Here is a 55736-nt window from a genome sequence, read left to right on the forward strand (position 1 = left end):
GCTAGGCATGTTTGCTCCTGTAAAAGTTTCTTGGTTGCTCAGTTCCAGGTGACCGGTAGGCTGGTCAACCCACGGAAGACCCAACCTGCCCATTGCCCGGGGCGAGATTCTTCAATGCGCAGCCCGGGGAATCGTTCATAGGCTTTCGGCACGGCGATTTGGCCGATGGCACTCTTCGCCGCCCAATGCCCCGCGCACAGGTGCACTCCGGCACCAAAGGCGAGGTGTGATTTTTTAGGCCGGCTGATATCAAAGTCCGCCGCGTTTTCCCCGAACTGGGCAGGGTCATGATTGGCCGCGGCAACCACCACTGCGATACCCGAGCCGGCCGGAATCCTAACCCCTTCCAACACCGTGTCCACGGTGGTTTCTCGTGGGTACATGCCGATAGGAGAGAGCCATCGCACCGCCTCATCAAAGACCGCGGTCCACCGCGTAGGATCAGCCAGGACTTGCTCTCGTTGGTCGGGATGATTGCTCAGTGCCCACACGATATTGGTGACCATATGTTGCGGTTCGTTCATGCCTCCGGAAATGCTTAGCTTCACGTTGGCCGTGATATTTGCATCGGGTAAACCACTGTTGGCCCAGGCCGAAAGCATGGAAGCATTGGGGTGCAGTTGATAGTGCGGAATGAGTTCGTTGATCAGCGCGTCGGCTTGCTCCGTGGATGCCTCGCAACGCCTCCAGATCTCCGGGTCATCTAAGACATTTCCTATCCCGGCAATAAAGTCGTGCGACCAGGTGCGTACCGTTTGAACATCGACGTCCTTCAAACCCACCAAATCTCCGAGGTTTTTGGCGGCCAACGGGGCTGCATAGTCGCGGTTAAGATCGGCGTTATCCGGACCAACGTCCTCCAACTCATCGAGGTAGATATCAGCATTGTGGGCAAACACCTCTGCCCAGGCTTCCTTGATGTTCTTCGGTCGCAGTACCGGATTGACCGCAAGTCGATCAGTGGCGTGTTCCGGATCATCTTTGCGCAGCATCGGGTGCGCTCCGATGGCACGATTCATGGTTGATCCGGAGACATTAGCGCTGAAGATGCTCTGATCCTGCTCAATTTCATGGCATCCGGCATAACTGGTGACGAGGAATTTGTTGAGCACCGGCACCCAGGCGACCGGGGCTTCGGTACGCAGCCGGGCATAACTCCCATACGGACCTGCGAGCAGCTGCGCCGGTTGAAGCCAATTGACTACCGGAACCTCTTTTGCTCCAGAATGTTGTACGCCGTCTACATGCGTCGGGCGACTCTCGGCTTGTTCGGGCAGTTCGGTAGTTCCATGTCCCATTGGGCAACGGGCTGTGTTCGCGCTCATGGTTGGCTCCTAGCTTGGGCCTGGGTTCGTTGTTTCACCAAGTGTCACATCGGACTAACCAACAGTAAACTGCGAATATTAACGATACTTCTTCGATTAGTTAGGAAATAGCCGGTGGCTAAATTCACCCTGCGCCAATTGGAATTATTTGCCCAGCTGCCTAATCACCAGACTTTGAACTCCGCTGCGCAGTCCCTGCACATGTCAGATTCTGCGCTGTCTCACGCGATCACCGAACTGGAAACGGCCGTAGGTGAGCAGCTTTGCGTGCGGCGCAAGGCGCGCGGCATGTACCTCACCCCCGCCGGAACGCATTTCGCCTCGCGGGCCAGCGAAATTTTACGTGCCACTGATTCCTTGGCTGGAGAGCTCTCCGAAGTCAGCGGTGAATTGCGCGGCCCGGTCTCACTGGGCTGTTATACGGGATTAGCCAGCAACGTCCTGCCAGCGGTACTGGAAGGGATTGCAAGACTGCACCCTGAAGTGGAAATCCGCATCACCGTAGGAGACCACTCCGACCTTCTGCCCGCCTTGGCGGACGGTTCGCTCGATGTTGCGGTCGTTTACGATATCGGATTGCCGGCAACTTTGCAGCGCAGTGTTGTTTATGAAACTGAAGTGATGGCGGTGCTTGCGCAGTCCGATCCACTGGCTAGTGCGCAGTCTATCGATCTGGCCGATTTGGCAGCCAAGCCGTTGATCATGCTCGATACTGCCCCAAGCTCTGATTACACGCAATTGATGTTCTCCCAGCGCGAGCTGACCCCGATATTCGGCGCCATCGTTCCGCAGATCGACCTCGTGCGTGCATTGGTCGGACGCGGCCTTGGCTACAGCCTGCTGATGTCACGTCCCAACCAGATCCCGGTGTCCAGCGAGGGGCTGGGCCTGGTGACGCGCCACCTAAATCCGCGCAGCGGAGTGACCTCGGTGGTTGCCGTCTGGCCGACGGGATTTACACCCAGCGCTCGTGCCCGAGCCGTCATCGATTATGCCATCGAGGCGTTGGAGGCCAGCGAACCAAGCTGACTATCCCCGTTCAACTCAAAGACAAATTTTCCTCAAAGCGCGCTGAGTCCAGGGCCCACTCATTGCTTTATCTTGTGACCCGAATTACAATCGAAACGATACGAATCGAACTTCTCGGGAAAGGTCACGGCAACCATGCTCATTTTTTCCTTCGGGGCGCAACGATGACCGCCGTACTCGACACCCGCTCGGTACCCGCCGCCGAGCGCCGGGATTACTGGTCCGCAGGGATTGCCGAACGCTTCTTCCCCATGCGCGTCGAGGAATTTGTGTCCCCGTCTTTCGAAGCACGCTTGGCCAGCGGCCAGCTTGGCTCGGTGGCAGTGCAGTCCATCCAAGGACTCGCACACCGAGTGGCACGCACCCAGCAGATGATCGCTGCAGCCGACCCGGAAAGCATCTTGCTCTATTTGCTCACTAAGGGCGAGATTCTCATAGGGCAAGATGAGCGCCAATGCCTGCTGCGACCCGGCGACTTAGCCTGCCAAGACACCTCAACTCCCTCAATCTTTGAAAGCCGCGGGGACTTCGAGGTGCTTGTATTCAGCGTTCCCAAGTGGTTCATTGGGACTCGGGCTGAAACCATCGTCGGCCAGACCGCCATTCGGGTGGGCGGCGGCAGCAGAGGTGGCCTCACTACCTTGACGGCACCGTTCTTGGCGAACCTGGCACGCACCGCGCTCGGCGGCAACTTGGATGAACGGGACGGACCAAGCGCCGCACAAATGCTACTGCCCATGCTGGCCAACATGTTCCAACGAGAAAACCCTTCGGCATTAGCCACCCGGCCGCAGACCCTCTTGGCGCAGATGCAACGCTTCGCGCTGGACCAACTCCACGATCCGCAGCTCGGGCCCGAACTGATCGCACAGGCCCACTACGTTTCGACCCGCTACGTGCACAAGCTCTTCGCGCAAACCGGGCTAGGCGTCTCGGCATGGATTCGCGAACGCCGTCTGGAAGGCGCCGCCGGGGAACTACGGCGTTTCCCGGAAAGGTCCGTTGCCTCGATTGCGGCCAAATGGGGATATCTGCACCCGGCAAGCTTCAGCCGGGCGTTCCGCGAAGTACATGGTTACTCACCCCGGGATGCCCGGCTAGCAGCCTAGCCTGTCGTGGCCAGAGGCTTCGATTTCTTGGCGCCTGCAAGAAGCATAGTGACTTCAAGGGTGCTACTCCCTGCCCTGAAGGCAGGGACTAGCACCCTGAGTTCGCTTAGGCCTGCGGGAATCCAGCCTCGCGCATGCGAGTGCCCCAGATCCCTGACTTGCCCGGGGCGATGATCCCATTTGGATCAAGAGTGTCCTTGATCTGCTCGTTGAAGCGGCGCAGCGCGTGGTCATTGAAGCCGAATTGCTCGGCCGCCAGGTCCATGAAGGACAGGTGCGCCCGGTACTCGCCGTAGCCGCGCTTACCGGCTTCGGCAACCATCCGCTTGGCCAGCGCATACGCATTGGCGACCTGCTCGGGGTTCTTCGTGTCGAAGGCAATTACGTTGATGAACGTGGTCGACCGCGCGTTGATGGGGAGCATGCCGCCGAGGAAATCAAGTCCCGCCTCGGCGCACATTTCCCGCATCATCTTCTGCGCGGCAATCGCATTCTTCCCGGTGAGCGGAATGACCGGCGAGAAATCGACGTGGCCGCCTTCTTCGCCGCCGGACCAGCCGGCCATTTTGTACAGGTCCTGGCTCGGCACCCCGATCTGCACCCGTTCGTGCGGATTGGGCAGCGTCTCCCAGGCTTCCTTTCCATGTTTTTGGCCTACCAGGTCAACGCTCGGGATCTGCAGGAAACGTGCCTTAAGCTTGGCGAAGTTATGGTCGACCACAGCCTCGTCGCCATAGAGCGCAAAGCGCATCATCCAACGCCCAAGTCCCATCTCCTTGGCGATCTTGTCGATGACCTCTTCCGGCATCGGGCCCTCGCCGGCGTACCACTCGGCGCGGGTGGTGAGCATTGAAGCCATGCACAGCGTGTTGGACAGCTGCGGACGCATGTCGATGGTGCCGTCGAGCATAAGCTCGCGCAGCGCGTCCACCACTGCTGGCATCTGCTCCTCGTCCCAGACGCGCAGCCACAATGGCATGTACGTTTCAGGCTTGGGCATCAGCCAGTAGCCCATCTTGGTGACGATGCCATAGTTCGACTGCATGAACATCTCGGTAGAGGTCGGGCCTAGACCGCGCTTGTACAGCGGCCAGGTCGGGTTGTTGTCCATGGCGCCCGAGCCGGTGCGCATGAGGTCCCCATTGGGCAGCACCACCTCGAAGCCGCAGTGCGAGGCCTGGTCGATCGAGTACGGCATGTAGGTCAGCCCGTGCTCCAGCGTATTGGAGACGACCCCTCCCCAACCGATGTCCACGATGGAGGCCACTAGGTTATGCCCGCCGGCCTCGATAGCGTCGTGCAGGTCGTACCAGCTCACGCCCGGCTCCACGATCGCGTAGCCGAGTTCTTCGTTGATCTCCAGGACTTTGTTCATCTCCCGGAAGGAGAGCATCACCGAGCCGCGCACCTGCGGTGCCGCACCGCCGTAGCCGTTGTTCTTGCCGCGGCCGATGGGCCACAGTGGGATGTTGTATTGGTTGGCAATCTTCACGATCGCCTGCACGTCCTCGGTGCTCCGGGGACTGACAACGCCGGAGGGCACATTGGTGGCAGTGCCCGGGTCTTGGAAGGGATCCTGGAAGTCTTCCAAAGATTCAGCGTCGGTGGCTACATTATCGGCTCCGATGGCTTCAGAAAAAGCTGCCAAGGCGTTGTCCAGGTCGGCTTCGGTGACTCCCGGAGGAAGCGGACGGGTAGTGGTCTCAGAGGTATTGCTCATCTTTTCAGGTCTCCTAAATAGCGCTGAAGGTGAAGCTATTGTGTGAGTTCCATGGTGCTCCAGCTTGGCCCTGTGTGGGGCAGCTCTCACTCGATGGTGCAGTGCGTGCACAGAAGTGTGCACGCACTGCACCATCGGTGCCTTGCGGGTTCCAGCGGTAAAAAGAAGGTGATTGCATAAGGTCAACTACAGGCATCTAAGTAAATGGAGAAATCATCATGACCGATGGTCGTCTAGCTGGAAAAATTGTCCTGCTTACAGGTATCGGCGGTGGCATGGGTCGGGAAACCGCAAGGCTTTTTGCCCGCGAAGGTGCCACAGTGGTCGGTTGTGATCTCAACGAGGAAAGCGCAGCGGAAACGGTTCGGCTCATCGAAGCCGAAGGTGGCTCTATCGATTCCAGCGCTCCGGTGGATCTGGGCCAGCGCGAGGCAATCGATGCCTGGATCAACGGCGCCGTCGAACGCTTCGGCAAGGTTGATGTGCTCTACAACAATGCGAGCATGCCTAAATTTGCGCCCTTCGCCCAGATGAGTGGAGAGGATTACCGCTTCACCATCCAGAACGAGCTGGATCTGGTCTGGCATGCCTGCCAGAGCGCGTGGCCGCATTTGGCCAAATCCGGTGGCGCAATTGTGAATATCGGTTCGGTGGCCGGAGTCCAAGGCGCGCGCGCCTTGCCGCAGGCGGCTCACGCCGCCGCTAAGGGTGCAGTCATTGCGTTGACCAAGCAGCTAGCCGCGGAGGGTATCGCGGTGGGCGTTCGAGTCAATTGCGTCAGCCCCGGCGTCATGGCCACCCCACCGATCCTGGCCATGTATGCCGAGCTGGGCGATAAAGCACCGGTAGCGCCGATCGTTGAACGCACGATCTCCGGCAAGCCGGGCGATCCACTGGCGGTTGCGTACGCCGGACTTTATTTCGCCTCAGATGAAGCCAAATGGGTCACTGGATCCCACCTGGTCGTAGACGGCGGAGCGCACGCGGTGATGTAGAAAGTTTACTCCCGTGCAGAAGATCCCTTTGGCCGGGGGCGAGGTCTTTGGCGATGATGTTGTCGCCTCAGCGATGATTGATCGTTTGGTTCATCATGCCGGAGTGTTGTCCTTGTCCGGTGATTGGGGTTAGCCTGAATTAGTGGACTGTGAGTCTTGTAGTGGCTGGTCTGGGATCTGAATCGTCCCGGGTTTCATGCCGTTCCTATTTGAGAGAATGGAACACATGCCCAAGCAGTACACCCCTGAAGTCAAGGGCCGCGCCGTCACCTACGTCCTGGATCGTCTGGACCGCTACAAGTCCGTCTACGGAGCCTGCCAAGACCTCGCACCGAAACTGAACATTGGTGCCGAGACGCTCCGCCGCTGGGTCGTCCAGGCCCAAGTCGATGCCGGGGACCGCACTGGACCCACCAGCGAAGAACTCGCCGAGACCAAGGCCCTGAAAGCCAAGGTCAAAGACCTGGAAGAGACCAATGAAATCCTCCGGCAGTCAGCGATTTTCTTCGCGAGGGAGCTCGACCCTCGCCGGCACTAATCACCGAGTTCATTGACCAGCAGCGTGAGTGCGGCTACGCAGCCTTCTCCGTTCTGCCAGGCCCTGGGAATCCAGGGCATGAAGGTCTCTGCGCGCACTTATCGCGGCTGGAAGCAACGCCAACCGGCGTCCCGGGCCATCACCGATGCCCAGATCCTCAACGTCCTGCACGACCTGCAGCAGCCCGACCCGGCAACCGGCAGACCTCGACCCGAGGTGCTGTACGGGCGGCGGAAGATGCGAGCCTGGCTGCAGCGCAATGGCTTCCCCGATGTCTCCAAGCACACCGTGGACCGGTTGATGCGCGACGCGCGAATGAAAGGCCTGGTCCGGGGCCGGCGGACCGTCACCACGATTCGGGCCAAGGACACCGTGCGGGCCAAGGATCTGATAAACCGCAATTTCTTTACCGATGCACCTGATAAAGTTTGGATCACTGATTGTACTTATGTTCCCACCGGTGCCGGGTTCACGTACGTGTCGTTCGTGATCGACCTGTTCTCGCGGCGGATCTTGTCTTGGGCGAGCTTCACCTCGCATGATACGGAGTTCGTGGAGGAAGCTCTCCGGATGGCGTTATGGCAGCGCCGCACAGGCTCAGGGTCTCGTAAAAGCGCTGTTCAGGGCACCGTGCACCACTCGGACGCGGGCAGCGAGTATACGTCGCAGAGGTATACGCAGACGCTGGCCACCGAAGGACTGATCCCGTCGATCGGTTCGATCGGCGACGCGTTCGACAACGCCGCTGCCGAGACCGTGATGGGGCTGTTCAAGAATGAGGCCGTGGCCAGGGACTCCCCGTTCCGTAGCGGGCACCTTGGCTGCCAAAGCTGACGTGGATGATCTGGTGGTCGAATGGGTGCATTGGTACAACCATGCTCGGTTGCATTCGACGCTCGGCTATCGGACTCCGGTGGAGTTCGAGGAACTCTACGATGATGAAATCACCGGCACTTTACCCGATGTTGCCGCTAGTAAGTTAGCGGCATGATTTCCGGGACAATTCAATCAGCCACTACAAGACTCACAGTCCACTAGTTGCGGGAACCCCAGAGAAGAGCTCATGGGTATTTTAGGTTGGATCGTTCTGGGACTGATAGCCGGTGCTATTGCCAAGGCCATCAAACCCGGAGAGCAGGGCGGCGGATGGCTCGCTACTTTACTGCTGGGCATCGTCGGCGCTGTCGTAGGTGGCTGGATCGGCTCAGCTGTCTTCGGTGAAGGAGTGGATCAGTTCTGGTCCCTGTCCAGTTGGCTTCTGGCCATCGGCGGTTCGTTGATAGTACCGGTTATTTGGGGAGTGCTCACGCGCAAGCGTGCCTAACTGCACCTGCAGAGCAACGGTCCACCACGGAATCGCGGTGGACCGTTGCCGTGCGAGGAAGCGCATCTGGCATGTCTGCGCCGGATGTTCATTGACGAGAATCAGACTCGAAGTCCCGATCCCGAGCCGAATCGACCTCGGGGCCAGTGTCCGCTTCTTTGGTGGAAGACTCGCCCTGTTCGAGCTCGTCAGTACTGTGCTCGTGAATCGTCTCGCGCAGACCCTCGACTTCCGCAGCTCGCCCTTCCCAGTATTCCGGTTCCAAGCCGAAGCCATTGGCCGCCTCGTCGGCCATCCTCTTGAAACCATCTCGATGGTCCTCCAGAGCGTTATTCAGATCTTCGAACTCGTCATGGCTGACACTGACGTCAAGGTGCTTTCGTCGCATTTGCATCATCCTAACTTGTTAGACCGGCTAAATAATTTTGCTGCTCCCACCCTACGATCCCGGGTTATCCATGGCAGCAGCCATAAGGTTTTCCCCAGAAACCCGGAAACGGGCTCCTTGGCACATCTGGCACACACCCGATAAATGCCCTAGCCGATCGACCAGGATCGCCCCGCGGCAGGGCTGGCAGTCAAGCCGGCAGCCAAGTTACGCACCGTGGGCGAATCACATGCTCAGCGCCTTGCGCCTACCGCGAAGGCAGGGCACTCTCCCTCATCACGCCCGTCTCCACGGATGGCCGGCTTGGATCGTCATCGATTTCGACACTGCGGATCATAGCCTCCAGGAACTTGGCTGCCGCAACCCGCTCGGCCTCGGAGAGCGTGCCTACGGCATCCATCATCTGCTCATGCATCCGATGCAGCGTTCCACGAACTTCCGTATCGCTGTAATCCGTGGGCACAATTCCCACAGACCGCCGATCCGCAGGATGCACAACACGCTCGGCATACCCATCGCGGCATAACCGGTCGATCAATACCGACACCGAAGCATTGGAAATCCCCAGTTCCTCAGCAAAATCCCGCTGGCGGGGTGTCACCCCTTTGCTGTGCGCGGCGAGCAGGAATCGCAGCGCGGACATATCGGTCTCGTTCATCCCCATCGAACCGCGGGTCGCAGCTCGCATCCTGCGCTCGGCCTCACGGTACCTGCGCATCAGATTCAGCAAATCCACTGCCTCGGGCACCGAACCGCCCTCGCCATACCAATACCCGCTGGCTTGATAGCTGCTCATGAGAAGAACTCCTTCCGCCGGATACGAACGCCATGCCCGCAACCCCCGGGGCTTCCAATGCCCTTTTCCGCGAGGTCCAGCTTGCCCAACACCGAAAAATTCATGTAACCTAGCTAATAGTTAGCCTGTCTAAAGATATTCTACTACGAAACAGCTATCAGTACCGGAGTGAAAGATGAAAAAATCCTTAGCAGTTCCCGTAGAAACCTCCCCGCAGCAAGGCAACGCGTGGAGCACGCGAATTCAGAAGATCGCCACCTTCGCCTCTGAACAGTGCCAGAGCCGGGATACCGTGCATTCAGCAATATGCACCATTACCGGCTCCCCAGAGCAGCTGGTCATCAACTTGGCATGCACGGCAAAAAGCGAAGACCAGGTGTCCGAGTTGATGCAGTACGTCAACGACACCCTCCTGCCGCAGATCGAAACAGCGCTCGGTGTCCGCTTCGAGGTAAAGAATCTGCAGTTCGCCGTCGCGGGCAAGGAGAGCCTTCTCGCAGCACCAGAGCACGCACCCGGGGCCGAACTCCCCGCGCATTGGCTCGATCAGCCTTTCGCCGCACCGAAGCAGACCCCCACCCCCGGGTCAGGGCTCGAACCCGCCAGTTCGGGAAGTCAATCAGATGCATCCCCTGCAGATTTGAGCATGGCCTAGGACCTGCAGCACCCGCCGCCCGCCAAGAGCGGCAGCACCAAAACGAAAGAACCTTTCCAAAGCGCATCCCGCCGCGGAGCCTTACGTCAATATCGCTATTTTCATGAGCAGTGCAAGAAAGGGAAGTATCTAAAATGCCAGGTCGAATCGTACGAACCCGAACCGCAGTCAGAGTCGCTGATTTTCTCGCCACCCGTGAAGGCAAAGCCCACCTGTCCGACTACGGCTGGGCGCAGGGAATGCCGATCGTCATGACCCAGCCGGCCGAAACGCTCAACGATGCCATGGGAATGGCATCGATCCATGGCCGCGCAGTGCTGATGGCCATGCTCGATCCGCAGACCGAGGAACTGCACATGATGCATGTCACCGTCCCCCAAGCAGCACTGAAAGTCACCAAGGCCTGCGCTGATCGACTCACCATGGGAGAGTTCTTCGAACGCCTGGCCACCGAGCTCATTGCTGAGTTCCGCGTGAAATTCTGGAAGAACACTGCCGTCGCCCACAAGATCCCGGCCTGCCCCGCGATGCAGTCGCGAACCACCTCATCGGCTCGATACCCGATGCCAGCACACCAATCTGGAGCCGAGCGCGTCGCGGCGGGCACTACCAGGTAAACACCTTAGCTCCGGTTCTGGCTCATTGACCTGCTCACCAGCCAGTACCCCCGTGGGACGGCTGGCGAGCCAGAACCAGGCTCCGTCTGGGGCTAGTTGTTGGCCTCGGTCCTCTATCCAGGTTTGCGGATACCAGGACCCGGAACAGCCAAGAAGCCGCAACAAGATGCACAACGCGTGATGGCATCACCCATGAAGCGAGGACGCTCCCCCTTCGTAGCCTTCGAACCGGACTCTTCTGCCTGCCAGTCCCCTCTCAATGACGTCTTCTCGTGAAAGGCGTTAGGAAAAGCTCACCATCAGCGCGGAAAGCTGCCTGGGACGCAGCATCCGCTTCATTCAACTGCCGACTTTCATCGCAACGTCGGCAGTTGGGCATTTCAGGACGAATTGGATGAGCTCAGCGAAAGATTTATCCCCTACCGAGTCGTGCTCGATATTGACCGCCATGACGAGATCTACCGCCTCTTCGAGGGGCTCCAGGATTGCTTTCGATACCTTCAGTGGCCACAGCCGGCCCATGGTTACCGAGCACGACATCTGGAGGGTCGGTTTCTTACCCGAAGCACTCCCTCTGCATCGGGCATGAAAGCTTGGCACCTGCATATCATCGGTTTTTCCCCAGAGATCGGGCTATTTTATTCGTCTGGGCGTCGGCGACTAATCCGAATTGGGCCTTTGGCACCGTCAGCTTCCACGGGCTCGCCATTTTGTGTTGCGACGACTTCACCTTGCGTGGCCAATGCCGCCGCAATCTGGCGCACTTGGCCCATGTACTTGCGCCACCCTTCGTCCGGCCCACCCACTATGCGTGCAACATCGCTCGGGCAGATTGACGTGTCTACCCTATGGCTCAGCAAGGTGCGAATGGTCGCGCGAATTCGCTCTCCCATTGAGTCCGGGTCCGGATCCTCCCACCATGGCTGTCCACGTTCGCCCAGTGCGAGCTTGGCATCATTCACGCGCTTCCTAGCGCCGTCTTCGCCTTGCATGACGGCCCGGCGGGCTGACACCAGCTCGTTGACCAGCTCCTGGCGTAGTTTCGCAGGGATCGAGGGATCACTGGCCCTCCACCGCCGCCCCTTGATTATCAGGTAGCGTCCGTCGGTGGTGGTTTGTACTGGCTCCCCTGAAGGTGCCATCTTATACCCCATCTCTATTCAAAGTCCGGCTCCCGAAACGCACCGTCGCGCTGATCGAATCCAATGGCGAATGAGTCAACTACTAAAGAGTTCGATTTCTGTAAATCGTCGAAAATTGACTTGACGAAGAGCAATTGCATTCGCTGACTGCCGCAGGATGCCACCTATGACACAGCTGCTGGACTTCGACTCGTCATCTTCGTGGCTAGTGCCTGCTGGGCTCTGGCGCTCTCCCGACCTCTGGGAATGCTCGCTTAGTTTTGAAGCAGGCCAATTACTCGTCAGATGCTTCCGGTACTCGCCCTGATCCTCGGCCTGGCTGCTGCCGTGCTCTATTTTTCGCCGAAGGCAGGGGTCGTGACCGCGCATTCCACGCGTTCTCCGGGCTTGCCGGTCTGCGCCGCAATTTCCTTCACCCCGTCGAGCAGGATCCGGCAGGTAGCAGTGCTGCCTTCGGCAGGCGTGGCCGCAATGGCCGCGTCTTTTTCTGCGGTGATGACGCTTTCGGTGCTCCAGCTCGTTTCGTTCTTCTTGCCAGCGTCGCTGGTGGTGACCACCGACTCCTCGGTCACTTCAGCAGAATCTTCGCCACGGCTGGGCGAATCGAGGTAGGACACATCGCTCAGCGCATCAGCGTTTTCCCCGCTCACGGTCACCTCGTAGGTCACCGCCCAGGCATCCGCAGTCGCTTTGTCCCAGTCATCAACAGCACCGCAGCCGGTCAGGCTCATGCCGAGGACGAGTGCCGCGGAACTGGCCGCCAGCCAAGTCGAAGTGCGATTGATTGCCGAACGGGAAGTGCCGTGCATGGTTTTCCTTTTTCCGAGGTTGAAGCGGGTAGTGCTCTATCTACTGATCAACACTAGTTTTGTACGCACCTGCTGTCTTCAACGTCGAGAATGATCTCTGCTCGTTGGCGTCCGCCTCTAGGTGGAGACTTGCATCGCCAGCATCGCACGGGTCCCGCGTCGTGGATGCCTTGGGACCCGGTGCAAGCGGGTAAACTCGCCCACGGATCCCCGCCATTGAAAGGACTTGATGATGCAGCTGCAGTTTGCCCCTGATAATCGCATAGCAGGGCTGCCGTCATGAGACTTTCCATCCTTGATCAGGTTCCGCTCACTGAGCATGCCACTACTGTGAGAGATGCCTTGTCCAGCGGCCTGCAATTGGCGCAGGATGCCGAAGCACTGGGCTACCATCGCATCTGGTTTGCCGAGCACCACCATTCCAAGTCCTTCGCCAGCGCCGCTCCGGAAATGATGACCGCACTGGCGTTGGAACGTACCTCCCGCATCCGGGTTGGCACCGGAGCCATCCTCTTGCCCTACTACCAGGCGCAGAAGGTCATCGAAGCCATGGGCCTGCTGGCCGCTGTGCACCCGGACCGGGTGGATATCGGCGTGGGCCGCGCTGCGCTATCCGACCCGTACTACGCGCAGAAGATCACCGCGCTCGTGCAAGACCTCGATGCAGTCCACGAAGCCTCGGGCACTGAGCCGGCAGGCCGGGTCTGGGTGCTGGGCGCTGGCGGTTCCTCCGCTCCCCTGCCCGGAACGCTCGGCGCTGGCTACGTGCACGGCCACTTCCTGCGACCTGCCGGTGGCGAGCCTGCCACCCGCGCCTACCGCGAGGCCGCGGCCAGCGCCGGGCACGCCGCCCATACCGTGCTGGCCGTTCGCTTCGCCACCGCTGACACCGATGAGAAGGCGCAGGCCTTGGCCAACGCGCTCTTGCTGTGGCGTGTGCGCAAGGATCTCGGACACGATGGACCAATCCCCTCGACCGCAACGGCAGCGAACTACGAGTGGAGCGCGCAAGAACGTGCCAGGGCTACGGAACGCAGCCATGCGCTGATCGTGGGCACTCCTGAGAAGGTCCGCGATGAGCTGCTGGCATTGGCGCAGTCCCACGGTGCCGATGAACTGATGCTCAACACCCTGGTCAGCGACCCGGCAGACCGCCTGGAGGCCTACCGGCTGCTCGCCGAGAGCTTCAACGCCTAGTTCTCCGGAGCGCCCTTCTACAACTCCTATACGCTGGACTACTGCTGCTTGAGCACGAAAGTGTTCAGGTCATCGAGTGCTTGCTGCATGTGACTGCCCATGGACTGGCGGGGCATGACTAGCGCTTCGCTTCGCGGTTCGCTTCCTGACTCAAGGCCATCACGAAATCATCGATGCCATTGAGTTCAAGTTCGGCAGATCGCCCCGCCTCGATATCCGCCGCGCCGGTGCGAATGGCCTCGCGCGGGGCAGAAAATGTGGGTTCCTGTTCCTGCTGCCGGCATTCAATCAGGCGAAGCCCTTCCCGAAGTACTTCGCTGGCATGTTAATACCTTCCGGCGTACACCAAAACGTTGATCAGAAGATGCTGGTGTTCGGTCAGCACGATATTTAGAGTAGACATGTTCAGCTCCTTGGGATCCTTCCATGCTACGGATAGTTGGCATATTATGCCCTAACCGCTTTACTGCCCGGGATGAACGTCATCATCTGAATCCCGGTAACTTGCTCCGAAGTCCCTGCCGGGCAACCTCTTCTTTGCCGAGTGCACTGACTCGCGAAAAGCACTCTTCCCATATCCCGGAAACAGACGCCCTTGCTGAACGGTGGCCACAAGTGGAATTTGGAGGATCCGCTGGCTTGAGCGCCCAAAGCATTCGATACCACGTCCTTTTGCACTTCCAGAAATCTTCGTGACATACTGTTTGCATCATGCCGACACCCTGTCGGCAACTTTTCTGATTCCATATCGTGAAGGTCCACCAAACATGTTTCTCGCACTTAGGGAGCTGGCTTTTGCCAAGGGGCGTTTCAGCCTCATGGGCGCAGTCATTGCACTCATCGCCGTGCTTACGGTCATCCTCTCAGGCTTGTCCTCCGGACTAGTCAATGACGGTGTCTCCGGACTGAAGGCTCTGCCGGTAACGGCTTTCGCCTTCGACGAAGGCACCAAGACAGACAATGCATTCTCTCGCTCGGTCGTTGACCAGGAGCAACTCGAAACGTGGGCCGAACAGCCCGGCGTCGCAGAAGCAGCCCCGATGGGGACCTCGATCATGAATGCCGTGATCGATGAAGGCACGCAAGTTGACGTCACGCTTTTCGCTATCGAGCCTGGCTCCTTCCTGGCTCCCGAGATTTCCGAGGGCAAAAACCTGGGTGCGCTCGATGGACTGGTGGTCTCCGAAACCATGCGCGAAGAGGGCGTGGAAATCGGCACCGTGCTGACCCTGGACCGCATCGGCACTGAACTCAAGGTCGTCGGCTTCACCGACGGTCAGGCAACGTTCGGCCACGTCAACGTTGCCTATGTGCCACTGACCACCTGGCGCATGATCGCTGCAGGCATTGCCCCCGAGGGCGTTCCCACCGCGGAAGACGCCAAGGGCATGGACTTCAACTACAGCAGTGTCGTAGCGCTGCAGGCCGTCGATGGCACCACCCTCGACTTGGCTGCTGGCGATGCCGCAGCGACCACCACCAGCATGACGTTGCAGGAATCCTTCAACGCATCGCCTGGCTACCAAGCCGAGACCATGACCCTGGACATGATCCAAGTCTTCCTCTACGGCATCTGCGCAATGGTGGTCGGGGCATTCTTCTCGGTGTGGACCATCCAGCGCAAGCAGGAAATCGCAGTCCTTCGCGCCATCGGCGCACCGGTGCGCTACCTGTTGCGCGATGGCATGAGCCAGGCCGCCCTGCTGTTACTGCTCTTCACCGCCGCCGGGCTTGGCCTTGGCGTTGCCATGGGCCTGGCCATGCCTGCAGGCATGCCATTCGACCTGGAAGGCGGCCCCATTGCGATTGCCGCCGCGCTGACCGTAATGCTGGGCCTGATCGGTGCCGCGATCTCGATCATCCGCATCGCACGCGTTGACCCGCTAATTGCATTGGGAGGAAACCGATGAGCCAGTTGAGCATCACTGAAGAAACGTCCGCCAGCCAGCTCAGCGAGGGCCTCGTGCTAAGCGACGTCAGCTTGGAATTGGGTGACGGTGAGCAGCGCGTCCGCGTGCTGGACCACGTCAATCTGCATGTCGCGAACGGTGAATTCGCAGCGGTTGTCGGCCCATCGGGTTCCGGCAAGTCCTCGCTGCTGGCCGTAGCAGGCGCGCTTTCCTTGCCCGATTCCGGTTCGGTGAAACTGGGCGGCCGCGAGCTGATCACCGCCACCAAACGCCAGCGCGCGAAGTACCGCCTGAAGGACGTGGGGTTCGTGTTCCAATCAGGCAATCTGATCCCGTCGTTGACCGCAGCAGATCAGCTGCGCATGGTCAATCGCCTGGCCAAGGGTCCGCGCAATTTCGACCCAATGCCGCTGCTGGCAGCGGTAGGCATGGAGCACCGGGCCAAGCATCGCCCGGGCCAGCTCTCCGGTGGCGAGCGCCAGCGCGTGGGCATTGCCCGAGCAATGGTCACCAAGCCAGCAGTAATGCTGCTCGACGAGCCCACCGCCGCCCTGGACAGTGCACGCAGTCGCGAGGTGGTGGAGCTGCTGGCCCAGCGCGCCCGCGAGATGGGCATAGCCACCGTCATGGTTACCCACGACAGGGAAATGCTGGACTTGTGCGATACCGTCTACGGAATGAACGACGGAGCACTCTCCTCCCAGTAAAATAGGGCAATATGCAGGCGGCGGGCCTCGCGATTCCGCCGCCGTATGCTCTAGATCCAGTGGCCGGAGCCGGCAGGAACAGAAGACAGGTGGAACGTGCCTCGCATTAACGCCCCTACGGTGGCAGAGCATCGCCGGCAGCAGATGCAATCCATCATGGACGCGACTTTCGATTTGCTGCATGAAACAGCGCAAGCCCCCACGCTGGCCCAGGTTGCGCGTCAAGCAGGCATGTCCCGGACTGCCATTTACCAGTACTTCAAGTCGCCGCAGGAGCTTTTGCAGGCCGCCGCACGGGAAGTATATCCGCGCTGGATCGCCCGCGTACGTGAAGCGGTGGACAGTGCATCCAGCCCTCGGGAAGCGGTCTTGGCATACGCCATCGCCTGCATCGACCAGGTGGCCGAGGGTGGGCATGCAGTAGGCACCGCGCTCGCCTCCCTGGCGCCCGAAGAACCGCTGGATGAGCAAGCCGAGCAAATGCACGCCTCAGCGCGCCTGCCTTTGACTGAATCATTGGAAAAACTGGGCGTGGATGACCCTGAAGCCATTGCCGAACTGGTCACTTCGGTGATCCACGCTGCCGGACAGATGGTCGACAACGGCACCTCGCGCGACGAAGCGCACCAGCATCTACAGGTCATGCTTGGGCACCTCGGCCGCTAGCTAGCCGGATTGGCAAATAAAATGGCCGCGGCGAGCAGTCCGTTAGGACCACCGCCGCGGCCGCCGTCTTATCTAGACAGAATTACCGGTCGGTTGTTCTGCAATTCGGATTCATCCGGAACCGTTTGATGACTAGTACTTGTAGGATTGTCCGCCGTCAATCGGGATCACCGCAGCGTTGATGAAGCCTGAATCCCCGGAAAGCAAGAACGCTACCAGCTTGGCAACTTCTTCAGGCTTGCCGAAGCGCTTCATCGGGTTGGGCTCGACAAAGGCCTGGCCCACAGCTTCCCAGTTCTCCGGATCAATCTGCTTGAGCGATCCTTCAACCATGGGAGTCATGATGGCACCTGGTGCGATCGCATTGATTTGCACTCCGTACTGGCCGTACTCGATGGCCGAGTTGCGGGTCAGGCCCACGACGCCATGCTTGGACGCTGCGTATCCGGACTGGTTGCCCACGCCGCGGATGCCGCCAACGGAAGCAGTGTTGACGATGGCGCCGGAACCCTGTTCGCGCATCACCTTCAGCACGTGCTGCATGCCGAAGAAGACGCCGTTGAGATTGATGGAGACGACCTTGTTGAATTCTTCTGCGCCGAATTCTTCGGTCAGGTTCTGCTTTCCCTCGATTCCAGCGTTGTTGAAGAATCCGTCGATCCGTCCATACGCGTCCTTGGCTGCATTGACGTAGGCGATGACTTCATCTTCATTTGCGACGTTTGCGATGACAAGCTGGAATTCAGCTTGCGGCAATCCCGCGCGGATCTCGGCCTCGGTTTCCTGCAAGCCCTTTTCGCTCAGGTCAACCAGGGTCAGCTTGGCTCCTTCGGCGGCGAGCTGCTGTGCAGCCGCGCGGCCCAATCCGGAGCCGGCTCCGGTGACGATAACGGACTTTCCTTCAAACCTCTGCATGGCACTCTCCGTCCACTAGTTGAATTCTGGTCGCGTATGCGGCCTTGTCCTTCAATCAGACAACAATTTAGTTGATACGTCAATCTTTTATGCTGAGGGCCAACATCGTCCACAGGAACGGGCCAGAAAATGCACTAGTAGACTTCGCTGACCGACAGCACCTTCAACCCGTCGGCCACCACGCGACCGTCGTGGATGACGGTGCGGTCGGTGCCGCGGTCCATCACGGTGGAGGAAATCGTTTCGCCGTCCACCAGCACCAACTCGGCCCGGTCTCCCGCAGCCAGTCCCGGGCGGTCGGCCACCGAAGCCAAGCGCGGCACCTCACGGTCCATGATCGAAGCGCCGCCCATGGTGGCCACGGCGAGCGCGTGCTCGATCAGCTCGTCCTTGCGGAACCCATTGACGAACGCCAGCTGCCAGGTCCGCTCCAGCAGGTCGCAGTTCCCGTAGGGGCTCCAGTAATCACGTTGCCCGTCCTCGCCCAGACCGAAACGCACCCCTGCCGCAACCAGGTCCACCAGCGGCAAATGGCTGGAGGTGCTTGGCGCCACCGAGGTCAGCGAGATATCCAGCTCGGCGAAGGTCTCGATCAGCCGGCGGCTGGTGGCCTCGCTGACACCGCCCAGCTCGTAGGCATGGGACAGGTTGACCCTTCCCTGCATCCCCAGTGCCCGGGTGCGCTCGGCAATCAGCTCCGTGGAGAACACGGCGAGCGCGCCGGGTTCATGCAGGTGCACGTCGATATCCACCTGGTACTTCTCGGCCAGCCCGAACACCGTATCGAGGTGGCGGACCGGGTCGCGGTCCAGTGCACAGGGCTCGATCCGCCGCTAGCAATCCGCGCCGCGGCTGTTTTCTAGTGCCACGACGGCGACCGCCTGCACGGCCTCATCAACGTCAATCCCTCCGCTCAGACTTTGCTCTAGGAGCCCTCTTCGTCTATTGCATCAACTCCACTTCGGCACTCCAGCGCATTGGCCCAATTTCGCCCGCGAAGTACCAGTACCTGCATCCGCAGAAGACTAAGTGATAGTAAGGCGAATCGTTAACTATCACCTAGGATGCACGAAGCGATGAAGCACAACGACAGCGACGACCGCATTGAGATTCCTGTCCGCTGCTCAGCAAAGCACCACTGGCGCCCGCGGCGAAGGAGAAGTCAGGATTGCGCAAAAAGCGCGTCTGGCAGCATGATCACATCCTGCGCATTCTGGACGACTACGCAGCAACGATTCGACGGGACTCGGTGCACTAAGCCCGGATGCCCATACGACAAGCCTCGGGCCATATGATTGTGATATGACCGTGATAGCCAGACGGGACTCACTGCTCGACGACCAGTCATGGAAGAGTCATTAGCATGCCCCTTGAAGATTCACCGCGAACCCAAATGCCGGCTTCTGCCGAAACCAAGCCGTCTTTGGCGACGCGCGTGGGCGGATTCATGCCCGGCATCATCCTGTGCCTGGCCATGGGCAGCGCGGCACTGGCCGCTGCGAAGCTCATCCCCGGGATGAGCGCGCTGCTGATCGCGATCCTGCTCGGCGCACTATGGCGCAACCTGGTGCCGGTGCCCGCGGTCTTCGAGCAAGGGGTGGCCTTCTCCGCGAAGAAGCTGCTGCGCGCAGGCATCGTGCTGCTGGGATTCCAGCTCTCGCTCGGCGCCATCCTGGCCCTGGGCCCGGGCGTGCTAGCCATCGTAGTGCTCTGCGTTGGCGTGACCTTCCTGGCCACTGTGTGGATTGGCGGGTGCATGGGCATTGAGCTCCCCCAGCGCCTGCTGATCGCCGCCGGGTTCTCCATTTGCGGCGCGGCCGCCGTGGCCGGCGCTGAGGGCGCAACCCGCGCCAAGCAGGACCAGGTAGCGACAGCCATCGGCCTGGTGGTGCTCTTCGGTACCCTGATGATCCCGCTGACCCCGGCGCTGGGCGCGCTGCTGGGCCTGGGCGAAACCAATATCGGCGTGCTGATCGGCACTTCCACCCACGAGGTGGCCCAGGTGGTCGCCGCCGGAGGCACCGTGGGCGCCACCGCGCTGGGCGTGGCCGTGACCGTCAAGCTGGCACGCGTGGTCATGCTCGCCCCGATCATGGCAGGCCTGTCGCTGTACATGAGCCGCAAGCACAACATCGCCGGCGGCAAGCGCCCGCCAATCATCCCGCTATTCGTGGCCATGTTCCTGGTAGCCATGCTGGTCCGCACCACCGGCATCCTGCCCGAAACGCTGCTGCAGCTGGCCTCGACCGGGCAGACCGTGCTGCTGGCCGCCGCGATGTTCGCCCTGGGCCTGGGCGTGCACCTGAAGTCGATCGTGAAGTCAGGTGGCCGCTCGCTGGTGCTGGCCTTGCTGTCCACGCTGGTCATTCTGGTCATCGCCGTGGTCGGCGCGCTGCTCTACCGTCCGCTGTAACGCCAAGATTTCCACGAATCCCCACGACTGCCTCGGCACCGGCATTGTGGAAACGAATCAAACTTCACCGCAAGGGTCCGCGGGAACTCCGGGACGCAGAAAGCCAGCCACGTACCGATGGCAACATGGCTGGCTGTCTGGAACTGCTGCAACTAGCGCAGCACGACGGTGCGCGAGCCGCTGAGGAAGACACGGTCTTCGCAGTGCCAGCGCACCGCGTCGGACAGCGCCTTGCACTCGGTATCGCGGCCGGCGGCCACCAGATGCTCGGGCTCGAAGCTGTGGTCCACTTCCTGGACCCGCTGGGTGATGATCGGCCCCTCGTCCAGCTCCGAATTCACGTAGTGCGCGGTGGCACCCACGGTCTTCACGCCGCGCTCGAACGCCTGGTGGTAGGGCTTGGCGCCCTTGAAGGAGGGCAGGAATGAGTGGTGGATGTTGATGGCCCGGCCGGTGAGCTTGCGGCTGAGGTCATTGGAGAGCACCTGCATGTAGCGGGCGAGGACCACCAGATCCACCTCGAAGCGCTCCACCAGGTCCATCAGCTTGGACTCGGCCTCGGGCTTCGTCTGCGCGGTGACCGGAATATGGAAGAACGGGATCCCGTTCCACTCGACCTGCTGGCGGTGATCGGGGTGGTTGGAGACAACTGCCGCGATCTCCACCGGCAGCTCCCCCATCCGGGCGCGGAACAGCAAGTCGTGAAGGCAGTGGCCGAACTTGGAGACCATCACCACCACGCGCTTCTTCTGGCCCGTCGGGCGCAGCCCCCAGGTAGCCTCGTGCTCTTCGGCAAGCTGGCCGAGGCTCGCTTCGAGCTCCGCGACCTCCGCGGCAATTTCCTTCGACTCGGCGACTTCGAACTCGATGCGCATGAACAGCGTTCCCGAACGCTGGTCATCATGCTGCTTCAGCTCCCGGATATCGCCGTGGTGCTTGAGCAGCAGACCGGTGACCGCATGCACGATGCCCGGGCGCTCGGCGCAGGTGAGGGTCAGGACGTATTTGTTGTTCGGTTCGGTCATCATGCCGCTCCTTGGTTTCGCCGAGATGGCTATAGCTTCGCCATGGCTCGTGTGGTTTTCAGATGATAGGAATACGGTCGCGCAATGCGCCCGCTTGCCCGCGTTGCCCCGCGGAATCCGGGCCGCCAGGCCAGGGGTTTTCCTGCCAGGTATCCGCGCCTTGCACTGTCCTTCAAAGTGGATGCTGGCATGCCCGGCATCCCTCGGACAGTCTCTGATATATCAGTTGCTGATCACAATACTATGTGTGCCCCAGCACAGCGTCAATGACTTTTCCTGCCGTATTTCTGCAGGGTTCCAAACAGGTTTTCAGTTCTGTTGCCGACCGGCGGGGCACAGCGTATTAGGCGCATTTGCGCGGGAAAAGCGCCCAATTCGGAGCCGGGGCGATACTCTTTGTGTGTCGGCAAATGATTTTTGAGCAATGAAGAGAGCGATATGCCAAGGCCCACAGGATTGACCAGCACCGCCACGGAGCAAGGCTCGATGGCCGATCGCGCCTACAACGCACTTCGCGACCGGCTGGTGCTGCTGGAAATCGCGCCGACCCATCCGATCCACGAGCCGCAGCTGGCTGAGGAGCTCGGCGTCGGGCGCACCCCGATGCGCGAAGCACTCAAGCGCTTGGAAACCGACCACCTGGTCGTGTCCTATGCGCGTCGCGGCACCTTCGCCACGGCCGTGGATTTCCACGAGCTGAACTACATCTCCGAGATGCGCCAGGTGCTCGAGCCGCTGGCCGCACGCAATGCGGCGGCCAACAAGGACCCGCTGATCCGCGAGGAGCTGGCCGGCTACCTGCAGCAGATCGATGCCTTGGACCCTACGCTGGACCAGCGTTCGCTGCTGCTGCTCGATGTGCACATCCACCGGCTCATCTACAAGGCCGCGGCCAACAAGCACCTGGAGGAAACCCTGGTGCGCCTGGATAACCTGGTGACCCGGATCTGGTGCCTGGTCATCGACCAGATGCCGCCCATCGCCGAGCACATTTCCGAGCATTCAGCCCTGTTGCGCGCCATCCTCGACGGCGACGCGGAGCTGGCCTCGCGGCTGGTCTCGGAGCACGTGGCCCACTTCGAGCAGGCCCTGCGCCGCGCCCCGTAGCCGACGCTCCGGGACGCGGCCGGCACGCTAGCGTCCGGCACCCTCGGGTTCCAGATCCGCATCGGGGCGCTGGCGGGCTTCGCGCACCTCGGCCTGTTGCCCATCGTCCGCCGGCTCATCCGCAGGTGCTTCCGGCTCTTCTGCTTCGGCTTCCGGCGCCGAGGCTGCGACAATCGAGTTCTCCCTGGTCATCAGGCTGAACTGCTCGCCCTCATGGCGGTCGATCCCGTCGTCCACTGCCTGCTCGAGCACCTCCATGGCCACCTTGCCACGCAGCACCAGGGGGTCACGGCTCAGGTCTTTCCACAGCGCCACGCACAGCAGCAGCATCACCAGCACGAAGGGCAGGGCCGAGACGATGGTGATGTTCTTCAGGCCGTTCAGCGCCTCCGCCGGATGGTCCCCGCCGGCCAGCAGCATCACGGCCGCCACCGCGCCCACCGAAACGCCCCAGAACACCACCGACTTCTTCGAGGGTTCCTCGGCGCCGCGCTCGCTGAGCGCTCCCATCACGATCGAGGCGGAGTCCGCTCCGGTGACGAAGAAGATGGCAATCAGCACTACGGCCAGCCCCATCAACGCGAGGGAGAACCACTCGGGGAACGGCAGTGCGCCCAGCAGCTCGAAGAGCACCGAGTTGAAGTCGATATCCGGTGCCCCGTCCACCATCCTGGCCAGCGCCTGGCCCATGTCCCCGTTGCGCTCGGCTCGTTCCTGCAGGCCGATGGCGCCGCCGCCGAAGATGGCGAACCAGATCAGCGTGACCGTGGAGGGAACCAGCAGCACGCCGGTAACGAACTGGCGGATGCTGCGCCCGCGCGAGATCCGCGCGATGAACAGGCCCACGAACGGGGTCCAGGAAACCCACCAGGCCCAGTAGAAGATGGTCCACGACGAGAGCCAGGTGGCCATTTCGCCATCGCCTGAGGACGCGGTGCGCGATGCCATTTCCGGCAGGTCCGCGATGAAGGAGCCCACGGCGTTGGGGATCACGTTCAGGATGAACAGCGTCGGCCCGCCGATGAAGACGATCAGGGCGAGAATGACGGCCAGCACCATGTTGATATTGGAAAGCCACTGGATGCCGCGCTCAATGCCGGAGACGGCCGAAGCGACAAACAACGCGGTCAGGATCGCGATGATCAGCACCAGGATCCCTGAGCCCACGGACGGCAGGATGCCGGCGGACTGGATGCCGCCGCCGATTTGCAGCGCGCCGAGCCCCAGCGAGCAGGCCGAGCCGAAGAGCGTGGCCAGGATGGCCAGGATGTTGATCGTCTTCCCGCCCCAGCCGTGGACTACTTTTTCGCCGAAGATCGAGGTGAACATCGAGGAGAACAGCTGCGGGCGGCCCAGCCGGAAGCTGCCGTAGGCCATGCCCAGGCCGACAATCGCGTACATCGCCCAGGGGAACAGCGTCCAGTGGAACATCGTGGTGCCCATGGCGGTGCCTACCGCGGCCGAGGTCTGCCCGCCGACGGTTTCCGGCGGCGGGGACATGTAGAAGAACAGCGGTTCGCCCACCCCGTAGAAGACCAGCCCGATGCCCATGCCGGTGGCAAACATCATGGAGATCCAGGAAACCGTGCTGAACTGCGGCTTTTCCCCGTCCTTGCCCAGCGGAATGCGCCCGAAGCTTTTGGCCGCGACCACCAGCACGAAGAGGGTGAAGACGGTCGCGGCGATCACGAAGACCCAGCCGGTATTCGTAATGACCCAGTCCAGGGCTTTGCCTGCCGCGGTTCCCAAACCGGCAGGCGAGGCGAAGCCCCAGGCGATGAAGGCCAGGGCGAGGATTCCGGCGATGCCGAAAACCCAGTAGTCCGTGCCGGAGGACAGATATCTCCTGGGCCGGCGCCGGCGGGCCGAGTGCAGCTCGCTGACCAGATCGTTCACGGGTTGCTCAGTGCGTTTCATTTTGCTTTCCTTCAATAAGGGAAATAAGCGGCTGGCCTGCAGCAGAATGCGGGCACGCCGAATCAGCCGGGGTCCCCGGGGTTGATCGAATGCGGTGGCCGGGGCCGGCGAGTTGGCCGGGCCAATTGGCCGGCCGGAAGTCCGCCGTGCCGGCTAGGAGCAGTTCCTGGCCAGCACGGAGGGCAGCGGATCATCTGGGGATCAGGCGCTGATCAGCCCATGCGGGTCGAGCACGAATTTCTGCGCGGCGCCTTCATCGAAGGCCGCGTAGCCTGCTGGCGCGTCTGCCAGGGCGATGGCCGTGGCGTTGACGTTCTTGGCAATCGACACCTTGTCCGAAAGGATCGCCTGCATCAGCCCGCGATGGTACTTCATGACCGGGCACTGGCCCGTGACGAAGGTGTGGGACTTGGCGAAGCCCAGGCCGAAGCGCATGGACAGCGAACCGACCTTGGCCGCTTCGTCGGTGGCGCCCGGATCCCCGGTGACATACAGCCCCGGGATGCCCAGGCTGCCGCCGGCGCGGGTGATTTCCATCAGCGAATTGAGCACCGTGGCCGGCTGCTCCTTGCCGGCGTCGTGCCCGTGCCCGCGGGCCTCGAAGCCCACCGCGTCGATGCCGCAGTCCACTTCCGGCACGCCCAGGATCTGGGCGATCTGCTCGGCCGGGTCGCCCTGCGAGACATCCACGGTTTCGCAGCCGAAGCTGCGCGCCTGGGCCAGGCGGTCGGCGTTGAGGTCACCGACGATCACGGTGGCCGCGCCGAGCAGCTGGGCCGAGGTGGCCGCGGCCAGGCCCACCGGTCCGGCACCTGCCACATAAACGGTGGAACCCACGGTCACCCCGGCGCCGATGACTCCGTGGTAGCCGGTCGGGAAGATGTCAGAGAGCATGGTCAGGTCGAGGATCTTCTCCATGGCCTGGTCGCGGTCCGGGAATTTCAGCGCATTCCAGTCGGCGTAGGGAACCAGGACGTATTCGGCCTGGCCGCCAACCCAGCCGCCCATGTCAACGTAGCCGTAGGCGGAGCCCGGACGGTCCGGGTTCACGTTCAGACAGATGCCGGTCTGGCCGGTCTTGCAGTTGCGGCAGCGGCCGCAGGAGATGTTGAAGGGCACCGAGACCACGTCGCCGACCTTGAGGAATTCGACGTCACGGCCGACTTCCACGACTTCGCCGGTGATTTCGTGGCCGAGGACCAGGCCCTCGGGTGCGGTGGTGCGGCCACGGACCATGTGCTGGTCGGAGCCGCAGATGTTGGTGGCGATGGTCTTGAGGATCACGCCGTGGTGGACTTGGCGTCCGATGTTGGCCGGGTGGACGCCCGGGCCGTCTTTCAATTCGAACTCCGGGTACGGGGTGTCGATCAGTTCGACCTTGCCCGCTCCTGCATAACTCACTGCTAAGTTGCCCATGCCAGACCTTTCGCATGAAATATCAGTTGGATACTAATCGGATGTAGGAAAGTCTCCCCATGAGTGTGAGCCATGTCAATAGCCCGGGCGGGTAATCAACCGAAGATGTCGTGAGTCCTGCCGGGTCTATCAGTCCAGTTCTTCGGCGGAGCGCTGGGAAATAATCCCCTTGGCGGTGTCCTGCAAGATTTTCAAGGATTCCTCGATCATCGGAGAACCCAGCGAGCCCTTGCGGGTCACCGCGACAATGCGGCGTGAAGGCTTGGCCACGCCGGTGATGCGGCGGCGCACCACATTGTCCACATTGCCCAAGGTGGCCAGCCGCGGCAGCAGCCCGACCCCGAGCCCGGCGCCGATGAAGGCGATCATGGTTTCCCACTCCACCGCCTCATGGGCGATATGCGGGGTCACGCCCAGCGAGGTGAAGGCGGCGACAAACAGCGCGCGGTACACCGACTGCTCGGATTCGGTGATCCACGGGTCCTCGGCCAGCTGCTCCAGGGACACCGACTTGTTCATCGCCAGGCGATGGTCGGCCGGCAGCACCACATCCAGCGGATCATCAAGCAGCACCGTCTGCTCGAAGCGGGCCTGCATCAGGGTGCCGGTCTGCGACTGGCTGGCCACGATCACCGCCAGGTCGATGCGCTCGGAGAGCAGCAGGTCCAGGCAGCGCTGGGGCTGGGCCTCGACCAGGCGCACTTTCATCTCCGGCCGGCTGGTGCGCAGCTTCGCGGCCAGCGGGGCGAGCAGCTCGGCCGCGGCGGTGGAAAAACCGCCCAGGCCGAAGCTCGACTGCAGCTGCCCGGAGGCAGTGCGGGAGGAGGCCATCAGCAACTCCCACTGCGTCACAATCGAGTCCAGCCCCGCCACAAAATGCCGGCCGGTGGCGGTCAGCCGCACCCCGCGTCCGTCCTTGACCAGCAGCTCGATACCGAGGGTGCGTTGCAGTTCGCGCAGCTGTGCCGAGACCGCCGAAGGTGAATAGCCGGTCAGTTCCGCGGTTCGCGCTACATTGCCGGTGGAAGAGAAGACCCTGAGGGTGCTGATGCGTGAATCGATCATGCAATTATTCTGCATGATTACATCCAAAATCTTGCGCTTTTCATGGACACTAATTCTTCCTAGTCTCGATGCATGCGGTTGATCACCCTGGTGATCCAGTTCACCGCCTAACCACATCTCAAAAAGCGCCTCGGCGCTGTGTTTCTAGGAGTAACAGATGACTGCTTCGGTAAGTGCCGCGCGGAGCACACGCGGCAAACTCTCTTCGACAGTTCAGGACCAACAGCTCGCCGAGATTACCGAACTTTTCCAGAACCGGCGCAAGGGCTACTCCCTGGAAGCACCGTTCTACACCGACCCATCCATCTTCAAGGTGGAGATGGAAGCCATCTTCGGCACCCACTGGCTCTTCGCCGCCAGCGTGGCCGAAGTTCCAGAGCCAGGCGACTACGTCACCTTGGACTACGGGCCGCACTCGCTGATCGTCCTGCGCAACGACGACGGCGGAGTCAACGTCCTGCACAACGTCTGCCGCCACCGCGGCGCCCGGGTGCTGACCGAAAATTCGGGCAGCACCGGCAACCTGGTCTGCGGCTACCACTCCTGGACCTACTCGCCCGAAGGCGATTTGATCCACGCCTCATCGCCAGGCGAAATCGACTTCGACAAGAACTGCTTCGCCCTCAAGCGCGCCCACGGCCGCATTGTCGCCGGGCTGATCTTCGTCTCCATCGCCGCCGAGCCACCCACCGACTTCGACGAGGTCTCGAAGATCTTCGAGCCATACCTGGCCCCGCATGACCTTGGCAGCGCCAAGGTCGCCTACCAGCAGGACATCATCGAAGAAGGCAACTGGAAGCTCGTGATGGAGAACAACCGCGAGTGCTACCACTGCGACGGCCATCCGGAACTGGCCTGCTCGCTGTTCCCCACCTGGGGCCTGACCGACGAGCTGGTCCCGCCGCACCTCGAAGAGGTCTGGGAGCGCAACAAGAACGCGCAGTCGGCACTGGAAGAACGCTGCCGCCGCTACTCACTGCCCTACGAGGTCGTCGAGGAGCTGGACACCCGCATCGCCGGCATCCGCATCTCCCGCGAATCCCTGGACGGCGACGGCGAATCCTTCTCCGCCGACGGACGGCGCCTGTCCAAGAAGCTGCTCGGCGATCTGCGCGACTTCCGCCTGGGCCGCTGCTCCATGCACCTGCAGCCCAACTCCTGGTTCCACTTCCAGTCCGACCATGTGATCACCTTCGCCGCCTACCCGATCAACGAACACCAGACCCTGGTGCGCACCACCTGGTTGGTGGCCGATGACGCGGTGGAAGGCCAGGACTACGATCTGGAAAAGCTGACCTACACCTGGAAGCAGACCAACCTGCAGGACAAGGCCTTTGTCGAGCTGTGCCAAACCGGCGCTGGCAGCCCCGCCTACCAGCAGGGCCCGTACATGAAGAGCGAATACCAGGTCGAGGCCTTCATCAACTGGTACACCCAGCGCGTGCTGGAGCACCTGGCATGAACAAAGGCACAACCGTCGTAGGCACCTCCACCGCGCAGCGCATCCGCGGGCTGGAAATGCCATGGAACCGGGTGCTGCGCAGCACCGAGCAGCCGGCGAACGCCGCCAAGGCTCTGGGTCCATGGCACCCGCAGGAATTCTTGGCCGAGTGCGTGCAGAACATCGAGGAAGCCGGCGGGCTGATGACCTTCGTCTTCCGCCGCCTCGACGGAGCGCCCCTGGCCTTCCGCGCCGGGCAGTACCTGAACATCGCCTTCCCGGTCTACGGCGAGGGCGAAGAGACGGTGGACCGCAGCTACTCGATCTCCTCGGCTCCGACCGTGCCGTGGACCTTCAACGTCAGCATCAAGCGCGACCCCAAGGGCCTGGTATCCAACTGGGCTCATGAGAACCTGCGCCCGGGCATGGTGCTGGATATGCTCGGACCGGTCGGCGCCTTCCACTTGGGCGACTCGGATCGCCGTGCCCGCTACCTGTTCTTGGCCGCCGGCGCCGGAGTCACCCCGATCATGTCCATGGTGCGCACCATCCACTCGCTGCCGGGCCAGGCCGATGTGATCGTGCTCTGCCACGGCACCGTGCCCGGGGACTTCCCCTTCTGGCAGGAACTGGAATACATCTCCAAGGTCGATACCCGGATCAAGGTCTACTACTCGCTGGGCGACCGCGAAAAGCCCAAGAGCTGGAAGGGCTACACCGGCCGGCTCTCGGCGCAGATGATCGACGACGTCGCCCCGGATGCCAACGGCCGCAAGGTCTTCGCCTGCGGGCCGGAAGGCTACCTGAACTCCGCCACCGAGCTGCTGCGCCAGGTCGGCGTGGATGATACCTCGGTATTCATGGAGTTCTTCTCGGGCGACCGCAAGACCCTGCTGGAATACCAGCAGGAAATCGTGCTCGCCGAGTCCATCGCCGAGGAAGTGGCCGAGTCGGTGGAGGAGTTCTACGAGAGCCAGCCGCCGGAATTGGGCATGTACGAACCGGAGTACGACGAAACCGGCACCATCGAGGCCGTGGGCCAGGAGCTGATCGCGGTACCCGCCGATGCTCCGATCCCGCCACCCGAACCGGCCGGCGAGCACCTGCCGCCGGATACCTCCGGTTACCAAACCGTGGGTGAAGGCAGCATCACCATGAGCTTTGTGCGCACCGGGCTCAACGTCAAGATCAACCCCGACGAAAAGATCCTGGGCGCGGCCAAACAGGCCGGAGTGCGCATCGCCGCCAACTGCCAGGAAGGAATGTGCGGCTCGTGCAAGGTCGTCAAGCTTTCCGGCGAAGTGAATATGAACCACCAGGGCGGCATCCGCGCCCGTGAAATCACGGCCGGGAAATTCCTGCCCTGCTGTTCCACCGCCCAATCAGATCTGGTCATCGACGCCTAGCCGTCGCCCCCCATAGCCACCCAGTATTAAAAGGAGTCACCATGTCCCCCGCTTCCCCTCGGGTCATCATCATCGGCGCCGGCATCGTCGGCGCCAACCTGGCCGACGAACTGGCCCTGCTGGGCCACACCAATACCCTGGTCATCGAGCAAGGGCCACTGAACATTCCCGGCGGCTCCACCTCGCATGCTCCGGGCCTGGTGTACTCCTCCAACTCCTCCAAGTCGATGACGGAGTTCGCCCAGTACACCATCAAGAAGCTCAGCTCCCTGATCGGTGCCGACGGCACCAGCTCCTTCCTGCCGGTGGGCGGACTGGAAATCGCCACCACCGAGGACCGCCTGGCCGACCTGCACCGTCGTGCCGGCTGGAACCGCTCCTACGGGGTCGAGGCCGAGGTCATCGATGCCGAGGCGTGCCTCAAGAAGTTCCCGATGCTCGCCGAAGGCAAGGTCCTAGGCGGCCTGTACACCCCGGGCGACGGCCTGGCCTTGGCCGCCAAGGGCACCGCGCTGGTCATGGAACGCGCCAAGGCCGCGGGCGTGGAATTCCGCGACCGCACCATCGTCACCGACATCGAGCAATCCGGTGGCAAGGTCACCGCGGTGATCTGCGGCGAAGAGCGCTTCGAAGCCGATATCGTGGTTTCCTGCGCCGGCTTCTGGGGCCCGAAGATCGGCGAAATGGTCGGCACTTCCATCCCGCTGCTGCCACTGGGCCACCAGTTCGTCTGGACCACCCCGGCTCCAACACTCGCCGGTGTGAACGAGCTGCCCAACGGCGCCAGCCGCCCGATTCTGCGCTACCAGGACCGCGACCTCTACTACCGCGAATGGGGTGACCGCATCGGCATCGGCTCCTACGCGCACCGCCCGATGCCGGTCGATCTGGACACCCTCAAGACCTACCGCCCGGAAGAGATCACCCACGAGCGCATGCCATCCTCGCTGGAATTCACTCCGGAGGACTTCGCCGCCGAATGGGAAGCCACCCAGGAACTGCTCCCGGATCTGCGTAACACCCAGATCCAGCGCGGCTTCAACGGCATCTTCTCCTTCACCCCGGACGGCGGCTCGCTGGTCGGCCAGTCCAAGGACGTCGACGGCTTCTACGCCGCGGAGGCCGTCTGGGTCACCCACGCGCCGGGCATTGCCAAGGCCGTGGCCGAACTGATCCTCACCGGCACTTCCAAAACCGATCTGTCCGACTGCGACCTGAACCGCTTCGAGGACGTGCAGACCACCAAGGAGTACGTCAGCGAAACCTCGCAGCAGAACTTCGTGGAAATCTACGACGTCCGCCACCCGCTGGAGCCACGCACCAAGCCGCGCGCCGTGCGCACCTCCCCGTTCTACTCCCGCCAGCAAGAACTCGGCGCTTTCTTCCTCGAAGGCACCGGCTGGGAACGCCCGCACTGGTACGAAGCCAACGCCGCGCTGCTCGAGTCGCTGCCCGAAGAATGGGCCGCACCGGAACGCGATAGCTGGTCGAACAAGTTCCACTCGCCGATCGCGGCAGTGGAAGCTTGGAAGACCCGCACCGCGGTGGCCATGTTCGACATGACCCCGCTCAAGCGCGTCGAGGTCACCGGACCGGGAGCCGGCGAAATGCTCCAGGGCTTGACCACCGCGAACATGCTGCGCGCCCCGGGCATGGTCAGCTACACCCTGCTGCTCGATGCCGCCGGCGGCATCACCAGCGATATCACCGTGGCCCGGCTCTCCGACGAGGTCTACCAGGCCGGCATCAACTCGAATGTCGATGTCGCCTACCTGAACCGCGAGGCCAAGAAGTTCAACGCCGCCAACCCGGGCAAGTGGGCCGCCGTCCGCGACATCACCGCCGGCACCTCCTGCATCGGCTTGTGGGGCCCGCTGGCTCCAGAAGTGATGGCCAAGGTCACCGACGATGACATGAGCAACGAGGGCCTGAAGTACTTCCGCACCAAGCAGATCTCCATCGCCGGCATCCCGGTCACCGCCATGCGCCTGTCCTATGTGGGCGAATTCGGCTGGGAGCTCTACGCATCGGCGGATGTCAGCGCCAAGGTCTGGGACGTGCTCTTCGAGGCCGGCCAGGAGCAGGGCATCATCGCCGGTGGCCGCGAGGCCTTCAACTCCATGCGACTGGAGAAGGGATTCCGCTCCTTCGGCACCGATATGACCAGCGAGCACGAGCCGGAACAGGCCGGCCTGGGCTTCGCGGTCAAGGCCGCCAAGACCGTGGACTTCGTGGGCAAGTCGGCCCTGGCCGAACGCGCCGCGGCAGCGACCAAGCGCCTGCGCTGCTTGACCGTTGATGACGGTGTTTCGGTGGTCATGGGCAAGGAGCCGGTCTACGTGGCCGGCAAGGCCGCCGGCTACGTTACCAGTGCCGCCTACGGCTACACGGTGCGCAAGCCGATCGCCTACGCATGGCTGCCTGTCTCGGTAGAGACCGGCGATTCGGTGGAAATCGAGTACTTCGGCAAGCCAATCGCCGCCACCGTGGTTGATGATCCGCTGTACGATCCGCAAATGGACCGCCTGCGCGGTTTGACGCTGGCCACCTCGGCCAGCTAGTCCAAGCCAGCCACCGAGGCCGGGCAGCTGTTCAATGTGGACAGCTGCCCGGCCTCCTTTTGCGTGCGCGCATCCCTATATATAGGTACAGGAATCGCACTGCGTCCAGAGGTTCGCCGTGCGCATTCCGTGTTGAAGTACTCAGGAGATTCCCGATGCCAGGTGCTGTCGTTTCCTTGCGGCAACTAGCTCCGAACTATGTGGGCATGTTCAGGAAATTAAAACCTTCCGCCGACTGCGGACTAACGCTACGGAGTATCGACACTACGGAACTGCGCGATCGATTCGCCCAGCTCCTGGAAGACGGCGTCAGCCGCGAAATAACCATCGAAGCATTGCAGTCCTTGAAGTTGCACTTTCCAGAAGGTCCGAACGCGCCGGGTCTGCTCATGGCAGGCCGCGCAGAATCAGGCCTCGGCGATCCACAGCAGGTTGCTCTCTCGACAGCATTCCTTGCAGAGGATCTGCTGAAGGCACTTGCCGATATCGGGTTCAGCACAGGATCATCCTAACCGCGGTCGCAGCGAGCCAGGCCGCCTCCGGTCTCGAAATCCAGCGCCAAACGCGAGAACAACCCGCGACCCAGTTGGACGCATAAACAGGTGTGCATACTCTGCACGGGAACACCTGAACGATCAACCAGCTGCCAGCCTAGGCAGGATCTTGCCAATGGCTGGAACGCAGAAAGCCGCCGCATCGTCGACACTCCTATCGATGATGCGGCGGCGGCACCGGTGCATCCAGCCGGCGGCAGATCCCAGTTCTTGTTCCCCGCCGACATGCACCGTGCCCGTGAATCGCTTCGCCATGGCAATTGCGGTTCCGCCATCCCGGCCCCCGCTGCACGCTGGCTTGCCTGCCGCGGATCCCGGAACGCCGGCCAGCCAGCTACCGGCGTCCGGCCATGTGCGCTCCCTTCGCCGGGTCCAGCTGCAAGCTGGCCTCCGCGGCCTGCGCAGCATGAAGTACCAGCAATGCCGTGGTGACCGTGCCGACCCCGCCGGGGACCGGGCTGAGGGCCCGCACCAGTGGGCGCACCGAGGCCGCATGGACGTCTCCCACCAGCTTGCCTTCGGCATTGACATTGGTTCCGACATCGATCACCACGGAAGTTTCCCCGGCCTCGCTGGCAGTGAGCAGGTTCGCCCTGCCCACGGCCATCACGATCACCGAGGCGGACTTGGTGATTCGTCCCAGATCGACGGTCTTGGAGTGGCAGATGCTCACCGTGGCATCACGCTGCAGCAACAGCTGGGCCAGCGGCTTGCCCACTACCGCGGAGCGCCCTACCACTGCGACATGCTGCCCGGACAGCGGAATCCGGTAGTGCTCTAGGATCTCGATGACCGAGCGCGCGGTAGCCGGGGCAAATGCCGGCTGGCCAACACTGAGCCGTCCCAGGCTCAACGGGTTCGCCCCGTCGATATCCTTGGCCGGATCGATCAGCGCCACCAGCGCCGCCGCATCCACCGCTGGTGGCAAGGGGGTCTGCAAGATGATGCCGTGCACCGAGGCATCTTCGTTCAATGCGCTGATCGCTTCGGCCAGCTGCTGGTGCGTTGCACCGGCCAAGTCCACCACCTGGCATTCCACCCCCAATTGCGCGGCGGCACGCTCGATGGAGCGCACATACCAGGCGGTGGCCTCGTTGCCGGTGGCCACCACGACCGCGACACGGGCGGTGACCCCCGCACCGGCCAGGCGCCCCACCAGTTCCGTGGTGCGCTGGCGGATCGCTTCGGCCACCGGCGCTCCGGACAGGTCCCGTGCCGTCATGCGGCCACCGCCGTCCGGGCGCTGGCACTGAGCTCTTCGGCGAGGGCGATTGCCTCGCTGGCCTGGCTGGCCACCTGCACCAGCCGGTCCCGCTGGGCGATATCGTTGATGGCGCCAATGTTCATTTCCAAGGTAGCCAACGCGGTGGCCAGGGCCGCCCGCGCGGCTTCGGCAGCGGCGGCCACGTCGCTGATAACCGAGCGGTTGCCAATGGGCAGCAGCCGCTGGGCCAGCTTGATCACCTCAATGGAGGCCTCGACGGTGGTCACCAGTGGCGCTGCCGCGGCGATGGTGGCGTCTTGGATCGCCGCACTGCGCAGCGACTTCTGCTCTGCGCTGTCCTTGGGCAGCTTGTAGGCCGCGCCCAAGGCGCCGAACAGCCGTTCGTCCTCCTCGGCGGCGCCGAGCCCTTGGCGCATCATCGCCTTGGCCTGCCGGGCAATCTGCTGTGCTTGCTCCCGGACTGCTTCATACCGCGGCCCGGAGGTGAATTCGGCAACCATCGAGACCAGGGCCGCGGCCTGCGCCGCATGCAATCCTGCGGCCGCGCCTCCTCCCGGCGTCGGGGCGCCAGAGGCAAGCCGCTGGAGATAGCTGATGACGGTTTCATTGGAGATCAATGGGGTTTCCCCTCGCTCGGGACGCGTGGCAGTTGATCCCTGCACCGTTCGGCGGGATTCCAGGGCGCGCAGGAGCACGGTCCGGCCCGCTGGAATCCCTTAATATCCGACTGGTATATCAGGTTATCTTGAAGCCTAGAGCACCTCCGGGACTCCGGTCAAGGATTTTTTGCGGCCGGCACCACCCCGGGGATCAGCCAGCCCGGGCACGCGTCTTCGGCTAGTCGATCCAGGTCTTGCCCATGTCGACGAGCAGCGTCTGGAAGGCATTTTCCGCAGGTGCGCGGACCCGGTCGCGCCGCTGGGCCAGCAGCACGCTGCGCGAAGCGGCCGCTTCGCCCAGGGAGAGGACCTTGACCCCTGGATGATGATTCACCACTGCGGACTTCGGGGCCAAGGCGATGCCCAGCCCCACTGAAACCATCGCCTGGGCTTCCTGGTAGTCATTGGCCTGGAAAGAGATCTTCGGGGAAAACCCCGCCGCATTGCAGGTGCGCTCCAGCAGCTCGGCAACCGGGTGCTCGTTGGCGCGGACGATCCATTGCTCATGGGCAGTGGCCGCCACATCCACCTCTTCGAGTTGCGCCAGCGGATGCTCGGCGCCGACCACGAGCACCGTGGGCTCGGTGAACAGGGTAGTCAGCTCGAAATCGTCGCGCTTGAGCCGCATCCATTCATATTCCCACAGCAGGCCCATCGAGATCTCGCCCCTGGCGAGCAGGCCAATGAGTTCGCGCAGACGGGTACTGCGCACATCAAGCTTGATGGACGGGTACATCTTGCGGAAGCGGCTGATGACCAGCGGAATGAACGAGCTGCCCAGCGTGGGGAACGTGCCCAGGCTCAGGCTTCCGCTCTTCAGGCCGGCCAGCTGGTCCAAATCGGCCATGGCCGCGTCCATTTGCTGCAGGATGGCGCGCGCATGGCCCGCCAGGACATGGCCCGCGTCGGTGGGCACCATGCCACGGGCGTGGCGCTGGAGCAACGGCTGGCCCACTTCTTCCTCGAGCTTGCGCAGCTGCTGCGAAACCCCCGACGGGGTATAGAACAGCTCGTCGGCGGCCGCGGTGACCGAACCCCCTTCGACCACGGAGAGCAATATCTGCAATCTCTTGGCATCAAGCACGGTTCCTCCTTGCAGTAGAACTTCACTATATTTCATCAAGCGCACATTTGCTGGATTCTTGCGGAAATTTCAATGAAATGCACGGCCCTGCCGCGAATCGATCAGCGGCTCGGCGCGCATTTTCTCCTAGTAACAAAGATGAATTAAGTGTTGCTTCAATTTATTGAACTAAGGGTAACTACTAATTAAGTGTCGACCGTCTCATTATCAATACAGGCATAAGTGCCCGGCGTCACATCTAACGCGGGCGCTACGTTATCGATAGATTGGGTCAATCCAATGAAACACTCGGTTAAGGCCACTTGGATGCGCGGGGGTACTAGCAAATGCTGGGTCTTCGAGCGAAGTGCGCTCGAAGTTCCCGGCTTCACCGCCGATGAGGTGCTGCTGCGCCTCTTCGGCTCTCCTGACCCGCGCCAAATCGACGGTGTCGGCGGCGGAACCTCGACGACAAGCAAGGCCGTCATCCTCAGCCCCAGCGAGGAACCCGGCGTAGATGTCGACTATACCTTCGCCCAAGTGGGCATCGAGCAAGCCGTGGTGGACTGGGGCAGCAACTGCGGAAACTGCTCGGCAGTCATCGCACCCTACGCGCTCAAGCACGGCTGGGTTGATGCCATTGACGGCCAGGTGACCGTGCACATCCGCAATACCAACACCGGGCAGCTGCTCGTCGAACGCATGAACCTTGACGGCACCCAGTCCGCCGAGTTCATTCCCGGGGTACCCTTCCCCGGCCAAGCAGTGGAGATCGGCTTCCTCGATCCGGCCGGCGGCACCACCGGCCAGCTCTTGCCGGCCGGCGAGCCGCTCAGCACGCTGCAGGTTGCGGGCAACGGCACGCAGCCGGGGTTCGAGGCAGAGGCCACGCTGATCGATGCCGGAGCGCCAGTAGTCATCATCAGCGCCGCCCAGGCCGGCCTGGATGCCGTGGACTTCTCCGACTGGCCGGCTCAGGCGCTGGCCGAGTCCGAAAAGCTGGAGAAGATCCGCCGGGCCGGGGCCGTGGCTATGGGCCTGTCCGACAGCGCCGAATCCGCGCAGCGGGCCATCCCGAAACTGGCCATCGCCCAGGCAGCGGATCAAGGCGACGAAGGCGATTTCAGGGTCATGATGCTCTCCATGGGAGCGCCGCACCCGGCCTTGGCCATCACAGGCAGCGTCGCGCTGACCATGGCCGCACGCCAGCCGGGAACGATCATCGCCAATCTGCTCTCCGCGGAACCCGGCGAAGTGCTGCGCATGCAGACTCCTGCGGGGCAGATCCAGACCTGGCAGCGCCAGATCGAGGGCAGGACCGCGGTCGGAACCACCCGAACTGCCCGCGAGCTGGCCGAGGCGCAACTTAGCTTCGACCCGGTCGCCCCGCCCGAAGTGCAGGCCACTGCCATGCTGGCCGGCGAACCAGCGCTCGCCCCTGCGTCCGCGCAGTTGCTCGACGATCCTCCGCCGCACAAGCGCCGCACGGTCTTCGCCTCGGTGGCGGCATTCGCCGCCCTGGGGCTCGGAGCCACCCTGCTCGGCGGCGGTCTGCTCAACCCGCCGGCCACCACCGCCGATGGCGACTATGCTGGCGAGACCCTGGAAATGGTCATCCCGCTGGCCGAGGGTGGGGGCACCGATACCTGGGCCCGCTTCGTCGGCCAGGAACTGGTGCACGACATTCCCGGGGAACCAGGATTCGCCCCGATCAACGAAGCCGGCGGCGAAGGCATTACCGGCAGCAACCGCTTCGCCAGCTCGGCCGCCGATGATGGGACCGAACTGCTGGTGAGCACCGCAACCACCGTGGTGCCGTGGGTGCTGGACCGCGATGTGGTGCGCTATTCCTTCGACAAGCTGGAACCGGTGCTGGTCAACGGCACCGGCGGGGTGATCTACGCCCGCGCCGCGGCCGGCGTAGACGGAGTCAAGGACCTGGTGGACCGGAAGAAGCCGCTGGTCTTCGGCGGCATCACCGCCACCGGCCTTGACCTAACCACGTTGGTCGCCTTCGACCTGCTCGAAGCCGACATCTCGGCGACCTTCGGTTTCGAGGGGCGCGGTCCGGTGAACCTGGCCCTGCAGCGCGGCGAGGTGGACATCGACTACTCGACCACCTCCTCCTACCACTCGGCGGTGGAACCTCTGGCCGAGGAAGGCTCCGCCACCGTGCTGATGTCCTTCGGGCAGCTCGACGAGAACGGGGAGGTCGTGCGGGATCCGAACTTCCCCGACGCGCCAACCGTCGTCGAGGTATACGAGGAGCTCTACGGCAAGGCGCCGAGCGGGCCGAAGCTGGAGGCATACAAGACCCTTCTGGGCCTGACCTATACCTACCAGAAGGGCCTGTGGGCACCGAAGGACGCACCCGAGGAAGCTGTCGAGCTGCTGCGCGAGTCCGCGCACCAGCTGTCCGAAGACAAGGAATTCAACGACAAGGCCGAGGATGTTCTCGGCGGCTACCCGATCGTCGCAGACGAGAACCTCTCCCAGCGCGTCAAGGACGCGTACACCGTCACCGAGGAGACCAAGGGCTACGTGACCGCGTTGCTCAAGGACTCCTACGGAATTGAAATCGACTAAGGAGGCAAGCAATGCTGGAATCCGCAATGGCCGCATTGGCTTCGCTGGCCGACCCGAGCATGCTGCTCATGCTGCTCATCGGCGTCATCTCGGGACTGGTCATGGGCCTGATCCCCGGCCTGGGCGGCACCGCCGCCGTGGCCATCCTGCTGCCCATCACCTTCGGCATGGACCCGGCCTCGGCGCTGGCCCTGCTGATCGGCGCGCTGGCGGTGGTGCACACCTCGGATACGGTGTCGGCGATCCTGCTCGGCGCCCCGGGCTCCGCCTCGGCCTCGGTGACGATGCTCGATGGCTACGCCATGGCCCGCAAGGGGCAAGCCAAGCGCGCCCTGTCCCTGGCCTTCCTCTCCTCGATGGCCGGCGGGCTGATCGGCGCGGTCGGCCTGACCCTGGCTATCCCGCTGGCCCGCCCGCTGGTCCTGTCCTTCGCCAGCCCTGAGCTGTTCATGCTCACGGTGCTCGGCGTCGCCTTGGCCGCGGTGCTCTCCCGGGGCAACGTGATCAAGGGGCTGACCGCCGGCCTGGCCGGCCTGCTGGTCGGCATGATCGGCACCGCGCCGACCACCGCTGAAGAGCGCTTCACCTTCGGCTCGCTGTTCCTCGGCGACGGGCTGTCGCTGGTGGCAGTGGCGCTGGGCGTCTTCGGCCTGGCCGAGATCGCCTCGCGAGCCAGCCAGCGCCGCGGCGACAAGCAGAGCGTAAAGGTCTCCGGCGGCTGGGGCTCGGGCATCCGCGAGTGGCTGGGGCACTGGTCCCAGGTGCTCCGCGGCGGGCTGATTGGCATCTGGGCCGGCGTGCTGCCGGGCGTGGGCGCCACTGCAGGAACCTGGCTGGCCTACGGCCAGGCGGTGGCTACCGCCAAGGACAAGCGCAAGTTCGGCAAGGGCGACCCGCGTGGCATCGTCGGGCCGGAAAGCGCCAACAACTCGGTGGAAGCCGGCGATCTGATCCCCACCTTCCTGTTCGGCATCCCGGGAGGCGTGCCTTCGGCCATGCTGCTGGGCATGTTGCTGACCTACGGCATCCAGCCGGGCCCGAGCATCATCAACGAGCACCTGGACCTGATGTACATGATCATCTGGGCCTTCGCCATCGCCTCGGTGCTTGGTGCCCTGTTCTGCTTCCTGACCGTGCGTCCGCTCTCCTCGCTGACCAAGGTTCCCTTCGCGGTCCTGGCCGCCGGCCTGGTGGTCATCATGCTCCTGGGTTCCTTCCAGGACGGCGGTCAGCTGGGCGATCTATGGGTCATGGTGCTGCTGGGCGTGGCCGGCTGGGTGCTGAAGTCCACAGGATTCCCGCGTGCTCCTTTCCTCATCGGCTTCGTGCTGGCGATACCGATGGAGCGCTACTACTTCCTGACCGACAGCCTGTACGAGGGCTTCGAGTGGATGCTGCGCCCGGGAACCATGGTGTTCATCGCCGTGCTCGTGCTGCCGATCCTCTGGAACGTCTTCAAGTGGGTCCGTTCCCGCCGCAAGCTCGGCGCCGACGACGATCCGAAGTCGGACAGCGCTCCGGATGCCGAAGCACCGCTGAAGAACTCGGTGTGGTCTCTGGCCGCGGCCGCAGTGCTGCTGCTGGTCTTCGCCGGATCGTTGCTGCTCTCCTCCAGCTACTCCCCGGATGCGAAACTTGTTCCGCAGCTGGTCGGCTGGGTCGGAATTATCATGTCCGGAATCCTCCTGGCGCTGGAACTGCGCACCCGCAAGACGGCGATGGCCGCGGACCGGCAGGTCAACGTATCGGCCGCAGCCTATCTCACCGCACCTGCCGAAGCCGTCCCCGTAGCTGCAGGGCATGCACCATCCGGCACTGCCCAGGCAACGGCTGCGATCCAGCAGCCGGACACCAATCCGGGCACCGGATATCCGGCTGGAACCAGCACAGCGGGCACTGGCCGCAACTCGGCTTGGGGTCCCAAGTGGACCAGCGATGCGTCTTTCGCCTTGCGGACTTTCAGCTGGATGGCTGGGTTCCTTGTGCTCACCTCGCTGGTGGGATACCTGGCAGCCATCTCGGTCTTCGTTCCGGCCTTCCTGCTCATCGTGGCCCGAGCAAAGCTGAAGACCACGATGATCTACACGGTGGTGTTCTTCATCCTGATGCTGGCCCTGCCGTCATTGCTTCCCATCGACCTGCCACAGGGCCTGCTGGCCAACTGGCTCTGATTCCGAGATCCATTAGGAGAACACCATGGCAATCATCGCCTGCTACAGCGACACCCCCGCGGGCCGCTTGGCCATACGGCGCGGGCTGGCCGAGGCCCACAAGGCACAGGACCGGTTGCTGATCGCGAACCTGGACAAGGAGCCGATCACCGAGCAGCATCTGGGCATCGACCTCGATGCCCTGCTGGATCTCGGGGTTCCACTGCAGATCCTGCCGCAGGACGGCCCGGTCCACGACGCTGCCGATTTCGTCCTCCAGGCAGAGCAGGAGCATTCCGCCGCATTGATCGTCCTCGGGCTGCGCAAGCGCTCGCGCGTAGGCAAGCTGCTCATGGGCAGCATCGCCCAACGCATCCTGATCGAGGCCGACTGCCCGGTGCTTGCAGTGAAGGCGAAAGACTAGTCCTTCGCTTCGCCAACAGAATCAACCAACGCAATCCCCGCCCGCATTTTCAACAGATGCAGGCGGGGATTGTGTTTGCGGTCCACCATCCATGGGCGGTGCCCTATCTCACGAATAGTTTCACAAGACGCTTGTACAAGTTAATTGTATTCTGCACCTATGGAATTTGAGCAAGAGTCGTCAGACCTTCCAGAGCAGATGTATGAAGCGTTGTCGCCGCTGCTGAGCCTGATACGCACAGCCCGGTCCATTTCCCCGGGCAAGCTGGGCATTTTGCACACCCTGGCCACCGAAGGCCGGGCAAGTGCCGCCCGGATGCGGCACGCCATCGGGGTCAGCCAGCAAGCCATCTCGCTGACCACCAAGGAGTTGGAAGGCCTCGGGCTGATTGAGCGGCACCGGGATGAAGCCGACCGGCGCAAGCTCTGGTTCAAGCTCACCGATGCTGGCCGGCAAAAGCTGGAGCATGAAATCCAGCTGGGCCAGAGGGCGTTGATGCAAGCCATCGGCGAGAACCTGAGCGATGAAGAGATTTCCCTGATCCGTGCCGCCTTGCCTGCACTGAAGAAGATCAACACGGCGGTCCGCCCATGAATCGCACCGCAACCGCCCGAAATCCGCTGGTGCCGACGCTGGTCTTTGCCGCGCTCGCCACTGCCATCGTCTCCTCGCTGGGCATGCTGCTGGTCCCCTCGATTTCCCAGCGCTTCGACGTCGACGTTGCCACCGCCCAGTGGATGCTCACCGTGAATCTCCTGGCCGGCGCCGTGGCAACACCCATCATGGGACGACTCAGCGATGGACCGCATAAGAAGCGGCTGCTGCTCGCTTCGCTTGCAACCATGTTCGTCGGCTCGGTCATGGCGGCGGCCGCGCCAACCTTCGGGGTATTTCTTGCCGGACGCGTGCTCCAGGGCCTGTCCTACGGCATTGTCCCTGTCACCATCGCCATTGCCCGGCGCTACGTGCCTCCCGAGCACGCGCAGAACACCATCTCTACCCTGTCGGTGACCGTTGCCTCCGGAATCGGCATCGGCTATCCGCTGACCGGCATCATCGCCGGCATTTTCGACTACTCCTTCGCCTTCTGGTTTGGTGCGGTATTCGTGCTGGCCACCATCTTCGTTGTATGGAAAGTCGTCCCCTCGGGCCCCGATGGCCGCGCAGAGCAGCACCCCTTCGACTTCGCCGGCTCCTGCTTGCTGGCGGTGGGGCTCGGTTCCCTGCTGCTGACCATATCCGAGGGACCCAAATGGGGTTGGGTCTCTGGGACCACCCTCGCACTGGCCGCTTTTTCAATCATCGTGCTTGCCCTTTGGGTACGGGTGGAAATCCGCCTGGACCACCCTTTGATCAACCTTCGCACACTGAAGCAGGGCGAAGTCCTCCTGGCCAATATCTCGGCCATCGCCCTGGGCGCGGCACTGTATATCGCCATGTCCGTCTCGTCACTGGTAGCCCAAGCGGATACCGCAACAGGATACGGGCTGAGCCTCCCGGTCTTCTGGGCAGGATTTGTGATCTTCCCGCTCTCGGTAGGCAGCTTGGCCGCCAACCGCACGGTTCGGGTATTGGCAAAGCGCGTTGGCATGCAGGTCATGCTTCCCATTGGGGCGATCATCATGGCAGCTGCTGGAACCATGCTCTGGCTGCTCCATGCGGAGCTCTGGGAGATCTTGCTGAGCATGTTGGTCTTCGGCATCGGCATGGGCGCAAGCTACGCGGCGATGCCGGCATTGATTGCCCGCAGCGTGGCGACCCAGGAACTGGGCAGCTCCGTAAGCTTCAACCAGGTGCTGCGTACCGTGGGCTCTTCCTTCGGCACGGCGATTTCCGCGGCAATCATCGCCACCCACCCGGGACTCAACGGCGAGGCCAGTCCCGAAAGCATCAACATGACTTTCCTGCTCGGTGCCCTGCTGTGCATCGGACTCGGCGTGGCACTGCTGGCCGATTCCGCACGGCGCCAGGAAAAGTGGAAAAGATAGTCGCCGATCCTGGACGCAGAAAACGCCCCGATACCGCAATGGCATCGAGACGTTTCTGGATTCGGGAGTGCCTAAAGTTCTACGATCTCGAATTCCAGCAGTTCAGTGCTGGTGGCCACCGGCTTCTTGGCATCGTTGCCGGCATGCGCCGCATCCGCGCGCTGCGCGCGCCAGTTCTCGAAGTCCTCGCGGGTGGCCCACTGGGTGTACACGAAGTACTTGTCTCCACCGTTGACCGGACGCAGCAGCTTGAACCCCTCGAAGCCCGGCGAAGAATCTACCGAATGCTTGCGAGCGGCGAAACGCTTCTCCAGTTCCGGTCCGGCTTCGCCGGGAACCGATAGGGCATTGATGACGACAATCGACATGTTCAACCTTTCGTGACCGGGTTTCGACGATAGGGAAACCCTCTGCTTCCACCCTACGCCTGCGCATTCTTCACCGCAGGCCGGCGTGACGAACTTGGTCCGGCTAGTCGGCATGCTCCATGGGCCAGCAAAGTTCAAAGCGTTCCAGGACCAGCTCTCCGCCGGGTTGGAGCGTGTCTTCAGGTTTCCAATCGACACCAATTGATTTTTGCGTACGGCGCCAGAATTTCTCATGTTCTGCGCGCCAGTATTCCAACGAGAGATCACCTTCGCCCTCAGCTGCGGCAAACTGGGCATCCACGTCGAAGAACGATGCGCGCTGGACGGACAGCACGCGCAAGATTGCTCGCGGCTGACCGTCGCCGTCGCAAACGATGCAGTGGTCTTCAGGCTGCGGGACGCGTTCGTTGTAGTAGGCGTAGTCGCTAGCCAGAGATGAAGTCGCCCGCTTGGTTCCGTGCAGCATTTCGTGCAGCAGCTCATCGGCAAGCGCAGGATTATCCCCGAACGATTCGGCTACATGATGTGGCGCATCAGCCAGCGGAATCCCCTTGCTCCCCAGATACTCGGACCACATCTTCTGGGCAGCTTCAGCATTGACAGGAGGCAAGTCAGGAACGGAATTTTCTGTCATGCTTTGATCCTAACCGCGGACAGCATCCAGCGTGACGATGAACTGGCCGTCGCCAATCCCGCCGTTGGCTAACCACCGCGTTGCGGCAGGCCGGACCGCTGGCGTCATTTGCCATCCTCGAAACTGCGTTTCAAGGTTTCCGGCCGACGCAGATCCCCGAGGGTTGAGAGCACATCCAGCCGCGGTGCCCGGTGCTGCTTACTCTTGCTGCCGGGGCAAGTGAAACCAGCTGGCGGGGCAACTCCGATACGCTTGGCGTTCTTCAACTGGCGACGCCATTGGACATAGGTCTTGATGCCGAAGGCCAGCAACACTGCCAAGACCACGAGGCCGAGGACTACCGAAGCTTGAACAACCTCGCCCAAGGACAGGTCCTCGACTTCCTGGGTCAGCACCGATGCAACAGTAATCGTGTCCATACCCAATTCCTGTATCTAGAGTTGCGTCTGCTTCATCCCCACGTGGCTGCCAGTCTATGGGCTGCGTTGTTGGAATGGGCCAGGACACGGCAATCGATATGCGTTTGTTACGGATTTCCCACACGCCCGGCAAGCACGCGATGAATACGTGCCAAACACCGGTGTTGCGTCGCGCCTGATCGACTAGGAATTCCCCGCAAAAAAGGCTTCGGCATCCTGCCCTTTTGCAGGATGCCGAAGCCTTTTCCCGGTGCCTAGTGCTCGCGGCGGATCAGCTGGCCGGATGGGGTCTGGAAGTCCACATCATTGCCGGCGATGATCGCGCGGCGTACCACGCCGTGCAGGGTCTTGCCCTGGTACGGGGAAATCGGGTTCTTGTGGTGCAGCTTCTCCACGTCCACCGCGAAGGTGTCTTCCGGAGCGAAGATCGCGAAGTCCGCATCCTTGCCCTCCTCGATGCTGCCCTTGGCGCCCAGGCCAGCCAACTTGGACGGGTTGACGCCCATCCACTGCACAACCTGTTCCAGCTTCAGTCCGCGCTGCTTTGCTTCGCTCCAGATCAGTGGCAGGCCCAGCTGCAACGACGCCACGCCGCCCCAAGCCACGCCGAAGTCGCCGTTCTCCACGTCCTTCAGATCGATAGTCGATGGCGAGTGGTCCGAAACGATGCAGTCGATAACGCCTTCCTCCAGGCCCTTCCAGAGCAGCTCGCGGTTGTCATTCTCGCGGATCGGCGGGCAGCACTTGAAGGCGGTGGCCCCGTCGGGGATGTCCTCCGACAGCAAGGTCAGGTAGTGCGGGCAGGTTTCCACGGTGAGCTTCACGCCCTCGGCTTTCGCCTGGCGGATCATTTCCAGCGCATCCGAGCTGGACAGGTGCAGCACGTGGGCGCGCACCCCGGTCGTGCGGGCACGTTCGATCACCTGGGCGATGGCGGTGTTCTCGGCATCGCGCGGGCGCGAATCCAGGAATCCGGCGTACTTGCCGCCTACCGGCTGCGGGGAGTTGTCGATGATCTCGGCGTCCTCGGCGTGCACGATCATCAGCGAGTCGAAGGAGGCCAGTTCGGCCATGTCCTCTTCCATCTCGTCAACGCTCAGGGACGGGAACTCGTCCACTCCCGAGTGCAGCAGGAAGCACTTGAAGCCGAAGACCCCTGCTTCGTGCAGCTCGCGCAGGTCCTTCTTGTTGCCCGGGATGGCGCCGCCCCAGAAGCCGACATTCACGTAGGCGTTCTTGCCAGCGGCCTCGCGCTTGATCTCCAGCGCTTCGAGGTTCACCGTGGGCGGGATGGAATTCAGCGGCATATCCACAATGGTGGTCACGCCACCGGCGGCCGCGGCCTTGGTGGCCGATTCGAAGCCTTCCCATTCGGTGCGCCCTGGCTCGTTCACGTGCACATGGGTATCAACGAGCCCGGGCAGCAGCACCTCGTCGGCGGCCACCTCGATCACGCGGGTACCGGACAGACCGGTGCCGTAGGGCTCAACGGAGATAATTTTCCCATCGCGCACGCCGATTTCGCGCGGCGCGATGTCCTGCCCGGCCAGCACTTGCTGCCCGCGCAGCACCAGGTCATAGGTGGTTCCGGTGGTGTCTGGGGTCGATGCGCGTCCGACAGCTTCCTTGATGCTCATGAGGCGTTCCTACTCGTTGATAGCTCAGGTTGATTGGTGCTCGGCAGCTCTATGCCAAGTCTAGATTGTTGTGGCGCGGGGCACACCCGAAATGGTGAACCGGTGCCCCGCGCCCAACGTTGCGGGGTGCAGGTCAGCGACGACTTCCCTTTCAGGCACCCACTGCGGCCGAGGCTGCCAGCGGCACCAACGCGGTTGGCGCATCGGCGGCATCCAGGGCCAGGCCTTCGAATTCATTGACAGCATCCAGCTGCGCGCCCATGGCGATGTTGGTGACCTTTTCCAGGATCACTTCCACCACGACCGGTACCTGGTGCTCTTCGGCCAGCGCATTGGCCTGCGCGAATCCGCCTGCCAGCTGGCTCGGGTCCTCGATGCGCACTGCCTTGCAGCCCAGGCCTTCGGCGACCTTCACATGGTCCACGCCGTAGCCGTTGGTTTCCGGGGAGTTGATGTTGTCGAAGCCCAGCGACACGTGGTAATCCATTTCGAAGGCCCGCTGGGACTGGCGGATCAGGCCCAGGTAGGAGTTGTTGACCACCACATGCACGTACGGCAGCTTGAACTGCGCACCGACTGCCAGCTCCTCGATCATGAACTGGAAGTCGTAGTCGCCGGAGAGGGCCACGACCTTCTCGCCCGGCTTGCCGCGCACCACGCCCAGGGCCGCCGGTCCGGTCCAGCCCAGCGGGCCGGCCTGGCCGGCATTGATCCACTTGCGCGGGCCGTAGACGTGCAGCATCTGCGCGCCGGCGATCTGACTCAGGCCGATGGTGGACACGTAGGTGGTGTCCTGGCCGAAGGCGGCGTTCATTTCCTGGTAGACGCGCTGCGGCTTGATCGGGATGTTCTCGAAGTTGGTCTTGCGGTGGCCGGTGGACTTGCGGGTGGTGGCCTCATCGGCCCAGGCCGAGTAGTCCGGCAGGGTGCCGGCGGCCTTGCGCTCGCGCACCACTTCCAGGATGGCGTCGATGGCGGCACCGGCATCCGAGGTGATCCCCAGGTCCGGGGAGAAGACGCGGCCGATTTGCGTGGGCTCGATGTCCACGTGGATGAACTTGCGTCCTGCCCGGTAGGTGTCCAGATCTCCGGTGTGGCGGTTGGCCCAGCGGTTGCCCAGGCCCAGCACCACGTCGGATTCTAGGAAGGTGGCGTTGCCGTACTTGGTGTGGGTCTGGATGCCCACCATGCCCGACTGCAGTCGGTGGTCATCAGGGATGGCGCCCCAGCCCATCAGGGTCGGCGAGACCGGGATGTTCAGCTCTTCGGCCAGCTCGACCAGCTTGTCGCTCGCGTTGGCGTTGATCACTCCGCCGCCGGCGATGATGATCGGCTTCTTGCCGCCGAGCAGCAAATCCACCATCTTCTCGGCCTGGCCGCGGGTGGCTTGCGGCTTGGATGGCGCCAAGGGCTCGTAGGCGTCGATGTCGAAGTCGATCTCGGCCATCTGCACGTTGATCGGCAGGTCGATCAGCGCCGGACCGGGACGGCCCGAGCGCATGATCTGGAAGGCCTTGGCGAAGGTGCCCGGCACCAGGCCCGGCTCCAAGATGGTGGAGGCGTACTTGGTGACCGGCTTGGCGATGGACTCTATGTCCACTGCCTGGAAGTCCTCCTTGTGCAGCACGCTGGTGGGCGCCTGTCCGGTGATGCACAGCATCGGGATCGAATCGGCGATCGCGGCGTACAGGCCGGTGATCATGTCGGTGCCGGCCGGGCCGGAGGTGCCCAGGCACAGCCCGATCTTGCCGGTGGCCCGCGAGTAGCCGTCGGCCGCGTGGCTGGCGCCCTCGACGTGGCGGTGCAGGGTGTGGCGGATGCCGCCGTGGGCCTTCATGGCCGAGTACAGCGGGTTGATGGCGGCGCCGGGCAGGCCGAAGGCCTCGGTGGCGCCCTCCTTCTGCAGGATCTGTACGATGGCATCTACCGCGCGCATCTTTGGCATTTCAGTCACGTCCTTAGGAGCACCGGCAAGGGTGCAGGTGGGTTGCTTGGAAGAAAGCTTGGAAGACAGATAAGGAAACCTGCGGCGGGGCGGAAAGGTGCATGAGTCACCACAACGCCGTTTCCTTGAGCATCGGATGCCGGCAATGAACTGGAACAAAGCCCATTGCGCGGCGGACCTGGCCTGGGCTGGCAGCTTGCCGTGTCATCAAGCGGCCTGCATCAGCCGGGCCCGCAATTGCGCGGCCGGCATCCGAGGAAGCGGAGATACCTTGGCCTCCCCGCCGCAGGAAGTCAGTGTGCCCTGGGGTGGTATTCCCTAGGCAGGAACCGGGGCCTCGACCTTGCCGGCCAGGCGCTGCACTCCGCGGAACAGCCCGGAGTGGTCCAGTGCACCGTCGCCGCTTGCGACGGTGGAGGTGACCAGCTGGGCCACCAGTGCACCCAGCGGAAGCACTACGCCGGCTTCGCGGGCGGCGGAGGTCACGATGCCCATGTCCTTGTTGTGCAGGGCCAGGCGGAAGCCCGGGGTGAATTCGCGGTCCAGGATCTTCTGGGCCTTCTGGTCGAGCACCTTGGAGCCGGCCAGGCCTCCGCCGAGCACCTTGACGGCGGCGTCGGTGTCCACGCCGTAGGCTTCGAGGAACAGCACCGCTTCGCTCAGCGCCTGGATGTTGGCGGCGACGATCAGCTGGTTGGCCGCCTTGACGGTCTGGCCCGAGCCCGAGGGGCCCACCAGCACGATGGTCTTGCCCACTGCTTCCAGTACCGGCTTGGCGGCGTCGAAGTCCGCCTGCTCGCCGCCGACCATGATGGACAGCACGCCCTCGATGGCTCCTGCTTCGCCGCCGGAGACCGGGGCATCCAGCGGGCGCAGGCCTGCTTCGCGGGCGGCGTCCGAGAGCTGCACTGCGACATCCGGGCGGATCGAGGAGTTGTCGATCCACAGGGCGCCGGGCTTCGCGTTGGCGAAGACGCCTTCGGCGCCGAGGGTGACGTCCTGGACATCCGGGGAGTCCGGGACCATGGTGATGATGACGTCGGCGTCGGCCACTGCTTGCGCGATCGATGCGGCCTTGGTGCCGCCAGCGGCGGCCAGCTCATTGCCGGCCTTGTCACTGCGGTTGTAGCCGGTGACGTTGTAGCCGGCGTTGACGAGGTTCTTTGCCATCGGCAAGCCCATGATTCCCAGTCCGATGAAGGCGATGTTCTGCGACATGTGATTCTCCAAAAAGTCTTGTGCGAAAGGTGTTCTCTAGGCGGTTGCGCTGCTGCTGGCGGTCTGCAGCCAGTCGAAGGCGGTGGCGGCGTCCTGCTTGTATTCCAAGGCGACATTGCCGGCGTAGCCCAGCTCGCGCGAGCGGGCGATCCAGTCCAGCAGCGGCAGGTTTCCGGTGCCCGGAGCTCCGCGGCCTGGCGCGTCGGCGATCTGGATGTGGCCGAAGTCCTTGGCATGCGCTTCGATGACGGCTGGCACATCATCGCCGTTGACCGAAAGATGGTAGAAGTCGGCCAGCAGCGCGATGCTGCTTTCGCCCTGCGCCTTGACGGCGTCGACGACAGCGAGCGCCTGGGCCGCGGTCTTCAGCGGGTAGGCCTCGGTGCCGGAGACCGGCTCGATCAGCACGGTGCCGCCCACTTTGGCCACGCCCTGGGCCGCGGCCACCAGGTTTTCCAAGGCCAGCGCATCCTGGGCCGCCGGGTCGGCACCCTCGATGCGGTTGCCGTACAGGGCGTTGAAGGCCTTGCAGCCGGTGGCTTCGGCGATGGCCACTACGGCATCAATGTTGTCCTTGAATTCGGCTTCGCGTCCCAGCCAGGAAACCAGGCCGCGGTCGCCTGCCGGCATGTCGCCGGCGAAGAAGTTCAGGCCGTCCAGCTGGACGCCGGCGTTGGCCAGCGAAGCGACGAATTCGTCGACCTGCTTATCGGAAGGCGCTGCTTCGTTGAATGGCCACCAGAATTCGACGCTGTCGAAACCTGCCTGCTTGGCGGCATCCGCGCGCTGCAGCAGTGGCAACTCGGTGAGGAGGATCGAGCAGTTCAGAGTGTAGGACACTGGATTTCCCTTCAAGAACACCTTCCATGAATTCCGCTTTATGGAAGTTAGCTTTTGCTTTATGAAAACTCTAGAACGAGACGCCGATCACTGTCAAGAAGGTTTCCCGGCAATTTGCCGACTCTCCCGAAGGCTGCCTAAATACCTGTCTTCATGGGGTTAGTGTGGACGACAGAGCTAAGCATGCAGGCAAAGAACTGTTCACCTGCAGTTTCCCGGAATGGAATAGAAAGCTCCAGAATGCGAGAGAAATACCGCTTTGCGAAATTATCATTTTCTATTGCGGTAATGTGATCCAGCGCATACAGTGGTGGGTACTCACCTGGCACATATCTCGGAGTGACTTCCTAGCTCAGGAGCAGCCATGCTTTATCCATCGTGCTTCGCGCACACCGCACTGCGGCTCGCCGCAGCGCCGCGCCCGGCCATGCCGCTTCTCGGCTCGCCGGCCGAGTTCTACGTTAATTTCGGACAGCCGATCTACCCGTAAGCGGGCCCGCCTCGCTGCCCTGCGTCCCCGCACGGCAGGCACGGGCCGTTGCACCCAACGCGCCGCTTCCCCAGATCTGTCATTTTCCCTGCAGCAGTACGCCCTAATGCGCCCTGCCCGGATACATGACCCTTTGACAAGGATGTCCATCATGTCGCAAAAGACTCCTGAAATGGTGCCCGTGGACGCACCGCAGGAAAACCCGCCCGCCATCGACCGGGCCAATCCCTTCGAGCTGAGCGCTTCGCTGTACAACCAGGACCTGGCACCAACCACCCGCAAGGGACGCACCTGGAACTCCTACAGCATCTTCACCCTGTGGGCCAACGACGTGCACTCGCTGGGCAACTACACCTTCGCCATCGGGCTCTTCGCATTGGGCATGAGCGGCTGGCAGATCCTCGGCGCGCTGGGCATCGGAGCGGTTCTGCTCTTCGCGCTGCTGAACTTCTCCGGGTTCATGGGCGAGAAGACCGGCGTCCCCTTCCCGGTGATGAGCCGCATCGCCTTCGGCATCACCGGAGCCCAGGTCCCGGCGCTGCTGCGCGGTGCCGTGGCCATCGCCTGGTTCGGCATCCAGACCTACCTCGCCGCCCAGGTCCTCTCGGTCATGGTGATCGCGGTGGCACCGGGCTCCGCGGCACTGGAGCAAACCAGCTTCCTCGGACTCAATGCGCTCGGTTGGATCTGCTTCGTGGTGCTCTGGGCCGTGCAGCTGGTCATCGTCAGCTACGGCATGGAAATGATCCGCAAGTACGAGGCCTTCGCCGGCCCGGTCATCCTGGTCACCTTCCTGGGCCTGGCCATCTGGATGCTGCTTGAATCCGGTTTCAACGTCTCGATGAGCACCGGCGAGCCGAAGTCCGGCATCGAGATGTGGACCTCGATGTTCGGCGCGGCAGCCCTGTGGGTTTCGATCTACGGCACCTTCGTGCTGAACTTCTGCGACTTCACCCGCGGCGCATCCTCCAAGAAGGCCATCGTCAAGGGCAATTTCTTCGGCATTCCGCTGAACATGCTGTTCTTCGGCGCCATCGTGGTGGTGCTCACCGGCACGCAGTTCTCCATCAACGGCCAGGTCATCACCTCGCCATCGGATATCGTCGGGGCCATCCCGAACACCGTGCTGCTGCTGCTGGCCTCCGCCGCCCTGCTGGTGCTGACCATCGCGGTGAACCTGATGGCCAACTTCGTGGCACCGACCTACGCGCTGACCAACCTGTTCCCGAAGAAGCTGAACTTCCGCGCCGCCGCATTGATCTCCGGAGTCATCGGCCTGGTCATCCTGCCCTGGAACCTGTACAACTCCCCCGAGATCATCAACTACTTCCTCGGCGGCCTGGGCGCGCTGCTCGGCCCGCTGTTCGGCATCATCATGGCCGACTACTGGCTGATCCGCAAAGCCCGGATCAACGTCATGGACCTGTACCGCTCGGATGCCGATGGCGCCTACTACTTCACCCGCGGCGTGAACTACCGGGCCGTCGGAGCACTGGTGATCAGCTCGGTCATCGCACTGGTGCTGGCCTTCGTTCCCGCCCTGCACGTTGTTGGCCCGTTCGCCTGGTTCCTGGGTTCGGGCGCCGGCGCCCTGGCCTACCTGGCCCTGGCCAAGCGCCAGCACGATTTGGCAGACATCGATGGCGAGCCGATCGCCGTGGCACCAACCCACTAGGACTACTCATGCGCATTCTGATCCTGAACGTCAATACCACGCAATCCATGACCCGCGCCATCGGGGATTCCGCCCGGCAGGTCGCCTCGCCAGGCACGGAAATCGTCGAACTGACCCCGGACTTCGGGGCCGATTCCTGCGAAGGCAATTTCGAAAGCTATCTGGCCGCCATCGCCGTAATGGACAAGGTCATCCGCTACACCGAGCCTTTCGACGCGGTCATCCAGGCGGGCTACGGGGAGCACGGCCGCGAGGGCCTGCAGGAGCTGCTGGATGTCCCGGTTGTGGACATCACCGAAGCCGCTGCCTCCACCGCCCAGTTCCTGGGCCACAAGTATTCGGTGGTCACCACGCTGGACCGCACGGTGCCGCTGATCGAGGACCGGCTGAAGCTGGCCGGCCTGACCGACCGGCTGGCCTCGGTGCGTGCCAGCGGGCTGGGCGTGCTGGAATTGGAATCCGATCCGCAGCGTGCGGTGGCGGCGATTGTCGAGCAGTCCCGCCAAGCGGTGGAGCAGGACAAGGCCGAGGTGATCTGCCTGGGCTGCGGTGGCATGGCCGAGCTGGAGGAACAGGTGCGCCTGGCCACCGGCGTGCCGATTGTCGATGGCGTGCGTGCAGGGGTCACCATCGCGGAATCGCTGGTCCGGATGGGGCTGAGCACCTCGAAGGTACGCACCTACGCCCCTCCGCGGCCCAAGTCCGTGACCGGCTTTCCGATGGTCCCGGCGGCTGCCGGTTCGGCGGGCTTCTGAATGCCAAGTTAAATGGCAGGCCCAGCCCAGAGAGTTCACAGCCAGCCGTTCTAGAGTAATAAGTACCTCATGAAGGTGCGAGTGATGACAAAAGGAAACCCCGGCGCTACGGCGTCGGGGTTTCCTTGATTCCATGGCTATTCCATAACCCCGGGCAGCTCGCGGCCACGAAGTAGCCTCTGCATCTTGCAAGCTGGAGACGCGCCTGCCCGCACCGCAAAAGTCATCCAGCCGTCACGCTCCAACGCCGTTCCGACATGTTCTGGACAGCAAGTTGCCCCGGCACTTCCGTACCGGGGCAACCTGCTGCCGGCCAAGGGCCAGGAGAATTCAGGAACCTTCGGCGCAGCCATGTTCTGCGCGAAGAACTCGGACAATTCTTCACGGGCAGACAGGGGCAGCAACCTGGACTACATACATGACCGGGCAGACGACCACTTGGGCACCGGCACGGGCGATTCCGCGCTCGATGAGGATGTCCTGCTGCCATGCTTCCTATTCGTGTTTTTGCTAGCGGACCTCGCGGTGAATCGACTTGTAGCTCAGGTACGCAGAAAGCCCCTCGGGACCGTATTCGGCGCCTAAGCCCGAGTCGTGCCGGCCGCCAAATGGCGCCGCGTGATTCGATGCGAAGAAGTTGATGCCCACGCTGCCCGAATCGATTTGGTCAGCGACCTGCACCGCATGCTGCTCATCGGCGCTGAAGACCAAGCCGCCCAAGCCGAATTCGGTGTTGTTCGCCAGGGCGATGCCTTCGGCTTCGTCCTGGTACTTGAGCACGGTGATCACCGGTCCGAAGATTTCCTCGCGGGAAATCCGCATGTCCGGGGTGACGTCGGCAAAGACGGTTGGCTCGATGAAATAGCCTCCGGCCAGCTTGCCCTCCATCGTGGCCTTGCGTCCACCGGTGACCGCCTGCGCACCTTCGGCATGGCCTGCCTCAAGGTAGCCGAGCACTGTCTCGAACTGGCTCTTGTTGGCCGAGGGGCCGAACACCGTGTCCGGCTTCAGCGGGTCCCCTTGGATTCCGCCGGAGATCGTTGCACGCACCGCCTCGACGACCTCGCCATAGCGCTGCGCCGGAGCCAGGATCCGGGTGGAGATGTAGCAGGTCTGCCCGGTATTGCGCATGCACGAGCGGATCAGCCGCGAGCTGAGCACGTCCAGGTCCGCATCCGGCAGCACCAGCGCACTGGACTTGCCTCCCAGTTCCAAGGTGACCGGCCGAAGCAGCTCACCGCAGGCCGCGGCAATCTTGCGCCCCACCGGGGTGGACCCGGTGAAGGCCACCTTGGAGACCAGCGGATGGCGGACCAGTTCATCTCCCATCCGGCCCGGCCCGGTGACCAGGTTCGCCACGCCTGCCGGCACCCCGGCGGCAGCCATCGCATCCATGATGATGCGGAAGGACAGCGGTGTGGGCGACGCCGGTTTCATCACCACGGTGCACCCGGCCAGCAAGGCCGGGGCCAGCTTGATCACCATCAGGTTGATCGGGAAGTTCCACGGAGCAATCAGCGCGCAGACCCCAACCGGGTCGCGGCGCACCAGGGACTCCCCTGCCCCGTTCGGGAAGGGCCGCAGGTCCTCGTTTTCCAGCATCGGTGCCAGCGAGGCGAAGTAGCGGAAGATGCCAGCGGCATTGGCCGCCGCTCCACCGGTTTCGGAGACCGGGGAGCCGTTCTCCAAGGTATTGGTCAGCGAGAGCTCGGTGGACCGGGCTTCGACTTCCTCGGCGATGCGCAGCAGCAGCGCCGCACGGTCCGACGGCGAATAGCTTCGCCACTGCTCGCCGTGGAAGGCTGAGTGCGCGGCTCCCACCGCGCGCTCGACATCCCGGGTATTGCCTGCCGGCACCGAACCCCAGACTTTCCCGGTAGCCGGGTCGGTGACCTCGATGCGTTCGGTTCCGGCGGAGCGGACCCACTGGCCGTCAATGAAATGCGTGTCGACGTGGCGGTACGGGATCGCCAGCTGCTCGCGCGTGGTTGCGGCCGTAATCATCGCAGCACCTTCGTGCGCAGCAGCGAACGGGAACGGGCCAGGTCGGCGGTTGCCATGGCGACCGCAGCCTCGGTGATCAGCTCCGGGATGATCTCGGTTTCCAGCCGGTCGGTGTAGGTGCTCGGGTCCTGGCCGAACCAGCCCGAAGCCAGCGCAATGCCCGCCTGGTCGAAGCGCCACAGCCGATCCGCGTCGCGCATCAGCGCGTCCTCCAGCGAATACGCCTCGGCACGGGTGTCATGCCCGTCGATGATCGCGCAGACCGCCTCGACGAATTCTGCGTCATAGCCCAGCGGCGGCAGCACGCGCCTGGCCACTGCGCAGCCCTCCTGCTCATGCTGGAAGCGGATATCTGCCTTGCGCCAGTCCCCGCGGAAGCCGTCGGAGATGATCTTGTCCTCATCCACGTGGGCCCAGCCGGTGTCGTGCAGCAAGGTGGAGACCAGCACCAGGGTGCGGTCCGCGTCCGGGTAGGCGTCGCACAGGCGGCGGGCGAAGGACAGGGAAATCGGCAGGTGGATGTCGTTGCCGCGGGCCCGGGTTTCGGGTTCCACTGCGGCCCAGATCGCATCCAGCTCGCCGTCGAGGTGCTCATCGAGCGCAATCGGCGAGGTGTTGATGGTGCCCTGCGCTGGCAGTGGCCGGGTGTCATTCAAAGTAGTCATGATGTCCTCAGGCAATCAGGGTCTTGAGTTGGACGGCAGGATCGGCGCTGGCCTGCGGGTCAATGTTCTTCCCGGCGGCCAAAGCCTGCTTCACTGCCATGAAATCCAGCGGCGCGTTCACGCAGTCGGCGGCGATGATCCGGCCGTCGCGGTAGTACAGCACGGTGAATTTGCCCTTCTCCGGGACTTCGCGCTTCACGGTGGAGTCGAAGCCCAGGGAAAGGCCGGCGATCTGCAGCTTCAT

At 62.8% G+C, this 55736-nt stretch carries 53 protein-coding genes and 2 pseudogenes (2 of these 55 cut by a window edge); 28 read left to right on the forward strand and 27 right to left on the reverse strand.

Going from position 1 to position 55736, the window contains the following annotated elements:
- Together EKH49_RS02275 and EKH49_RS02280 are read right to left on the reverse strand one after the other, a co-directional pair.
- Positions 1-9 carry the beginning of a 2Fe-2S iron-sulfur cluster-binding protein gene (locus EKH49_RS02275; RefSeq protein ID WP_128469514.1) on the reverse strand. Its footprint begins 309 nt before the window's first position, so 9 of the gene's 318 nt are visible here — the first part of the coding sequence; the start codon lies at positions 7-9; its stop codon lies off the left edge, out of view.
- Positions 10-38: 29 nt separating this feature from the next.
- On the reverse strand, positions 39-1325 hold the full coding sequence (locus EKH49_RS02280; RefSeq protein WP_236640988.1) for a cytochrome P450: 1287 nt from the start codon (positions 1323-1325) through the stop codon (positions 39-41).
- A 114-nt stretch (positions 1326-1439) separates the two neighbouring features.
- Here EKH49_RS02280 and EKH49_RS02285 point away from each other — a divergent pair, with 114 nt between their 5' ends.
- Both EKH49_RS02285 and EKH49_RS02290 read left to right on the forward strand, forming a co-directional pair.
- Positions 1440-2354 (forward strand): LysR family transcriptional regulator, encoded by a 915-nt coding sequence (locus EKH49_RS02285; protein ID WP_105658715.1) that lies wholly within the window; start codon positions 1440-1442, stop codon positions 2352-2354.
- A 164-nt stretch (positions 2355-2518) separates the two neighbouring features.
- Positions 2519-3463: a helix-turn-helix domain-containing protein gene (locus tag EKH49_RS02290; RefSeq protein ID WP_128469515.1), complete on the forward strand. Its 945-nt coding sequence runs from the start codon at positions 2519-2521 to the stop codon at positions 3461-3463.
- Between the two features lie 106 nt (positions 3464-3569).
- Here the strand turns inward: EKH49_RS02290 and EKH49_RS02295 are convergent, their stop codons facing one another.
- Positions 3570-5183 (reverse strand): FAD-binding oxidoreductase, encoded by a 1614-nt coding sequence (locus EKH49_RS02295; RefSeq protein ID WP_161567428.1) that lies wholly within the window; start codon positions 5181-5183, stop codon positions 3570-3572.
- A gap of 218 nt (positions 5184-5401) precedes the next feature.
- On the opposite strand from EKH49_RS02295, the gene EKH49_RS02300 reads away from it, so the two are divergent.
- The 6 genes and pseudogenes from EKH49_RS02300 (at position 5402) to EKH49_RS02325 (ending at position 8040) form a co-directional block, all read left to right on the forward strand.
- Positions 5402-6178 carry an SDR family NAD(P)-dependent oxidoreductase gene (locus EKH49_RS02300; protein WP_128469517.1) on the forward strand — a complete coding sequence of 259 codons (777 nt, stop codon included), beginning with the start codon at positions 5402-5404 and terminating at the stop codon, positions 6176-6178.
- 37 nt (positions 6179-6215) lie between these two features.
- Positions 6216-6311: pseudogene (locus tag EKH49_RS17145) on the forward strand (ATP-binding protein); the annotation flags it as partial.
- A 93-nt stretch (positions 6312-6404) separates the two neighbouring features.
- Positions 6405-6716 carry a transposase gene (locus tag EKH49_RS02310; RefSeq protein WP_128469518.1) on the forward strand — a complete coding sequence of 104 codons (312 nt, stop codon included), beginning with the start codon at positions 6405-6407 and terminating at the stop codon, positions 6714-6716.
- A 78-nt stretch (positions 6717-6794) separates the two neighbouring features.
- A complete protein-coding gene (locus EKH49_RS02315; RefSeq protein WP_128469519.1) occupies positions 6795-7550 on the forward strand; it encodes an IS3 family transposase in 756 nt (251 codons plus the stop codon).
- 1 nt (position 7551) lies between these two features.
- On the forward strand, positions 7552-7707 hold the full coding sequence (locus EKH49_RS02320) for an integrase core domain-containing protein (protein WP_161567429.1): 156 nt from the start codon (positions 7552-7554) through the stop codon (positions 7705-7707).
- A gap of 72 nt (positions 7708-7779) precedes the next feature.
- Positions 7780-8040: a GlsB/YeaQ/YmgE family stress response membrane protein gene (locus EKH49_RS02325; RefSeq protein ID WP_128469521.1), complete on the forward strand. Its 261-nt coding sequence runs from the start codon at positions 7780-7782 to the stop codon at positions 8038-8040.
- Positions 8041-8128: 88 nt separating this feature from the next.
- Here EKH49_RS02325 and EKH49_RS02330 read toward each other — a convergent pair whose 3' ends face one another.
- Positions 8129-8428 carry a hypothetical protein gene (locus EKH49_RS02330; RefSeq protein WP_128469522.1) on the reverse strand — a complete coding sequence of 100 codons (300 nt, stop codon included), beginning with the start codon at positions 8426-8428 and terminating at the stop codon, positions 8129-8131.
- 247 nt (positions 8429-8675) lie between these two features.
- Complete coding sequence (locus tag EKH49_RS02335) at positions 8676-9224, reverse strand: MarR family winged helix-turn-helix transcriptional regulator (protein ID WP_128469523.1); 549 nt, start codon at positions 9222-9224, stop codon at positions 8676-8678.
- 175 nt (positions 9225-9399) lie between these two features.
- Here EKH49_RS02335 and EKH49_RS02340 point away from each other — a divergent pair, with 175 nt between their 5' ends.
- Positions 9400-9879, forward strand: coding sequence for a hypothetical protein (locus tag EKH49_RS02340; RefSeq protein ID WP_128469524.1), 480 nt, complete (start codon positions 9400-9402; stop codon positions 9877-9879).
- Positions 9880-10013: 134 nt separating this feature from the next.
- Positions 10014-10496, forward strand: coding sequence for a hypothetical protein (locus EKH49_RS02345; protein ID WP_128469525.1), 483 nt, complete (start codon positions 10014-10016; stop codon positions 10494-10496).
- Between the two features lie 638 nt (positions 10497-11134).
- Here the strand turns inward: EKH49_RS02345 and EKH49_RS02350 are convergent.
- Positions 11135-11638, reverse strand: a complete 504-nt coding sequence (locus EKH49_RS02350; RefSeq protein WP_128469526.1) for a DUF3253 domain-containing protein — start codon at positions 11636-11638, stop codon at positions 11135-11137.
- Positions 11639-11970: 332 nt separating this feature from the next.
- A complete protein-coding gene (locus EKH49_RS02355) occupies positions 11971-12447 on the reverse strand; it encodes a hypothetical protein (protein ID WP_128469527.1) in 477 nt (158 codons plus the stop codon).
- 279 nt (positions 12448-12726) lie between these two features.
- Between EKH49_RS02355 and EKH49_RS02360 the strand changes: the two genes are divergently transcribed.
- The 4 genes from EKH49_RS02360 (at position 12727) to EKH49_RS02380 (ending at position 16927) form a co-directional block, all read left to right on the forward strand.
- Positions 12727-13644 carry an LLM class flavin-dependent oxidoreductase gene (locus tag EKH49_RS02360; RefSeq protein WP_128469528.1) on the forward strand — a complete coding sequence of 306 codons (918 nt, stop codon included), beginning with the start codon at positions 12727-12729 and terminating at the stop codon, positions 13642-13644.
- Between the two features lie 767 nt (positions 13645-14411).
- Entirely contained in the window at positions 14412-15554 is a 1143-nt protein-coding gene (locus EKH49_RS02370; RefSeq protein WP_128469529.1) for an FtsX-like permease family protein, read from the forward strand.
- Complete coding sequence (locus EKH49_RS02375) at positions 15551-16261, forward strand: ABC transporter ATP-binding protein (protein WP_128469530.1); 711 nt, start codon at positions 15551-15553, stop codon at positions 16259-16261. Before EKH49_RS02370 ends, EKH49_RS02375 begins: the two co-directional genes overlap by 4 nt.
- A gap of 96 nt (positions 16262-16357) precedes the next feature.
- Positions 16358-16927 carry a TetR/AcrR family transcriptional regulator gene (locus EKH49_RS02380; RefSeq protein ID WP_128469531.1) on the forward strand — a complete coding sequence of 190 codons (570 nt, stop codon included), beginning with the start codon at positions 16358-16360 and terminating at the stop codon, positions 16925-16927.
- A 132-nt stretch (positions 16928-17059) separates the two neighbouring features.
- On the opposite strand, the gene EKH49_RS02385 is transcribed toward EKH49_RS02380, so the two are convergent.
- The gene (locus tag EKH49_RS02385; protein WP_128469532.1) at positions 17060-17842 is read right to left on the reverse strand and encodes a glucose 1-dehydrogenase; all 783 of its coding nucleotides are present in this window, start codon (positions 17840-17842) and stop codon (positions 17060-17062) included.
- A 134-nt stretch (positions 17843-17976) separates the two neighbouring features.
- A pseudogene (locus tag EKH49_RS02390) lies at positions 17977-18669 on the reverse strand (amidohydrolase family protein); the annotation flags it as partial.
- Between the two features lie 536 nt (positions 18670-19205).
- Here EKH49_RS02390 and EKH49_RS02395 point away from each other — a divergent pair.
- Positions 19206-20255: a YeiH family protein gene (locus tag EKH49_RS02395; RefSeq protein ID WP_128469533.1), complete on the forward strand. Its 1050-nt coding sequence runs from the start codon at positions 19206-19208 to the stop codon at positions 20253-20255.
- A gap of 152 nt (positions 20256-20407) precedes the next feature.
- Here EKH49_RS02395 and purU read toward each other — a convergent pair whose 3' ends face one another.
- On the reverse strand, positions 20408-21280 hold the full coding sequence (gene purU / locus EKH49_RS02400; protein ID WP_128469596.1) for a formyltetrahydrofolate deformylase: 873 nt from the start codon (positions 21278-21280) through the stop codon (positions 20408-20410).
- A gap of 438 nt (positions 21281-21718) precedes the next feature.
- Here purU and EKH49_RS02405 point away from each other — a divergent pair, with 438 nt between their 5' ends.
- Complete coding sequence (locus tag EKH49_RS02405; protein WP_128469534.1) at positions 21719-22387, forward strand: GntR family transcriptional regulator; 669 nt, start codon at positions 21719-21721, stop codon at positions 22385-22387.
- Positions 22388-22414: 27 nt separating this feature from the next.
- Here the strand turns inward: EKH49_RS02405 and EKH49_RS02410 are convergent, their stop codons facing one another.
- The 3 genes from EKH49_RS02410 to EKH49_RS02420 form a co-directional block, all read right to left on the reverse strand.
- Positions 22415-24304: a BCCT family transporter gene (locus tag EKH49_RS02410; RefSeq protein ID WP_128469535.1), complete on the reverse strand. Its 1890-nt coding sequence runs from the start codon at positions 24302-24304 to the stop codon at positions 22415-22417.
- Positions 24305-24505: 201 nt separating this feature from the next.
- Positions 24506-25720, reverse strand: a complete 1215-nt coding sequence (gene fdhA / locus EKH49_RS02415) for a formaldehyde dehydrogenase, glutathione-independent (protein WP_128469536.1) — start codon at positions 25718-25720, stop codon at positions 24506-24508.
- A gap of 129 nt (positions 25721-25849) precedes the next feature.
- Positions 25850-26785: a LysR family transcriptional regulator gene (locus EKH49_RS02420; protein WP_128469537.1), complete on the reverse strand. Its 936-nt coding sequence runs from the start codon at positions 26783-26785 to the stop codon at positions 25850-25852.
- A gap of 157 nt (positions 26786-26942) precedes the next feature.
- Between EKH49_RS02420 and EKH49_RS02425 the strand changes: the two genes are divergently transcribed.
- The 4 genes from EKH49_RS02425 to EKH49_RS02440 all read left to right on the forward strand — a co-directional run bounded on the left by EKH49_RS02425 (position 26943) and on the right by EKH49_RS02440 (position 32705).
- Positions 26943-28247, forward strand: a complete 1305-nt coding sequence (locus EKH49_RS02425; protein ID WP_022875796.1) for an aromatic ring-hydroxylating oxygenase subunit alpha — start codon at positions 26943-26945, stop codon at positions 28245-28247.
- Positions 28244-29632 carry a flavin reductase family protein gene (locus tag EKH49_RS02430; protein ID WP_128469538.1) on the forward strand — a complete coding sequence of 463 codons (1389 nt, stop codon included), beginning with the start codon at positions 28244-28246 and terminating at the stop codon, positions 29630-29632. Before EKH49_RS02425 ends, EKH49_RS02430 begins: the two co-directional genes overlap by 4 nt.
- Before the next feature lie 41 nt (positions 29633-29673).
- Positions 29674-32193, forward strand: coding sequence for a GcvT family protein (locus tag EKH49_RS02435; RefSeq protein ID WP_128469539.1), 2520 nt, complete (start codon positions 29674-29676; stop codon positions 32191-32193).
- Between the two features lie 155 nt (positions 32194-32348).
- On the forward strand, positions 32349-32705 hold the full coding sequence (locus tag EKH49_RS02440; protein ID WP_128469540.1) for a hypothetical protein: 357 nt from the start codon (positions 32349-32351) through the stop codon (positions 32703-32705).
- Positions 32706-32828: 123 nt separating this feature from the next.
- Here EKH49_RS02440 and EKH49_RS16485 read toward each other — a convergent pair whose 3' ends face one another.
- From EKH49_RS16485 to EKH49_RS02455, 4 genes are all read right to left on the reverse strand, one after another.
- Positions 32829-33002, reverse strand: coding sequence for a hypothetical protein (locus EKH49_RS16485; RefSeq protein ID WP_161567430.1), 174 nt, complete (start codon positions 33000-33002; stop codon positions 32829-32831).
- Between the two features lie 79 nt (positions 33003-33081).
- Positions 33082-33969 (reverse strand): bifunctional 5,10-methylenetetrahydrofolate dehydrogenase/5,10-methenyltetrahydrofolate cyclohydrolase, encoded by an 888-nt coding sequence (locus EKH49_RS02445; RefSeq protein ID WP_128469541.1) that lies wholly within the window; start codon positions 33967-33969, stop codon positions 33082-33084.
- Entirely contained in the window at positions 33966-34589 is a 624-nt protein-coding gene (locus EKH49_RS02450) for a cyclodeaminase/cyclohydrolase family protein (RefSeq protein ID WP_161567431.1), read from the reverse strand. The genes EKH49_RS02445 and EKH49_RS02450 overlap by 4 nt, the downstream gene beginning before the upstream one ends.
- 220 nt (positions 34590-34809) lie before the next feature.
- A complete protein-coding gene (locus tag EKH49_RS02455; protein WP_038992944.1) occupies positions 34810-35715 on the reverse strand; it encodes a LysR family transcriptional regulator in 906 nt (301 codons plus the stop codon).
- 279 nt (positions 35716-35994) lie between these two features.
- On the opposite strand from EKH49_RS02455, the gene EKH49_RS16785 reads away from it, so the two are divergent.
- From EKH49_RS16785 to EKH49_RS02480, 5 genes are all read left to right on the forward strand, one after another.
- Positions 35995-38280, forward strand: a complete 2286-nt coding sequence (locus EKH49_RS16785) for a PrpF domain-containing protein (RefSeq protein WP_269088413.1) — start codon at positions 35995-35997, stop codon at positions 38278-38280.
- Positions 38281-38291: 11 nt separating this feature from the next.
- Positions 38292-40451 (forward strand): tripartite tricarboxylate transporter permease, encoded by a 2160-nt coding sequence (locus EKH49_RS02465; RefSeq protein WP_128469543.1) that lies wholly within the window; start codon positions 38292-38294, stop codon positions 40449-40451.
- Positions 40452-40476: 25 nt separating this feature from the next.
- Positions 40477-40854: a universal stress protein gene (locus tag EKH49_RS02470; RefSeq protein WP_038992942.1), complete on the forward strand. Its 378-nt coding sequence runs from the start codon at positions 40477-40479 to the stop codon at positions 40852-40854.
- 159 nt (positions 40855-41013) lie between these two features.
- Positions 41014-41448 carry a MarR family winged helix-turn-helix transcriptional regulator gene (locus tag EKH49_RS02475; protein WP_128469544.1) on the forward strand — a complete coding sequence of 145 codons (435 nt, stop codon included), beginning with the start codon at positions 41014-41016 and terminating at the stop codon, positions 41446-41448.
- Positions 41445-42842, forward strand: a complete 1398-nt coding sequence (locus tag EKH49_RS02480; RefSeq protein WP_038992940.1) for an MFS transporter — start codon at positions 41445-41447, stop codon at positions 42840-42842. The genes EKH49_RS02475 and EKH49_RS02480 overlap by 4 nt, the downstream gene beginning before the upstream one ends.
- Before the next feature lie 71 nt (positions 42843-42913).
- Here EKH49_RS02480 and EKH49_RS02485 read toward each other — a convergent pair whose 3' ends face one another.
- The 7 genes from EKH49_RS02485 to EKH49_RS02515 form a co-directional block, all read right to left on the reverse strand.
- Complete coding sequence (locus EKH49_RS02485; protein WP_128469545.1) at positions 42914-43210, reverse strand: antibiotic biosynthesis monooxygenase family protein; 297 nt, start codon at positions 43208-43210, stop codon at positions 42914-42916.
- Between the two features lie 103 nt (positions 43211-43313).
- Positions 43314-43844, reverse strand: a complete 531-nt coding sequence (locus tag EKH49_RS02490; protein ID WP_128469546.1) for an ASCH domain-containing protein — start codon at positions 43842-43844, stop codon at positions 43314-43316.
- Positions 43845-43948: 104 nt separating this feature from the next.
- On the reverse strand, positions 43949-44263 hold the full coding sequence (locus tag EKH49_RS02495; protein ID WP_128469547.1) for a hypothetical protein: 315 nt from the start codon (positions 44261-44263) through the stop codon (positions 43949-43951).
- A 254-nt stretch (positions 44264-44517) separates the two neighbouring features.
- The gene (allB, locus tag EKH49_RS02500; protein WP_128469548.1) at positions 44518-45900 is read right to left on the reverse strand and encodes an allantoinase AllB; all 1383 of its coding nucleotides are present in this window, start codon (positions 45898-45900) and stop codon (positions 44518-44520) included.
- A 151-nt stretch (positions 45901-46051) separates the two neighbouring features.
- Entirely contained in the window at positions 46052-47845 is a 1794-nt protein-coding gene (gene gcl, locus EKH49_RS02505) for a glyoxylate carboligase (RefSeq protein WP_128469598.1), read from the reverse strand.
- 318 nt (positions 47846-48163) lie between these two features.
- Positions 48164-49075, reverse strand: a complete 912-nt coding sequence (locus tag EKH49_RS02510) for a 2-hydroxy-3-oxopropionate reductase (RefSeq protein WP_073707054.1) — start codon at positions 49073-49075, stop codon at positions 48164-48166.
- A gap of 24 nt (positions 49076-49099) precedes the next feature.
- Entirely contained in the window at positions 49100-49903 is an 804-nt protein-coding gene (locus tag EKH49_RS02515; protein WP_128469549.1) for a hydroxypyruvate isomerase family protein, read from the reverse strand.
- 364 nt (positions 49904-50267) lie between these two features.
- Here EKH49_RS02515 and EKH49_RS17035 point away from each other — a divergent pair, with 364 nt between their 5' ends.
- The 3 genes from EKH49_RS17035 to EKH49_RS02525 all read left to right on the forward strand — a co-directional run bounded on the left by EKH49_RS17035 (position 50268) and on the right by EKH49_RS02525 (position 52823).
- Positions 50268-50393: a hypothetical protein gene (locus tag EKH49_RS17035; RefSeq protein ID WP_269088414.1), complete on the forward strand. Its 126-nt coding sequence runs from the start codon at positions 50268-50270 to the stop codon at positions 50391-50393.
- Positions 50394-50544: 151 nt separating this feature from the next.
- Positions 50545-52068 carry an NCS1 family nucleobase:cation symporter-1 gene (locus EKH49_RS02520; protein ID WP_236640992.1) on the forward strand — a complete coding sequence of 508 codons (1524 nt, stop codon included), beginning with the start codon at positions 50545-50547 and terminating at the stop codon, positions 52066-52068.
- Between the two features lie 8 nt (positions 52069-52076).
- Positions 52077-52823, forward strand: coding sequence for an aspartate/glutamate racemase family protein (locus tag EKH49_RS02525; RefSeq protein WP_128469550.1), 747 nt, complete (start codon positions 52077-52079; stop codon positions 52821-52823).
- A gap of 510 nt (positions 52824-53333) precedes the next feature.
- On the opposite strand, the gene EKH49_RS02530 is transcribed toward EKH49_RS02525, so the two are convergent.
- The 3 genes in view from EKH49_RS02530 to EKH49_RS02540 are tightly spaced (at most 7 nt apart) and all read right to left on the reverse strand, a layout consistent with a single transcriptional unit that may run on beyond the window.
- Positions 53334-54827 (reverse strand): aldehyde dehydrogenase family protein, encoded by a 1494-nt coding sequence (locus EKH49_RS02530; protein ID WP_128469551.1) that lies wholly within the window; start codon positions 54825-54827, stop codon positions 53334-53336.
- Positions 54824-55492: an HD domain-containing protein gene (locus EKH49_RS02535; protein WP_128469552.1), complete on the reverse strand. Its 669-nt coding sequence runs from the start codon at positions 55490-55492 to the stop codon at positions 54824-54826. The genes EKH49_RS02530 and EKH49_RS02535 overlap by 4 nt, the downstream gene beginning before the upstream one ends.
- 7 nt (positions 55493-55499) lie before the next feature.
- Positions 55500-55736: the 3' portion of an NAD(P)/FAD-dependent oxidoreductase gene (locus EKH49_RS02540; RefSeq protein ID WP_128469553.1), read on the reverse strand. 1059 nt of this gene lie beyond the right edge of the window; the window shows 237 of its 1296 coding nt (coding positions 1060-1296); the start codon falls outside the window, past its right edge — the gene reads right to left on this strand; it ends in the stop codon at positions 55500-55502.

The sequence above is a fragment of the Glutamicibacter sp. HZAU genome (genome assembly GCF_004100365.1).
GTDB classification, from domain to species: Bacteria; Actinomycetota; Actinomycetes; order Actinomycetales; family Micrococcaceae; genus Glutamicibacter; species Glutamicibacter nicotianae.

What these genes read in the sequence shown, in the direction of transcription:
- EKH49_RS02280 (WP_236640988.1), bottom strand. Translation starts at nt 1,325, where the DNA reads ATGAGCGCGAACACAGCCCGTTGCCCAATGGGACATGGAACTACCGAA.
- EKH49_RS02290 (WP_128469515.1), top strand. Translation starts at nt 2,519, where the DNA reads ATGACCGCCGTACTCGACACCCGCTCGGTACCCGCCGCCGAGCGCCGG.
- EKH49_RS02295 (WP_161567428.1), bottom strand. Translation starts at nt 5,183, where the DNA reads ATGAGCAATACCTCTGAGACCACTACCCGTCCGCTTCCTCCGGGAGTC.
- EKH49_RS02300 (WP_128469517.1), top strand. Translation starts at nt 5,402, where the DNA reads ATGACCGATGGTCGTCTAGCTGGAAAAATTGTCCTGCTTACAGGTATC.
- EKH49_RS02310 (WP_128469518.1), top strand. Translation starts at nt 6,405, where the DNA reads ATGCCCAAGCAGTACACCCCTGAAGTCAAGGGCCGCGCCGTCACCTAC.
- EKH49_RS02315 (WP_128469519.1), top strand. Translation starts at nt 6,795, where the DNA reads ATGAAGGTCTCTGCGCGCACTTATCGCGGCTGGAAGCAACGCCAACCG.
- EKH49_RS02325 (WP_128469521.1), top strand. Translation starts at nt 7,780, where the DNA reads ATGGGTATTTTAGGTTGGATCGTTCTGGGACTGATAGCCGGTGCTATT.
- EKH49_RS02330 (WP_128469522.1), bottom strand. Translation starts at nt 8,428, where the DNA reads ATGCGACGAAAGCACCTTGACGTCAGTGTCAGCCATGACGAGTTCGAA.
- EKH49_RS02335 (WP_128469523.1), bottom strand. Translation starts at nt 9,224, where the DNA reads ATGAGCAGCTATCAAGCCAGCGGGTATTGGTATGGCGAGGGCGGTTCG.
- EKH49_RS02340 (WP_128469524.1), top strand. Translation starts at nt 9,400, where the DNA reads ATGAAAAAATCCTTAGCAGTTCCCGTAGAAACCTCCCCGCAGCAAGGC.
- EKH49_RS02345 (WP_128469525.1), top strand. Translation starts at nt 10,014, where the DNA reads ATGCCAGGTCGAATCGTACGAACCCGAACCGCAGTCAGAGTCGCTGAT.
- EKH49_RS02350 (WP_128469526.1), bottom strand. Translation starts at nt 11,638, where the DNA reads ATGGCACCTTCAGGGGAGCCAGTACAAACCACCACCGACGGACGCTAC.
- EKH49_RS02355 (WP_128469527.1), bottom strand. Translation starts at nt 12,447, where the DNA reads ATGCACGGCACTTCCCGTTCGGCAATCAATCGCACTTCGACTTGGCTG.
- EKH49_RS02360 (WP_128469528.1), top strand. Translation starts at nt 12,727, where the DNA reads ATGAGACTTTCCATCCTTGATCAGGTTCCGCTCACTGAGCATGCCACT.
- EKH49_RS02370 (WP_128469529.1), top strand. Translation starts at nt 14,412, where the DNA reads ATGTTTCTCGCACTTAGGGAGCTGGCTTTTGCCAAGGGGCGTTTCAGC.
- EKH49_RS02375 (WP_128469530.1), top strand. Translation starts at nt 15,551, where the DNA reads ATGAGCCAGTTGAGCATCACTGAAGAAACGTCCGCCAGCCAGCTCAGC.
- EKH49_RS02385 (WP_128469532.1), bottom strand. Translation starts at nt 17,842, where the DNA reads ATGCAGAGGTTTGAAGGAAAGTCCGTTATCGTCACCGGAGCCGGCTCC.
- EKH49_RS02395 (WP_128469533.1), top strand. Translation starts at nt 19,206, where the DNA reads ATGCCCCTTGAAGATTCACCGCGAACCCAAATGCCGGCTTCTGCCGAA.
- purU (WP_128469596.1), bottom strand. Translation starts at nt 21,280, where the DNA reads ATGACCGAACCGAACAACAAATACGTCCTGACCCTCACCTGCGCCGAG.
- EKH49_RS02405 (WP_128469534.1), top strand. Translation starts at nt 21,719, where the DNA reads ATGCCAAGGCCCACAGGATTGACCAGCACCGCCACGGAGCAAGGCTCG.
- EKH49_RS02410 (WP_128469535.1), bottom strand. Translation starts at nt 24,304, where the DNA reads ATGAAACGCACTGAGCAACCCGTGAACGATCTGGTCAGCGAGCTGCAC.
- fdhA (WP_128469536.1), bottom strand. Translation starts at nt 25,720, where the DNA reads ATGGGCAACTTAGCAGTGAGTTATGCAGGAGCGGGCAAGGTCGAACTG.
- EKH49_RS02420 (WP_128469537.1), bottom strand. Translation starts at nt 26,785, where the DNA reads ATGATCGATTCACGCATCAGCACCCTCAGGGTCTTCTCTTCCACCGGC.
- EKH49_RS02425 (WP_022875796.1), top strand. Translation starts at nt 26,943, where the DNA reads ATGACTGCTTCGGTAAGTGCCGCGCGGAGCACACGCGGCAAACTCTCT.
- EKH49_RS02430 (WP_128469538.1), top strand. Translation starts at nt 28,244, where the DNA reads ATGAACAAAGGCACAACCGTCGTAGGCACCTCCACCGCGCAGCGCATC.
- EKH49_RS02435 (WP_128469539.1), top strand. Translation starts at nt 29,674, where the DNA reads ATGTCCCCCGCTTCCCCTCGGGTCATCATCATCGGCGCCGGCATCGTC.
- EKH49_RS02440 (WP_128469540.1), top strand. Translation starts at nt 32,349, where the DNA reads ATGCCAGGTGCTGTCGTTTCCTTGCGGCAACTAGCTCCGAACTATGTG.
- EKH49_RS16485 (WP_161567430.1), bottom strand. Translation starts at nt 33,002, where the DNA reads ATGGCGAAGCGATTCACGGGCACGGTGCATGTCGGCGGGGAACAAGAA.
- EKH49_RS02445 (WP_128469541.1), bottom strand. Translation starts at nt 33,969, where the DNA reads ATGACGGCACGGGACCTGTCCGGAGCGCCGGTGGCCGAAGCGATCCGC.
- EKH49_RS16785 (WP_269088413.1), top strand. Translation starts at nt 35,995, where the DNA reads ATGAAACACTCGGTTAAGGCCACTTGGATGCGCGGGGGTACTAGCAAA.
- EKH49_RS02465 (WP_128469543.1), top strand. Translation starts at nt 38,292, where the DNA reads ATGCTGGAATCCGCAATGGCCGCATTGGCTTCGCTGGCCGACCCGAGC.
- EKH49_RS02470 (WP_038992942.1), top strand. Translation starts at nt 40,477, where the DNA reads ATGGCAATCATCGCCTGCTACAGCGACACCCCCGCGGGCCGCTTGGCC.
- EKH49_RS02475 (WP_128469544.1), top strand. Translation starts at nt 41,014, where the DNA reads ATGGAATTTGAGCAAGAGTCGTCAGACCTTCCAGAGCAGATGTATGAA.
- EKH49_RS02480 (WP_038992940.1), top strand. Translation starts at nt 41,445, where the DNA reads ATGAATCGCACCGCAACCGCCCGAAATCCGCTGGTGCCGACGCTGGTC.
- EKH49_RS02485 (WP_128469545.1), bottom strand. Translation starts at nt 43,210, where the DNA reads ATGTCGATTGTCGTCATCAATGCCCTATCGGTTCCCGGCGAAGCCGGA.
- EKH49_RS02490 (WP_128469546.1), bottom strand. Translation starts at nt 43,844, where the DNA reads ATGACAGAAAATTCCGTTCCTGACTTGCCTCCTGTCAATGCTGAAGCT.
- EKH49_RS02495 (WP_128469547.1), bottom strand. Translation starts at nt 44,263, where the DNA reads ATGGACACGATTACTGTTGCATCGGTGCTGACCCAGGAAGTCGAGGAC.
- allB (WP_128469548.1), bottom strand. Translation starts at nt 45,900, where the DNA reads ATGAGCATCAAGGAAGCTGTCGGACGCGCATCGACCCCAGACACCACC.
- gcl (WP_128469598.1), bottom strand. Translation starts at nt 47,845, where the DNA reads ATGCCAAAGATGCGCGCGGTAGATGCCATCGTACAGATCCTGCAGAAG.
- EKH49_RS17035 (WP_269088414.1), top strand. Translation starts at nt 50,268, where the DNA reads ATGCTTTATCCATCGTGCTTCGCGCACACCGCACTGCGGCTCGCCGCA.
- EKH49_RS02520 (WP_236640992.1), top strand. Translation starts at nt 50,545, where the DNA reads ATGTCGCAAAAGACTCCTGAAATGGTGCCCGTGGACGCACCGCAGGAA.
- EKH49_RS02525 (WP_128469550.1), top strand. Translation starts at nt 52,077, where the DNA reads ATGCGCATTCTGATCCTGAACGTCAATACCACGCAATCCATGACCCGC.
- EKH49_RS02530 (WP_128469551.1), bottom strand. Translation starts at nt 54,827, where the DNA reads ATGATTACGGCCGCAACCACGCGCGAGCAGCTGGCGATCCCGTACCGC.
- EKH49_RS02535 (WP_128469552.1), bottom strand. Translation starts at nt 55,492, where the DNA reads ATGACTACTTTGAATGACACCCGGCCACTGCCAGCGCAGGGCACCATC.